45 protein-coding genes (2 of these 45 running past the window's edge) are annotated in these 57,671 nt (G+C 60.5%); 16 read left to right on the plus strand and 29 right to left on the minus strand.

What is annotated here, in order from left to right; genetic code table 11:
• The 3 genes in view from AAFN47_RS06965 to AAFN47_RS06975 are tightly spaced (at most 3 nt apart) and all read left to right on the plus strand, a layout consistent with a single transcriptional unit that may run on beyond the window.
• Positions 1 to 323, plus strand: partial view of a CaiB/BaiF CoA transferase family protein gene (locus AAFN47_RS06965; RefSeq protein WP_499808482.1) — the final stretch only. The gene continues 703 nt to the left of window position 1, outside the view; 323 of the gene's 1,026 nt are visible here — the last part of the coding sequence; its start codon lies off the left edge, out of view; it ends in the stop codon at positions 321 to 323.
• 3 nt (positions 324 to 326) lie between these two features.
• A complete protein-coding gene (locus tag AAFN47_RS06970; protein WP_499808483.1) occupies positions 327 to 1,115 on the plus strand; it encodes a HugZ family pyridoxamine 5'-phosphate oxidase in 789 nt (262 codons plus the stop codon).
• Entirely contained in the window at positions 1,099 to 1,440 is a 342-nt protein-coding gene (locus tag AAFN47_RS06975; protein WP_258571153.1) for an ArsR/SmtB family transcription factor, read from the plus strand. Before AAFN47_RS06970 ends, AAFN47_RS06975 begins: the two co-directional genes overlap by 17 nt.
• A gap of 6 nt (positions 1,441 to 1,446) precedes the next feature.
• Here AAFN47_RS06975 and AAFN47_RS06980 read toward each other — a convergent pair whose 3' ends face one another.
• On the minus strand, positions 1,447 to 1,902 hold the full coding sequence (locus AAFN47_RS06980) for a GNAT family N-acetyltransferase (RefSeq protein ID WP_499808484.1): 456 nt from the start codon (positions 1,900 to 1,902) through the stop codon (positions 1,447 to 1,449).
• A 162-nt stretch (positions 1,903 to 2,064) separates the two neighbouring features.
• On the opposite strand from AAFN47_RS06980, the gene AAFN47_RS06985 reads away from it, so the two are divergent.
• Positions 2,065 to 3,021, plus strand: coding sequence for a nucleoside hydrolase (locus AAFN47_RS06985; protein WP_499808485.1), 957 nt, complete (start codon positions 2,065 to 2,067; stop codon positions 3,019 to 3,021).
• Positions 3,022 to 3,066: 45 nt separating this feature from the next.
• Here the strand turns inward: AAFN47_RS06985 and AAFN47_RS06990 are convergent, their stop codons facing one another.
• The 3 genes from AAFN47_RS06990 to AAFN47_RS07000 all read right to left on the minus strand — a co-directional run bounded on the left by AAFN47_RS06990 (position 3,067) and on the right by AAFN47_RS07000 (position 5,813).
• The gene (locus AAFN47_RS06990) at positions 3,067 to 3,861 is read right to left on the minus strand and encodes an SDR family NAD(P)-dependent oxidoreductase (protein WP_499808486.1); all 795 of its coding nucleotides are present in this window, start codon (positions 3,859 to 3,861) and stop codon (positions 3,067 to 3,069) included.
• Position 3,862: 1 nt separating this feature from the next.
• Entirely contained in the window at positions 3,863 to 4,894 is a 1,032-nt protein-coding gene (locus tag AAFN47_RS06995) for a phosphotransferase family protein (RefSeq protein WP_499808487.1), read from the minus strand.
• 88 nt (positions 4,895 to 4,982) lie between these two features.
• Positions 4,983 to 5,813, minus strand: coding sequence for an SDR family oxidoreductase (locus AAFN47_RS07000; protein ID WP_499808488.1), 831 nt, complete (start codon positions 5,811 to 5,813; stop codon positions 4,983 to 4,985).
• A gap of 174 nt (positions 5,814 to 5,987) precedes the next feature.
• Here AAFN47_RS07000 and AAFN47_RS07005 point away from each other — a divergent pair, with 174 nt between their 5' ends.
• Positions 5,988 to 7,289, plus strand: coding sequence for an NAD(P)/FAD-dependent oxidoreductase (locus AAFN47_RS07005; RefSeq protein WP_499808489.1), 1,302 nt, complete (start codon positions 5,988 to 5,990; stop codon positions 7,287 to 7,289).
• Positions 7,290 to 7,317: 28 nt separating this feature from the next.
• On the opposite strand, the gene AAFN47_RS07010 is transcribed toward AAFN47_RS07005, so the two are convergent.
• From AAFN47_RS07010 to ggt, 6 genes are all read right to left on the minus strand, one after another.
• A complete protein-coding gene (locus AAFN47_RS07010; protein ID WP_499808490.1) occupies positions 7,318 to 8,520 on the minus strand; it encodes an alpha-D-ribose 1-methylphosphonate 5-triphosphate diphosphatase in 1,203 nt (400 codons plus the stop codon).
• 158 nt (positions 8,521 to 8,678) lie between these two features.
• Positions 8,679 to 9,419, minus strand: a complete 741-nt coding sequence (locus AAFN47_RS07015) for a SpoIIAA family protein (RefSeq protein ID WP_499808491.1) — start codon at positions 9,417 to 9,419, stop codon at positions 8,679 to 8,681.
• A gap of 108 nt (positions 9,420 to 9,527) precedes the next feature.
• Complete coding sequence (locus tag AAFN47_RS07020) at positions 9,528 to 10,097, minus strand: invasion associated locus B family protein (protein WP_499808492.1); 570 nt, start codon at positions 10,095 to 10,097, stop codon at positions 9,528 to 9,530.
• A gap of 231 nt (positions 10,098 to 10,328) precedes the next feature.
• Positions 10,329 to 11,441, minus strand: coding sequence for a calcium:cation antiporter (locus AAFN47_RS07025; RefSeq protein WP_499808493.1), 1,113 nt, complete (start codon positions 11,439 to 11,441; stop codon positions 10,329 to 10,331).
• A gap of 185 nt (positions 11,442 to 11,626) precedes the next feature.
• Positions 11,627 to 13,003: a hypothetical protein gene (locus AAFN47_RS07030; RefSeq protein WP_499808494.1), complete on the minus strand. Its 1,377-nt coding sequence runs from the start codon at positions 13,001 to 13,003 to the stop codon at positions 11,627 to 11,629.
• 82 nt (positions 13,004 to 13,085) lie between these two features.
• Positions 13,086 to 14,681, minus strand: a complete 1,596-nt coding sequence (gene ggt, locus AAFN47_RS07035) for a gamma-glutamyltransferase (RefSeq protein ID WP_499808495.1) — start codon at positions 14,679 to 14,681, stop codon at positions 13,086 to 13,088.
• A 201-nt stretch (positions 14,682 to 14,882) separates the two neighbouring features.
• Here ggt and AAFN47_RS07040 point away from each other — a divergent pair, with 201 nt between their 5' ends.
• Complete coding sequence (locus AAFN47_RS07040) at positions 14,883 to 15,410, plus strand: YHS domain-containing (seleno)protein (protein WP_499808496.1); 528 nt, start codon at positions 14,883 to 14,885, stop codon at positions 15,408 to 15,410.
• A gap of 56 nt (positions 15,411 to 15,466) precedes the next feature.
• Here the strand turns inward: AAFN47_RS07040 and AAFN47_RS07045 are convergent, their stop codons facing one another.
• Complete coding sequence (locus AAFN47_RS07045; protein ID WP_499808497.1) at positions 15,467 to 16,687, minus strand: HupE/UreJ family protein; 1,221 nt, start codon at positions 16,685 to 16,687, stop codon at positions 15,467 to 15,469.
• Between the two features lie 155 nt (positions 16,688 to 16,842).
• Between AAFN47_RS07045 and AAFN47_RS07050 the strand changes: the two genes are divergently transcribed.
• The 8 genes from AAFN47_RS07050 to AAFN47_RS07085 all read left to right on the plus strand — a co-directional run bounded on the left by AAFN47_RS07050 (position 16,843) and on the right by AAFN47_RS07085 (position 35,608).
• Positions 16,843 to 17,322, plus strand: a complete 480-nt coding sequence (locus tag AAFN47_RS07050; RefSeq protein ID WP_499808498.1) for a cupin domain-containing protein — start codon at positions 16,843 to 16,845, stop codon at positions 17,320 to 17,322.
• Positions 17,323 to 17,615: 293 nt separating this feature from the next.
• On the plus strand, positions 17,616 to 20,396 hold the full coding sequence (locus AAFN47_RS07055; protein ID WP_499808499.1) for an ABC transporter transmembrane domain-containing protein: 2,781 nt from the start codon (positions 17,616 to 17,618) through the stop codon (positions 20,394 to 20,396).
• Between the two features lie 62 nt (positions 20,397 to 20,458).
• Positions 20,459 to 20,938: a cyclic nucleotide-binding domain-containing protein gene (locus AAFN47_RS07060; protein ID WP_499808500.1), complete on the plus strand. Its 480-nt coding sequence runs from the start codon at positions 20,459 to 20,461 to the stop codon at positions 20,936 to 20,938.
• Positions 20,939 to 21,252: 314 nt separating this feature from the next.
• On the plus strand, positions 21,253 to 23,610 hold the full coding sequence (locus AAFN47_RS07065; RefSeq protein ID WP_499808501.1) for a FecR domain-containing protein: 2,358 nt from the start codon (positions 21,253 to 21,255) through the stop codon (positions 23,608 to 23,610).
• Positions 23,610 to 26,471: a PKD domain-containing protein gene (locus AAFN47_RS07070; protein ID WP_499808502.1), complete on the plus strand. Its 2,862-nt coding sequence runs from the start codon at positions 23,610 to 23,612 to the stop codon at positions 26,469 to 26,471. The genes AAFN47_RS07065 and AAFN47_RS07070 overlap by 1 nt, the downstream gene beginning before the upstream one ends.
• Positions 26,468 to 32,806 carry a PKD domain-containing protein gene (locus AAFN47_RS07075; RefSeq protein ID WP_499808503.1) on the plus strand — a complete coding sequence of 2,113 codons (6,339 nt, stop codon included), beginning with the start codon at positions 26,468 to 26,470 and terminating at the stop codon, positions 32,804 to 32,806. Before AAFN47_RS07070 ends, AAFN47_RS07075 begins: the two co-directional genes overlap by 4 nt.
• Before the next feature lie 36 nt (positions 32,807 to 32,842).
• A complete protein-coding gene (locus AAFN47_RS07080; protein WP_499808504.1) occupies positions 32,843 to 34,573 on the plus strand; it encodes an adenylate/guanylate cyclase domain-containing protein in 1,731 nt (576 codons plus the stop codon).
• 6 nt (positions 34,574 to 34,579) lie between these two features.
• On the plus strand, positions 34,580 to 35,608 hold the full coding sequence (locus AAFN47_RS07085) for an alpha/beta hydrolase (RefSeq protein ID WP_499808505.1): 1,029 nt from the start codon (positions 34,580 to 34,582) through the stop codon (positions 35,606 to 35,608).
• A gap of 4 nt (positions 35,609 to 35,612) precedes the next feature.
• Here AAFN47_RS07085 and AAFN47_RS07090 read toward each other — a convergent pair whose 3' ends face one another.
• Positions 35,613 to 36,983, minus strand: a complete 1,371-nt coding sequence (locus AAFN47_RS07090; protein ID WP_499808506.1) for a DHA2 family efflux MFS transporter permease subunit — start codon at positions 36,981 to 36,983, stop codon at positions 35,613 to 35,615.
• Between the two features lie 88 nt (positions 36,984 to 37,071).
• Between AAFN47_RS07090 and AAFN47_RS07095 the strand changes: the two genes are divergently transcribed.
• On the plus strand, positions 37,072 to 37,770 hold the full coding sequence (locus AAFN47_RS07095) for an SDR family NAD(P)-dependent oxidoreductase (protein WP_499808507.1): 699 nt from the start codon (positions 37,072 to 37,074) through the stop codon (positions 37,768 to 37,770).
• A gap of 15 nt (positions 37,771 to 37,785) precedes the next feature.
• On the opposite strand, the gene AAFN47_RS07100 is transcribed toward AAFN47_RS07095, so the two are convergent.
• Both AAFN47_RS07100 and AAFN47_RS07105 read right to left on the minus strand, forming a co-directional pair.
• Positions 37,786 to 38,526: a tyrosine-protein phosphatase gene (locus AAFN47_RS07100; protein WP_499808508.1), complete on the minus strand. Its 741-nt coding sequence runs from the start codon at positions 38,524 to 38,526 to the stop codon at positions 37,786 to 37,788.
• Positions 38,523 to 39,041 carry a winged helix-turn-helix transcriptional regulator gene (locus AAFN47_RS07105; protein WP_499808509.1) on the minus strand — a complete coding sequence of 173 codons (519 nt, stop codon included), beginning with the start codon at positions 39,039 to 39,041 and terminating at the stop codon, positions 38,523 to 38,525. Before AAFN47_RS07105 ends, AAFN47_RS07100 begins: the two co-directional genes overlap by 4 nt.
• Before the next feature lie 98 nt (positions 39,042 to 39,139).
• On the opposite strand from AAFN47_RS07105, the gene AAFN47_RS07110 reads away from it, so the two are divergent.
• Positions 39,140 to 39,685, plus strand: coding sequence for a dihydrofolate reductase family protein (locus AAFN47_RS07110; protein WP_499808510.1), 546 nt, complete (start codon positions 39,140 to 39,142; stop codon positions 39,683 to 39,685).
• 19 nt (positions 39,686 to 39,704) lie between these two features.
• Here the strand turns inward: AAFN47_RS07110 and AAFN47_RS07115 are convergent, their stop codons facing one another.
• The 15 genes from AAFN47_RS07115 to AAFN47_RS07185 all read right to left on the minus strand — a co-directional run.
• Positions 39,705 to 41,093 (minus strand): dipeptidase, encoded by a 1,389-nt coding sequence (locus AAFN47_RS07115; protein ID WP_499808511.1) that lies wholly within the window; start codon positions 41,091 to 41,093, stop codon positions 39,705 to 39,707.
• 2 nt (positions 41,094 to 41,095) lie between these two features.
• Positions 41,096 to 42,154 carry an ABC transporter ATP-binding protein gene (locus AAFN47_RS07120; protein ID WP_499808512.1) on the minus strand — a complete coding sequence of 353 codons (1,059 nt, stop codon included), beginning with the start codon at positions 42,152 to 42,154 and terminating at the stop codon, positions 41,096 to 41,098.
• The gene (locus tag AAFN47_RS07125) at positions 42,155 to 42,943 is read right to left on the minus strand and encodes an ABC transporter permease (RefSeq protein WP_499808513.1); all 789 of its coding nucleotides are present in this window, start codon (positions 42,941 to 42,943) and stop codon (positions 42,155 to 42,157) included.
• 4 nt (positions 42,944 to 42,947) lie between these two features.
• On the minus strand, positions 42,948 to 43,772 hold the full coding sequence (locus tag AAFN47_RS07130; protein WP_499808514.1) for an ABC transporter permease: 825 nt from the start codon (positions 43,770 to 43,772) through the stop codon (positions 42,948 to 42,950).
• Positions 43,773 to 43,843: 71 nt separating this feature from the next.
• Positions 43,844 to 44,875 (minus strand): ABC transporter substrate-binding protein, encoded by a 1,032-nt coding sequence (locus tag AAFN47_RS07135; RefSeq protein ID WP_499808695.1) that lies wholly within the window; start codon positions 44,873 to 44,875, stop codon positions 43,844 to 43,846.
• Positions 44,876 to 45,001: 126 nt separating this feature from the next.
• Positions 45,002 to 46,870 carry an adenine deaminase gene (locus tag AAFN47_RS07140; protein WP_499808515.1) on the minus strand — a complete coding sequence of 623 codons (1,869 nt, stop codon included), beginning with the start codon at positions 46,868 to 46,870 and terminating at the stop codon, positions 45,002 to 45,004.
• Between the two features lie 15 nt (positions 46,871 to 46,885).
• Positions 46,886 to 47,377, minus strand: coding sequence for a (2Fe-2S)-binding protein (locus AAFN47_RS07145; protein ID WP_499808516.1), 492 nt, complete (start codon positions 47,375 to 47,377; stop codon positions 46,886 to 46,888).
• Positions 47,374 to 50,517: a molybdopterin cofactor-binding domain-containing protein gene (locus AAFN47_RS07150; protein WP_499808517.1), complete on the minus strand. Its 3,144-nt coding sequence runs from the start codon at positions 50,515 to 50,517 to the stop codon at positions 47,374 to 47,376. The genes AAFN47_RS07145 and AAFN47_RS07150 overlap by 4 nt, the downstream gene beginning before the upstream one ends.
• 5 nt (positions 50,518 to 50,522) lie before the next feature.
• Entirely contained in the window at positions 50,523 to 51,386 is an 864-nt protein-coding gene (locus tag AAFN47_RS07155) for an aromatic ring-hydroxylating oxygenase subunit alpha (RefSeq protein ID WP_499808518.1), read from the minus strand.
• 1 nt (position 51,387) lies between these two features.
• Entirely contained in the window at positions 51,388 to 52,782 is a 1,395-nt protein-coding gene (locus AAFN47_RS07160; protein ID WP_499808519.1) for an amidohydrolase family protein, read from the minus strand.
• Positions 52,764 to 54,377 carry a GMC family oxidoreductase gene (locus tag AAFN47_RS07165; RefSeq protein WP_499808520.1) on the minus strand — a complete coding sequence of 538 codons (1,614 nt, stop codon included), beginning with the start codon at positions 54,375 to 54,377 and terminating at the stop codon, positions 52,764 to 52,766. The genes AAFN47_RS07160 and AAFN47_RS07165 overlap by 19 nt, the downstream gene beginning before the upstream one ends.
• A 31-nt stretch (positions 54,378 to 54,408) precedes the next feature.
• On the minus strand, positions 54,409 to 55,017 hold the full coding sequence (locus AAFN47_RS07170; RefSeq protein ID WP_499808521.1) for a thiamine pyrophosphate-dependent enzyme: 609 nt from the start codon (positions 55,015 to 55,017) through the stop codon (positions 54,409 to 54,411).
• Positions 55,014 to 55,514 (minus strand): thiamine pyrophosphate-binding protein, encoded by a 501-nt coding sequence (locus AAFN47_RS07175; protein WP_499808522.1) that lies wholly within the window; start codon positions 55,512 to 55,514, stop codon positions 55,014 to 55,016. Before AAFN47_RS07175 ends, AAFN47_RS07170 begins: the two co-directional genes overlap by 4 nt.
• Positions 55,515 to 55,614: 100 nt before the next feature.
• Positions 55,615 to 56,568 carry a LysR family transcriptional regulator gene (locus tag AAFN47_RS07180; RefSeq protein ID WP_499808523.1) on the minus strand — a complete coding sequence of 318 codons (954 nt, stop codon included), beginning with the start codon at positions 56,566 to 56,568 and terminating at the stop codon, positions 55,615 to 55,617.
• Positions 56,565 to 57,671: the 3' portion of an adenine deaminase gene (locus AAFN47_RS07185; protein WP_499808524.1), read on the minus strand. It continues 696 nt past the right edge of the window; only the last 1,107 of its 1,803 coding nucleotides appear in the window; its start codon lies beyond the right edge, outside the window; it ends in the stop codon at positions 56,565 to 56,567. Before AAFN47_RS07185 ends, AAFN47_RS07180 begins: the two co-directional genes overlap by 4 nt.

Consider the following 57,671-nt stretch of genomic DNA (forward strand, 5'->3'; position numbering starts at 1 on the left):
CCGCCGACGCGAAATTCGTCGCCGTGGCGCCGCTCGAGCCGCAGTTCTTCGCAAATCTCGTTGATACGCTCGCTCTCGACACAGAATGGAAGACGGCGCAATACGACCAAACCCGCTGGGACGAACTGAGGCGGCTTCTGGGCGATACATTCGCACAAAGGCAGCGGGACGAATGGGAAGCGATCTTTACCGGGATCGACGCCTGCGTGACGCCCGTTCTTTCACCCGAGGAGGCAGCGTCCCACCCGCACAACCAGGCGCGAAACAGTTTTACATATCAGGGCGGCGTGATGCCGGGATCCGCGCCGAAATTCAAGAGTTAGGCAATGGCGGAGACAAAGGCGACGATTCTCGAAACGGACGAGCAGGCGCGCGCGCTGGCGACGCGGCTTGTCCGCACCGCACGCTTCGGCGCGCTTGCGGTTTTGCACGCCGACACAGGCGCCCCTTTCGCCAGCCGTGTGGCTGTCGCGACCGCCTGCGACGGCGTTCCGGTGATCCTCGTGTCCCGCCTGTCGGAGCACACGTCCGGCTTGCTCTCCGATCCGCGTTCGAGCCTGCTCGTCGGTGAGCCCGGCAAGGGCGATCCGCTGGCCTATCCCCGCATCAGCCTTGTCTGTTCTGCTGTCAGGATCGACCGAGACGATCCCCGTCACGCTTCCGTTCGTAGCCGTTTTCTCAGACGCCATCCCAAATCGGCGCTCTACGCCGATTTCGCAGATTTCCTGTTCTTTCGGCTGGAGCCGCTTTCAGCCAGCCTGAATGGCGGCTTCGGCAAGGCTTACCGGCTTGCGCCCGAGGACATCCGCATCGATTCGCCTGCCAACGAAGAACTCGCCGGGATGGAAGAACGAGCAGTCGAGCATATGAACGAAGACCACCCGGACGCCGTCGATCTTTACGCCAAAGCGCTCGCCGGAGAAAGTGGCAACGGCTGGAAATTGGCGACGGTCGATGCAGCGGGGTTTGATATGATTCGCTCTGAGCGCGTCAGTCGTGTAGAATTCAACCCAATTTTGACGACCGCGGCCCAACTGAGGCCGGAATTGGTGACGCTCGCCCAGAAGGCGAGGAAGACGATGGATAACCAACGTGAACATGACGGCAGTAATTGAAGACGAAATGACCCTCGACACGGAGAAACTGGAGGAGAACGCCGAAAGGGCGGCCTGCCTGCTCGGCGCCATGGCGAACGCAAACCGGCTTCTCGTACTGTGCAATCTTGTAAAGGGTGAAATGTCGGTGAATGCGCTGGCCGAAAACGTCAATCTCAGCCAGTCGGCGCTTTCCCAGCATCTGGCGAAACTCCGCGCGCTTGATCTCGTGAAAACGCGTCGCGAAGCGCAGACGATCTACTATTCAATTGCCTCCCACGAGGTCAGCGCAGTTCTCGAAACACTCTATGCGCTCTATTGCGCGCCGGTGCTTGAGCCGGCCTGACCCAAATCAGCGCTGATACTTGATGAACGGAGTAAGTGTTCCAATCCGGTCGTAGAGCTTGCGCGCCTGGGTATTAAAATCCTGAGTCGTCCAGTAGACCGACGGGCACCCTTCAGCGTCTGCAGCGCTATACACGGCTTCGATCAGCGCGCGACCGACGCCTTGTCCCCTTGCCTCCGGATCTGCATAAAGGTCCTGAAGGTAACAGACATTCTCGATGCGCCAGCCATGCCTGTGAAACAGGAAATGCGCGATCCCCACCGGTTTGCCGTCAAGCTCGGCGATCAGCCCGCGATACTCATTCGGCGCGCCCGCATTGCCCGCCAGCATGCGATCGAAAGACGATCGGTAGACGTCCTCTCCCACTGACGTTTCGTAAAACTCCAGATAGGCCGTCCACAACCGTCGCCATTCATGCTCGTCGGACGGCTGCAGAGGGCGGATGACGAGGTTCGAGTTCATGATCGGCGGCGGCCTCCTTGATGCATCAGCTCAGTGTTATTTCAAAAAGGGCGGCGGTTAAAGCCTGCCAGCGGCTTCCGGCCTTTCGGAAGGTGTTGACCTTGCAATCAAGATCGGCCACTACCGGTCTCTCTTTTCTTCGGGACACGAGGGATCCGCACCATGAAACACAAGCTAGTTATCGATACCGACCCGGGTATCGACGATACAATGGCCATTGCCTATGCGGTCGCGCATCCGGAAATCAACCTTTTGGGACTGACCACGATCTTCGGCAACGTCTCCGCCGCGGAAGCAACGCGCAACGCCTTGTGCCTCCTCGATTTCTTCGGTCACGACGCCGACGTCGCCCAGGGCGAATCCCGACCGTTGGAAATCAATCCCAATCCCCATTCCTACTATGTGCACGGCCATAACGGCCTCGGAGATATCGACCTGGACGCGCCCAAAAGACGCGCCGTCGATCAAAGCGCCGCCGAATACCTCGTTGAGATCACCCGCAAAATGCCGGGCGAAGTCAACATCTGCGCGGTTGGACCGCTCACCAATCTGGCAAAGGCGCTGGAACTCGACCCGACGATCACGCAGCGCGTCAAGTCTGTGGTGGTGATGGGTGGAGCCGTCTATCGCCCTGGCAACGTTTCGCCCGTGGCGGAGGCGAACATTTGGAATGATCCGCATGCCGCCGACGCCGTGTTCGCGGCGGACTGGCCGCTTGTTCTGGCGCCGCTGGACGTGACGACGCCGGTGGTCCTGTCGCCTTCATTCTTCGCCGATCTGCGAAGCGCGAATTCACGGGTCGGAGGACTGCTCGCCGACATGGCGCAGTTCTACACCCGCTTCTACCGCAGCCACAGCGGCATTGAAGGATGTATTCCGCATGACGTTATGGCCTTGTCCTGGCTCACCATACCCGGCGTCTACCGTCAGCAGCGCGGCTCCATGGCCGTCACGACCCAGGGACCCGGCATCGGGCAAACGCTGTTCCAGCCAACCGGTCGGCGATCGGTCGATTCGATGTGGATAAAACGGCCGCAACACACAGCGCTTGTCGAGATCGACCCTGGCTTCTTCACCGCCGATTACTTCAGCACCATCGTCGGGCTGAAGGAACACTGAAGACGCAAAGCTGACAGAGTTGCAGAAAGTCGCAACTGGTTGGTTTCAATAACCGGTCAGACCGCCATCCACATGTAGGGTCTGTCCCGTCATGAAGCTGTTGTGCGGCGAAGACGCAAAGACGAAGACTTCGACGACTTCGTCCACCTCGGCGAGCCGGGCCATCGGTATCCCTCTGACCATCTGCTCCTCCGTGAGCACCTTGCCGCGCACATTCTGGCCAAGCTGGCTCGTCGCCATTGGCGTGCGCGCAAAGGACGGACAGACCGCATTGATGCGCACGCCAAGGCGCGCATATTCCTGTGCGACCGAACGGGTCAGGCCGACCACGCCGTGCTTTGCGGCCGCGTAGACTGAAAGACCGGATGCGCCGGTGACCCCGGCGACGGAAGCGACATTGACGATGACGCCGCCCTGGCCGGTTGTCCTGAACTGGTTTTCCATCGCGGGAAGCTGATGTTTGAGGGCGTAGAACACGCCCATCAGATCGACGTCGATGACGTGGCGCGCCTCCTCGGAGCCGATTTTCGGAAGTTTTGTAAATCCATCCTGGACGATGCCCGCATTGTTGAGGGCGACGTCAAGCCGTCCAAACCGCTCAAGCGCCAGCGAAACCAACTGTTCCGACAGGCCCTCGTCTGCGACATCGCCGGCTAGAAACGCGATCTCGGCGCCGGTTTCCTGATTGACTTGATCAACCGTCGTTTGCAGCGCCTGCGCCTTGTAGTCCGAGAGGACCAGATTCGCGCCTTCGGCCGCGTAGCGACGCGCCGCCGCGCTGCCGAAACCACCGCCTGCGCCGGTTATCAAAACTGTCGCCCCTTCGAATAGTCTGCTCACGTCAGTCTCCTTCCCGTGTGATGTCCACTGCCATCGCAGCAAGGACCGGCACCGCCGTTCCCATCTGCTTTGCGCGCTCCGGATTTGAAGCATTCCCGTCGAGGGCCCGTTTCAGCACGCCTTGCAGAATGGCGCCGAGTCGGAAAAACGAGAACGCCAGATAGAACGGCCAATTGTTGATTTCGCCAATACTACGCCGTCCGCAATAGGCCTCGACATACTCCCTTTCGGTCGGAAGGCCGATGGCGGCCCGGTCGAGGCCGCCGAGACCGCGAAAACCGCTCTTGTGCGGCAGTCTCCACTGCATGCACTGATAGGCCAGATCCGCCAGGGGATGACCAAGTGTCGACAGTTCCCAGTCCAGGATGGCGAGTATTTTCGGCGCCTCGGGATCGAAGATCATGTTGTCGATCCGGTAGTCTCCGTGCACCAGCGAAACCTGTCCGTCATCAGTGGGCAAATGGCGTTCAAGCCATTCGATCAGCACGTTCATGTCCTCGATCGGCTGGGTTTCGCTCGCCCTGTATTGCTTGGTCCAGCGATCGAGCTGACGCTCGAAATAACTGCCTGGTTTGCCGAAATCGCGAAGTCCGACGGCGTCCACGTCGACGTCGTGCAACGCCGCCAGGGCTGCGTTCATCGCGTCGTAAATCGGGAAACGACCCGCCACGTCGACTTCGGGCAAGTCCGGCTGCCAGAATATTCTGCCTTCGAGGTATTTCATGACGAAGAACATCCGGCCGATAGAGGAGTCCTCCTCCGACAGGTAGAACATCTCAGGCACCGGCACGCCGCTGCCTTTCAGCGCCTTCATGACGCGGAATTCCCGGTCAACCTGATGCGCCGATTTGAGCAGTTTCCCCGGAGGTTTTGCTCGCAATACATACTTGCCGCTCGCCGCCGTCAGCAGATAGGTCGGATTGGACTGCCCCGTGTTGAACTTCTCGATTTCCGTCAGACCCGAAAAGCCGGGGACGCCGGCCTCGAGTTCCGAACCGAGAGGCTCGAGAGCAATGTCGTTCGTCTTCGTCATGCGCAATCCTCCCAAATCCGCGCTTCGGAAACCTCTCCTTCAACGGACAGGATGCTCTATACGCTTATAGTCCTTTACGGAAAATCCGTCAGCCGCTTTGGGCGGCTTCTGCAAACAGGCCCTTCCCATGGTGGACGGAAAGACCGCCGTCTATCGGCAGGATCGCTCCGGTGATGTAGGAACCGCCCTTGCTGCACAGATAAAGCGTCGCAGCGGCAATGTCGTCCGGAGATCCGATCCGTCCGATTGGAACGCCTTTGGAGACAATGTCGACCTTCTTGTCGGTCCCGGTGGCGAACGCCGTCATATTGCTCTGGAACGGACCTGGCGCAAACGCATTGACCGTGATGCGCCGCCCGGCGAGTTCGCTTGAAAGAATGCGCGTCAGATGATGGACGGCGGCTTTCGAGGCGGAATAGGAGTAGGCGCCTTCAGCGAGTGGTTGTGTCCCCATCACGGAGCCGAGATTGATGACGCGCGCCGGGTCTTCGTCGTTACCCGCCTTTTCGAGCAGGGGAAGCAGTTCCCGCGTCAGGGTAAAGAGCCCCGCCACATTGACGCCCAGCACACGACCCCAGGCATGATGCGGAAAGGTGCCGAGTGGCTCGCCCCATGTCGTGCCCGCATTGTTGACGAGAATGTCGAGCGCGTCCGTGCGCGATCGCACAGCGTCGGCCAGGGCCAGAATGCCCTCTTCCGTTGCAACGTCTCCGGCGAAGCCTTCAGCCGATCCGGGAGCGTCCATGGCGTTGAGTTCGCTTGCCACCGACTCGCAGGCCTCGGCCTTGCGCGATGCGATCATGACCGATGCCCCACCCTTGACGAGCGCCGTCGCAACCATGCGGCCAATACCTGTCGCGCCGCCAGTCACCAGGGCTTTCTTGCCCGTGACCGAAAACAATTCCTGCAGATAGTCCATGACATCCTCCCCGATGCAACATACTGAGTAGTATGTTCCATGCCGCTCGACGAATGTAAACCCATACGGTGGGCTTGATTCTCCATTCCACCACTATTCTGGGATGATGACCCAAGCTGGCCGGATGGTGTATGAACAATCATCTCTGCGATCGGTCGATACGAAAGGAATAGTTTGGACCTTCTTTCCGAAAATGACGTCCCGGGCGCCTATCCCGACAGCTACTACCACGCAACGGCCCACGCCGAACCGGATCTGCCGGAACTTGAACAGAACGAGCAATGCGACGTCTGCATCATCGGCGGCGGCTATACCGGCCTGTCGGCGGCGCTTCACCTTGCCCAGTCGGGACTGGACGTGATCCTTCTGGAGGCGAACCGCGTCGGCTGGGGCGCGTCCGGTCGCAACGGCGGTCAGTTGGGCTCAGGACAACGCGTTGACCAGGACCAACTGGAAACGATGTTCGGCGTCGAGAAGGCGCAGGCGCTCTGGCGGCTCGGAGAGGAATCGAAAGCGCTCGTCCACAAACTCATAGCCGACCACAAGATAGAGTGCGGCTATCACAGCGGCATCATGTACGTCGATCACCGGCAGCGTTTTGTCGAATCCAGCAGAGCCTATGCCGAAAAGCTTCAGAATGACTACGGCTACGAGCAGATCCGCTTCATCGACAAGTCGGAACTCAGCAAAATCATGCAAACGGACGCCTATCACGGCGGCGTTCTGGATTCCGGCGCAGGACATCTGCATCCGCTGAACTTTGCGCTCGGTCTGGCGCGAGCCGCCAAATCCGCCGGCGCGCGCATTTTTGAAAACAGCCGGGTCACGGCGGTCGAAAACGGCCCGAAGCCGGCGATCATGACGGAAAAGGCGATGGTGAAAGCCAACCATCTCGTCTACGCCTGCAACGGCTATATCGGCGAACTGGAAGAGGCCGTGTCGGCCCGCGTCCTGCCGATCAACAATTACATCATCGCCACAGAGCCGATGGATGCAGCGTTGGCGCAATCGCTGATCGCCAACAATGCGGCGGTCGCCGATTCCAGGAATGTCATCAACTATTTCCGGCTGTCGCCCGACAACAGGCTTCTTTTCGGAGGCGGCGAAACCTATGGCTACCGCTTCCCGAGCGACATCAAATCCTATGTCCGTCGTTACATGCTCAGGGTCTATCCGCAGCTGGAGGACGTGCGCATCGACTACGGCTGGGGCGGGACTCTCGGCATCACCTTCAACCGTTTGCCGCATATCACCCAGGTGGAGCCCAATATCATGTCGGCGTCTGGCTACTCCGGACACGGGATCGGCATGGCGACGTTGTGCGGCAAACTGCTCGCCGAAGCGATTAACGGATCGACGAGGCGGTTCGACCTGATGGAATCGATTCCCAACGCGGCGTTCCCGGGAGGAACCGGCCTGCGCCAGCCCCTGCTGGTCCTCGCCATGCTCTATTACAGCCTCCGCGACAAGATCTGACTCCCCCCCAATTCGATCGTCGGTGACGTCAGGATCGTCTCACGTCAGACCGAAAGACCTGGCGTCCCTCGACAAGGGTCGCGACGACATCGGGGAAAGGCGCTCCGTCGGATCCCGGATCGACAAGCAAAAGGTCGGCGCGGCGGCCAATTTCGATCTGGCCGCGATCCTTCATTCCGAGCGCGTCGGCGGGATTGGCCGACACGAGATCCCAGGCTTGCTCCAGCGGCAAGATTCCATCGGCGGCAAGAAGGAAAGCAGCGTGCAGCGGCGCCGGATAGTAGTAGTCGGAGGAGAGCACGCTGCACAATTTGTCGGCAACGAGGTCCGCGGCCGAGGGATTGCCAATCTTGTGGCTTGCGCCGCGCAATACGTTCGGTCCGCCCATTACGACGTGTTCGCCATGCGCGCGGGCGGCGGCGGCAACGTCGCCTGAAAGCGGGAATTCCGCAGTGTACGCGCCAAGCGCCCGGTATTGGGCCCGCGTCTCTTTATCGGGATCATCGTGACTGAGCAGCGGAACGCCGGCGGCGTTCGCCATGGAGGCGAGCGCTCCAATCGTCGCCTGCGTCTCGGCGTCGCGTTGCGCAATCCTGTCCACCAGCTTGCGAAACGCGTCCACCGACAATCCGGCGCGCCCGGCGTGACGGGCAAGTTTGTCCGGGGTTTCCAAGTCACGGCGCGTGTCCGCAAGGTGGTCGTTGAAGGCCACGACGCCAAACGAACCGTCCGCGATCAGCGGCGCCACATCTTCCAGACCGTCATGGTTCTGCACTTCAAAGCGCAAATGCATATGCGTGTCGCACCGCAGGCGGCTTCGCCGGGCGCGCAACGTTTCAGCGAGCGCAAGGAACGTGTCCCTTCCCCGCAGACCCGGCTCCCACGAATAAGTCACGCCATGCATTGCGGTGGTTATGCCGAAACCGGCCATCAGCCGGTCGGCCTCGTCAAAGGCCAGTTCCGGCGGAAACCGCACGCCGGGACGCGGCATCAGGGATCGCTCGAAAGCATCGCCGTGAATATCGACGATCCCGGGAAGCAGCAAGAGGCCCCGACCGTCCAGCCGCGCACGTCCGCCTCCGCCTTCTGATCCGGAAATTTCAGCAATGCGCCCCGCCTCGACGCGAATAACGATTTCTTCGAAACGCCCTTCGACAAGCGCCCGCGCGCCCGTCACGTCGATGGATTGCGGAACGGACCCTTCCGCGCTGGCGTATGCTGTATCGGTCATGATGAACCCAGGAACAGGGGTGGAACCCGCTACGGCGACGTTCGCGAAAGATCGAAAAGAAAGTCCCCTACCCGATCTTTGTGACAGTTTACCAACGGGCGGCAGACGATTGTTCAGTCCGCCCGCGTCAATTTCCTGCGCATGATCGATTGTCGCCGCTACGCCTTGATCCAGGCAATGGCTCCGTCGAGATCCCGCCGCTCGAAGAGATGAACCTGCCCCGGCATCAATGGAGCAAACAGCCTGGCGCTGTTGCGCAACCATCCGATATCCGTCACCAGAGCGATCTTTGAGAAGGAATGAAAATGGCTGAATCCGAGTCGGGTGTCGTCCCAGATGGCTGTAGCAGTCGCGCCTTCGAAATCCTCGTCCATGACCACGAGAAACTTCAGCCGCTCGTGCGTCTTCAGTTTCTGCTCGATCAGCGGATACATGAAATCGATATAGTCCTTCGAGGTCAGTTTTCCGACGACTTCGCAGGCGACCACATCGTCAGGCATGCCTTCCATCAACCGAAAGGAATGTCCCGGCGGATCAATTACGGAGGCCCAGTCGAGAGCCTCATTCAGGGCGTCGCTCCTGAAATGTCGAATACGCGCCCCGACGAAATGATTGACGATCGACGGCATGACGGAAAGAACCGTGTTGTCGCTGACGATCGCCACTTTCGGCAGGATCTTCTCGTGCTCGCGCACGAGTTTGAGGTGCGCCATGAGAGAATCCAGATCTTTCCAGATCGGAAACTCCTTCGCATTCAAGACCAGCGCGGGCACAACGTCTTTCTCGTTGATAAACTGGTCGATGCACGCTGAGAGTCCTTCGAAGTCTTCCGCGGTCAGCGATCCCTGCGGTTCTGCGACAATGACGTTATTCCCGCTGTCAACTGCGATATTGAGCATAGAGACAACCTCCTCCGGCGTCGCTGGCGACTTTCATGTCGCCGGGCTGCCGCCAACTTGGTCGAATTCAGAGCGCAGGACAACCCCCGGCGCGTCTTTCAAGCGCGGTCAGAACGACGCATATTTCTGGCTGGCGGAAGTGAAGCCCTGCAGAGACAGATTGATTGTGATCGTCTTGCCTTCGACCGTATCGAAAATGACCTTGAGCTCGTTACCTCTTTTGAAAGAGTCAAGCCACTCCGGCTTGAGGATGGCGTTTGCATAAACCCCGGAACCGTCGCTGTGCGTGTAGGGCAACGGGATCGGCTGGTTGTCGTCGACTTGCAGCCGCAGCGGGTTCTGAAGCACCAGACCGTGCGGCATCGCCAGGCTGATAAGATCCTGATCGGAATTCGGTTGCGGCAGGATCGTGAAACGCAGAATCCGCTGATTGGTGTCCTTCAGGAGCACCTGCTGGAACATCTCGCACCGCATTTCCGATGATGCGCCGCTGCCGGAGCAATTGACGATCCAATTGCCGCCGGTTGCGGCCGGCGCTTCCTGCCCGTTTCTCGGCGTCTTGTTCGTGGTGGCCTGCGCCAGAAGGATTTCGTCGCGGGCATGCGCGGTTGCGAGCGGCGTCACAGCCGCCGCAATCAGAAACACGCATCCAGCTTTCAAAATGTTTATGTAAGGCACAATATCAATCTCCCCTTTACCGCCTGTCGACAGACGGCCTTACCCGGACATCCCTTGGTCCCGACCGATCCGGCAAACTGAATTACGACCGGTGGGACTCATATCCGACAGTCGTCGGCTTCCACGCAACCATTAGAGCGTTTCGCGTTTCGATGGAAGCACCCGATGACGGGAAATCGATCCGCCTGCAACCGCGCCGCCATATCCGTTCCGCAGTTCCTCAAGCCAGGATCATGGGTCGAAGATCAAAACGACGTAGACGACGAAGATCACAAGATGAACCGCCCCCTGCAACATGTTGGTCCTTCCGCCTCCGAAGGTCAGCGCGCTAACGAACATGGTGAGCAGAAGCAGGGTGAGATCGGTGTTGGTGAGGCCGAGTTGAATAGGCTGATTGATGAACACCGAAATCGCGAGCGCGGCCGGAACCGTAAGCCCAATCGTCGCCAGCGCCGAACCGAGGCAGATATTCACCGCGCGCTGAAGGTAGTTCTCCCGCGCTGAATGGAAGGCCGCCAGCGCCTCCGGCGCGAGAACCAGGCTGGCGATCAGCACGCCGCCAAGGGCGGCCGGCAACTGCCATGTTCCCACCGCAAAATTGGCGAGCAGCGCCATTTTCTTCGACAGCAGCACGATTGGCACGAGAATTCCGACCAGCAGGACTGCATGAAACAGGATCGAGTTCGCTTCGCCATGTGAATGATGCTTGACATCACCCTCGGAGGCGTCTTCAGCAAGCGGCTGAACGAAAAACGAGCGGTGCCGTCGGGTCTGCATGGCCAGAAAGGTGGCGTACAACACGATAGTGATGACGGCGAACAGTTCCGACTGCGTGTTGTTCAGACTGGCGTCGGACGTCGAAACCGTGAACTTCGGCAGGATCAATGACATGCTCGCAAGCGTCACCAGCACGGTCAAAAACGCATTGGCGCCGCGCAGGTTGAACTCCTGCTCGCGATGATGAAATCCGCCGACCAGGAGCACCACCCCGACGACGCCGTTCATGACGATCATGAGCACCGCCATCATGGTGTCCCTGGCAAGCGTCGGCGCGGCGTCGCCGCTCAGCATGATGGACGATATCAGGGCGACTTCAATCGTAATGACGGCGATCGTCAGGATTAGCGTGCCGAGCGGTTCCCCAAGCAGATCGGCAAGATGATCCGCATGCCGAACCGCGGAGAAGGACATAGCCATCATCACGCAGAACAACAGAACGAACAGCACAAGAAAGGTCGGCAGACTGAACGTGTCGCCGAACAGATAAGCCGCCGGACCATAGAGCAGGATCGCCAGTACGACGCCTAGTAAAAGTGGTGTTTCCTTCCGTACATGCTTGAACATAAAAGGCTTCCAATAAAGGCAAAAAGACGATTGCGGATTTCTGACTGCCACACTTTCTGCGATTTGCAAACCATGCGGAGCGGATAAGACGGCATTGTAGCTAATACGCTGAAGAAAATGTCTGAATTCAGCGCATAGAAGTGTGTTGTTCTTTGCCTGCCACCGCAAAATAGCGGCAGGCTTCGTCATACGACCGCGCTAACGATGAGTATGACGATTGACGCAACCATCCAGGACAGGATCGTGAACACGCCGTTCCAGCGCCAGGAGTGCACGGTCCCGGGAATACCGGTCACCCGGTAGAGCACCAGGGAAGACGCGCTGAACGGAGAGCCGGTCAGGTTCAGTCCCCAGCCGATCAGCAGCGAAAGGCCGAGCACGGAAGGCTCCAGACCGAGCCCCGGCATACCGACGAGAATCCCGCCGACAAACGTGACCGCCATCATCGGCGGCAGGCCGATACAGGAGGCCAGTGGAATAATGGCTGCAACCAAAATGTAAACAAGCAGCGGGTTGACGCCATTCATGAATGTCGATTCCGAAAGCCAGGAATGGTCGACGAGCGAGGCGCCGAGAATGCCGATGAAACCCGCCAGTCCGAGTGTGGCGGCCTCGGGGCTGCCTGCCGGTATGGATTGCGTGAAGACGCCTCGCGCGCGGCTGACGAATACTGGCCAGGGATGGGCGGGATTTTCAAGATACTGGACAAACAGCCAGACGACAGAAACGGGAGCCGCCGCTATCATGATCCCCGAGACGAGCGGTATGCCGCTTGCGTGCCTGATCAGCCAGGCCAGGCCCACCAGCGCCGCGCTGACGCCCAGAAAGCGTCCGATCGCCGCATGAGGGAAATCGGGTGGCGGAACGGCGGGTATCGGCACGCCCTCGCGCACGAGTTTCTGGCGCGCCCGGTGACCGGTCAGGCGGTCTTCCCCCCAACCGACCCCAAGCAGGACGATCGCCATCAGTACGCCGGCGATCGCAATGACCAAAGCGTTTGCTCCCGGCACGGTAGTAATGACGACGGCCTGGGCGATCGCCGTCGGCGCCCATACGTTGAACCAGGAAAACCCCCTGCTCAGCGCGCTGATCTGTCGCCGCAAACGGATTTCCGATAATTGAGGCGTAGTGACGGACGCTGCATCCACGCCGCGCTTGATCAGCGGGCCGAGAAGGCTGATCGCTCCGAAGTTCAAAAGCACGCCCATGAAATGTCCGCCAAGATGCAGTGCGATGTAGCGTCTGCCAGGCGGTTGGCTGGTGAGGTAGGAGCCAATCGCCAGAACCGAGGACGACGAGTTGGCGCCGGCGCGCAGGCTCGTCAGCAGCATCATGAAGGCGGCGAGATAGGCGGCCCGGGACAGATCGTCGACGACGTGTTGTATGCCGTCGGCGTCGGCGCCCCAGAGCGCAATCGCCGTCACCAGCGCGGCTATCGCCAGCAGCGCCCGTTCTCTCAAGTGGAAATATGACTGGCAAACCACGCAAAAAATGACGAAAAGCACGCCGCCTGCCAGCTTCGCCGACCATGAGGGTTCGAATACGCTCCATATCGCGGCCATGCAAAGCAGGCCACAGCAAGTTGCAATCAAGGCGCTGAGGCGACCGCCGCCGTTGGATGGGGGCGTGGAGGCGGCGTTCGGGTCAGTAGCCAATGGCGCAGCCATCTTTTCGCGGGTCGGACGCGCCAGTCAGCACATTGTTTCGCCAGTCTATATGGATCGCCTGCGCGCCCCCGATCGGGCGCGCCGCCGTTTCGATGCGGTGGCCGCGGGCAATGAGTCTCTCGCGGATCGCGGCTGGGACCGCTTTTTCCATTTCGACGGCGCCTGTCGCAGGATTGACCATGAAGCGCGGCAGGTCCATCGCCTCCTGCAGGTCGTATCCATAGTCATAATAGCGCGTAAGAAACTGCATATGTCCGAAAGCCTGGTAGTGACCGCCCATTACGCCGTAGGACATCACAGCCTTGCCGTCGCGTGCGATCATGCCGGGAATCAGCGTATGCAGCGGCCGCTTGCGCGGAGCAACGCAATTGGGATGCCCTTCGGCCAGACTGAATCCCGTGCCGCGATTGTGCAGAAGCACGCCGGAACGCGGCGCAACAAGGCCGCTTCCGAAACTGCTGAAAAGCGAGTTAATGAAACTGCAGACGTTGCGTTGCCTGTCGACAACGGTGATGTAGACCGTATCGCGATGGTTCGGCAATTCCAGCTCCCTTGGGGGCGGCGTGGCCCGGAACCGGTTGATCGACGCATAGAGTTCGTGCGCCGCGTTCCGCGACAGCAAGGCCTCGACCGGTATCTCGGAAAAATCCGGATCGCCTACATAGATGTTGCGAACCCTGTAGGCCAACCGGCACGCTTCCAGTTCCGTATGTATCCGTTCGACGGAAATAGGACCCGCCGCATCAACCTCGGCCTCCGACATGAGATTGAGCAACATCAGCGCCGTGACGCCCTGGCCTGCGGGAGGGCACTGATAGACAGTATCGCCTCTGAATTCGGAAGATATCGGCGTGACATAGTCGCCCCGCGTCTCGGCGAAATCGGCAAGCGAGTGCAAACCGCCAAGTGACTGAAGATACCCGACAATATCCTCCGCGATCCATCCGGAATAGAAGACGTCGCGGCCTTCCTCCCCGATCGCGCGTAGCGACCGCGCCAGCCTCGGCTGCTTGTGAACACCGCCAAGTTCGGGAATTTGCCCGTTGTTGAGGAAAATGTCAGCCGTTGACGAGTCATCCGCCAGAAACGCCTCCGCGGCCGCGAAATCGGAATGAACACGCGAGGAAATCGGGTAACCGTTCTCCGCGTAGAAGATGGCGGGTTTCAGCAATTCGCCAAGTTTCATCGAACCGTGATCGCGGCACAATTGCGACCAGGCGTCGACTGCGCCGGGCGTCGTCACCGCGTGCGGCGAGCGCTGCGGTATCCGGGCGATCCCCTGCTCCCGGAACCACGAATGTTCCGCGGCCATCGGCGCGCGGCCCGACCCGTTAAAGGCGATCGGGTCAACAGAGCCCTGCGGCGCATAGAGACAGAAGCAGTCGCCTCCGATGCCGGTCGAGCCCGGCTCGACCACGCACTGGACGGCGCAGGCTGCGATCGCCGCGTCCATGGCGTTGCCGCCCCGCAACAACACCTGTATCGCAGTTTGTGTAGACAGCGGATGAGACGTCGCGGCCATCCCGCCGGTCGCGACGACCGGGGAACGACCGGGAAGTGACAAATCTCTCAACGCTGACCTCCGGAAAACGGGCAAGAACTGGACTTGTCTTTCCTATCGCGAATTGCAAACGAATGACCAGCCTGAAGTTGACGCTCACGCCGGATCAACTCGCCGTCACGCAGCCCTAACGCGAGTGTGTATAGCCGTGAGTGGCGGGAAATTCCGCCGATGCGTATCGTAACGGTAGAAATTCCAACCGGGAGATAAATCATGTCAATTCGTTCCTTGTTCCTCGCGACCGCCTTTGTCGCGGGAAGCGCAACGCTGGCGTTTGCAGGCCAGCAATATGTCGACAGCAGCGGCTACGCCGCCTCTGGTTTCGACGTCGTGGCCTATTTCGACATGGAGCAGTCCGAGGTCGGCAAACCGCAGCCGGAAGCCGTGCGCGGCAATTCAGCCTATACGGCGGAGTACAACGGAGCCACTTGGGCTTTCTCGTCTGCCGACAACCGGGACCGTTTTGTCGCCGATCCGGGCATGTACGCGCCGCAATATGACGGTCATTGCGCTTATGGCGTTTCCAAGGGCGGCAAGGTGCCAGCCAATCCCAACCTGTGGCGGATCGTCGACAGCAAGCTCTATCTCAACATTACGAAGCCCGTGGTCGGTTTCTGGGAAGATGATATTTCCGGCAACCTGTCCCTCGCCCAGTCAAACTGGAGCGGCATCGAGAGTTCACCCGCCTCGGAAGCGGAAATTCCACAATATGACGGTCCGATCGGCCCGGTTTCCAACTAGCAATCATCAGGCGTTCGACGGAGGGCTGGTCCTTCCGGCGGACGTAAGACTGAACATCAGACCGGACTGGCGACGCGCAGGGCGATCCACCAGCCGGACACCGCTGCGATGAACAGCAGAACCGAAAGACGCGCCATCTGTACGGATTTGGGGGTTAGTTCGAAAAGCAGGGCGACGGTGGCCAGAACGATTGCCAGAATGGTGATCTGGCCAAGTTCTATGCCGATGTTGAAGGCGACCAGCGACAGCGTGAGGTGTGGCGACGAAGGCCCAAGTATGTCTGTCAGCACAAACGAGAACCCGAGGCCGTGCAACAGGCCGATGAGGCCAAACACCCATGGTGAGCCCGCCCTGCCCGCCAGCGCGGAAATAGCTGCATAGAGAACGGAGACGGCTATCGCCGTTTCCACGGCGGGAATGAACCAGAACCATTGCGGCGTGAGACCGGAGAACGATGCAATCAGCGTGATCGAGTGACCGACCGTAAAGGCGCTCACCATCCAGAAGAGATTCCAGGTCACGCCAACCGCCAGGGCGATCGCCACGACGAGCAGAACATGGTCGGGGCCTTCCGCGATATGCCGTACACCCTGCAACAGAAATGTCCTGAAGGCGTAAAGCCGGCTGCCGTTGATCGCAACGCCGCCCACCAGTTGACCGGCCTTGACATAGGCGACCGGAGACGTCTGCCGCGCATCGATGATGACGTTTTCCATTGTCATGATGGGGTCCAGACGTATGGCCGGAAAACCGGACCGCACATCGATTGTGCCGGACAGCGGCTCTTGTGAAAGGACAATCCTCGCCTCGACAAGAGCTTCTCCGAAAAGCGGGTCGCCTTCTGCGCCAGCGAGAGCGAGTTGCTCTTCGATGTCTGAAGGACGTGAAAAGTCCCTGTGCTGGGTTCGGTCAATCAGCCGCATGGCCGTCACGCGCGGGGACAGGTCTCCCCCGGCGTGCCGCCATATCAGGGAGCGCTCGACGCGACGGGCGAGTTCCTCCCGGCTGTCCGCCACAGCCTCGGACGCCAGTCTGTAGTATTGCGTGGCGCCTGTCTGCTCCATAACAAGCAGGGAAGACGTCAGGGGCTCTCCCGTCCGTTGCCACCTGACAATGAGATCGGCGAACACGAGCGGCGCAGGAATCTGCACATAGGCGACCGTTCTGTTATCCTCGACAGCGACAAGAATCGTCCGGCTCCGCACATCTTCCGAAAAATGCGCCTTTGCAGGAAGACAGACGGCCAACAGCGTGGCTATCGCGATGATGAGTTTCATGAACCCGCCTTGTGTCGCGGAACTGTACGCCCCATGACGCTCTCAGTGAAGCGGATCTATCCACATCGACTGGCCGATTGCGCGTTCACATTGCACCGGCGAGCCTGTAAACGGTAGAGCTGTCGATATCTGTTGATCAAAAGGATACTTTAACAATGCTCAGCATCTGGAATTTTCGTCGGATTTCCAGCCGCCAGTTTAACCATGGCGCAATGGCGCTGATTTCAGGCATCAGCCTGTGTCTCCTCGTCGCCTCGCAGGCAGCGGCGCTGGAATACAAGCGCCTTGAACCATTGCTGGAAACCGGCGAAACGATCATCGGTCAGACCTTTGTCTATCCGCAGGACAGCCCTGCCGAAGTGACCGCAGTGATCGTGACGATGTTGCCGGGCGAGGAAACGGGGTGGCACATTCACGAAGTTCCGCTGTTTGGATATGTGCTCGAAGGCGAACTGACCGTCGATTACGGCGCCGAGGGCAAGAAAACCTACAAGGTGGGCGACACCCTTATGGAAGCGCTCAACCACCCGCATAACGGCGTCAATACCGGTACGGGCGTCATGAGAATTCTGGCGGTTTTCATGTCGAGCGAGAACGGCGTCAAGACGAAACCGGTCGAAGAGCCGGCTGATTGATCGCACGCGCCGGACAAATATATTGCGCGGCAAAATGAAAACGTTCAGAATTGCGCGGGGTAAAACAATTACTGGATTCGTTGCTTCGCCTGTTGTCATCTGCGACAACGCATTCCTTGTGGCGACATGCAAGAATTGCCGTCAGGCGCCATCGGATCCGCAGGAGAGGGTTATTTGATTTACCGGCTTCGCATAGGTGAGCATGCAGGGCGCATGCCCAAACGCATGCCTGGGCAAACGCACAGTCGGCTCATGCCGTGTGCTGCTACACATCTGACGAACCGGAAAAAGTGATGAACGCTCTTAGCCGCAATCATAACGCGCACCCGAGGCCGGCGACCGAGCTGGAGCCCAGTCTGCTCAAATATATCTGGAGAAATTCCAGGAACGACCAGATATGGATGTTGGTCGTCATCCTCGTGTCGATGATTCCTTACTACATGACGCTCGATTTGCCGAAATCGATCGTCAATGGCCCGATTCAGGGCAACGGTTTCGAGAATCCAGGCGCAACCTCCAAATTCATGGAAATCTACCTACCCTATGGCGACGCCATCTTCGGTCAGCCGGTTCTCCTGTTCGGAGGATTTGAACTCGACAGGATCGGGCTACTTTTCGCGCTGTCCTTCATGTTCATTTTCCTGGTTGCCGTAAATGGCCAGTTCAAGCGCTATATCAACACCTTCAAGGGTCGCATGGGCGAGCGCATGCTGCGCCAGATGCGGTACGAACTCTTCGATCGCGTGCTTCGGTACCCGCTGAGGCATTTCCGCCAGGTCAAGTCGTCGGAAGTCTCCTCGATGATCGTCAACGAGGTCGAACCGATGGGAGAATTCATCGGCGACGCCTACACGCAGCCCTTGTTGATGGGCGGACAAGCCATTACCGGCTTCGGGTTTATCGCCGTCCAGAACGTCTATCTCGGCATTCTGACGCTCGTCGTGATCGGTTTCCAGGCGGTTATCATTCCAAGGATGCGCCGCCGGCTGATCGCTCTTGGCCGCGAACGCCAGATCAAGTCGCGGGAACTTGCCGGTCGCCTCGGCGAGATCGTCGACGGCATTCAGGACGTCCATACCAACGACACGACGAATTTCGAGCGCGCCACAATTTCGAGCCGTCTAGGCAAGCTGTTTTTCATCCGCTTCGAAATCTATCAGCGCAAATTTTCCATCAAGTTTTTCAGCAACATGCTGATCCAGTTCCTGGCCTTCCTGTTTTATGCAGTGGGCGGCTACATGGCGATCCGCGGATCGCTCGATATCGGTCAGCTTGTCGCCGTTATCGCGGCTTACAAGGATCTGCCCGGACCGATCCGGGGACTCCTCGACTATGATCAGCGGCGTTTGACGGCCGAAGCCCGCTACAATCAGGTCGTCGAGCAGTTCTCCGTGCCCAATCTTCAGGATCCGGACATGCAATCGCTTCCGGAAGGCGAAGTTCCTCACTTCGCCTCCGGCTACAACCTTTCCAAGGTGCAGGTGCTGGACGACTCCGGAAACCGTTTGCTCGACGGCGTAACGACGAAAATCGATATCGGGGAGCGCGTCGTGCTGTTGAGCGACAGCAGCGAACCCCTCAGCGTCTTTGCAAAAACGCTTGCCCGCGTCACCGATATCAGTTCCGGAAAACTGACGATCGACGGCAAGGAAGTGGACGCCTTGCCGGAGTACATGGCCGGACGGCTGATCTCCTATGTCGACAGCAACACGTTCTTTCCGCAAGGGACAATCTACGAAACGCTGACCTATGTTCTCAAGAACCACCCGCCTGAGCTTTCCGAGGAGGAAGCGAAAAACTATGAGATGACCAAACTCGAGATCATCGAGGCCAAGCGGACCGCAAACAGTCTGCTTAATGCGGAGGTCGACTGGATCGACTACGGCAAAGCCGGGGTCTCGAACCAGATAGAGCTCGATGCAGAAATCTACCGTATTTTAAGCGATCTCGCGATGCAGAAGGACATTGTCGCCTTCGGCCTGCGCGCAACCGTGAACGCCGAGGAAAACGAGGAATTCTGCAAAGGCATCCTGGAAGCGAGAAACGAATTCCGCTCCAGTTTCACGGAACTCGGTCTCGAAAACTCCGTCGAAACCTTCGAATACGACAACTACAACAATTTCGCCAATATCGGAGAGAATCTGCTTTTCGGAACGTCGTCGGATCCCGACTACGAGCCGGAAAACCTGCCGTCGAACAAGATGATCCGCAAATTGCTGGCTTCCGAAGGCCTGGAAGAACCTCTGTTCGCCATGGGCAAGGAAGTGGCCGAAACGACCGTCGAACTCTTCAGCGGCCTGTCGGAAGACAATCCATTCTTCGATCAGCTGGAATATCTTAAGCCGCAAGAACTTCCCGAATACAACGAGGCGATCAGCAGGGTGGCGTCGACCAGCTACAAGGACATCAACGAGAAGGACAAGAAACGTTTCCTCAGGCTTGCCTTCACCTATACGGAATCGCGTCACCGCCTCGGCCTTCTCGACGATGAACTGATGGACAAGATCGTCAAGGCGCGGAAGGCCCTTCGCCAGGAACTGGAGGAACTGCCGCAAAATCCGGTCAATTTCTACGATCCTGGCGCTTATATGTCGTCAGCCAGCGTTCTGGACAACGTCCTTCTCGGCCGTATTTCTTCCACAATGGCCGGCGCGGAGGACGCGGTAACGGAAGCTATATTGCGAATTCTCGATGAACTGGAGCTGCAGAGCAGCGTGTTCCGCATCGGCCTCAACTTCAACATCGGCTCGGGCGGCAAGCGGATGTCGGAAACCCAGCGCCAGAAAATGCATGTGGCGCGCGCCATCCTCAAAAACCCGGATGTTCTGATTGCCAATCAGCCCCTGTCGGGCGTCGACCCGCAGTCGCAGAGGCGAATTCTGGAGTCAATTCTGGAGCGGGCGAAGGCATCGGAGAATGGAGGTCCGGCGATAATCTGGGCGCCAACCGACCAAAGCGTCGCGACATTGTTCGATCGAGGGCTTATGTTCGAAGGCAACAAGATTACGGGTGATGACAATCCTGGAAAATTGCTGGATGATTCCACAAATAAAAGCGAACTGGCCGGAGCTTGAAGATTGGTGATATATATTGATCCCAGTTATTTTTTAATTGTCAGCAGATCGAGGCGCAGCTGATGAAAAGCACCCTTAACAGCGAAGTTGAAATGCTTCGAACCATCCCGCTGTTTGCCGGGGTTGATCCAGCCAAACTCAAACTGCTGGCTTTTTCGTCCGAGCGTGTGACTTTCAGCGACGGACAAATCATTTTCAAGCAAGGCAAGGAAGGCGACAACGCCTATGTGGTTCTCGACGGAAACGCCGACGTGATCTTTGAAAAGGACGGAGAGGAAATTCTGGTCGCCGAAGTAGGCAAGAACGCACTTATCGGAGAATTGGCCATCCTGTGCAATGCGCCCCGCTCGGCCACCGTCAGGGCGAAGGGAAGGCTGGAGGCGCTCAATATCAAGAAAGAGTACTTCCTCGGCCTGATCACGGAATTTCCGAATATCGGCATCCATGTCATGCAACTGCTCGCGAAGGATATCACCAACGCCACGCGCGAATTGGCGAACGCCCGCATGGAACTTGCAAAGCATACGTCAGAGCACCACTGACTAAACTGGGAACGACCGTCCGGCGACGCCTGACGCCAGGCTGTCGCAACCTTTTTCGGTTCAGAGGGCTCGACCCCCGAGGTCAGAGAATCCGCATAAGCAGACAAAATACAGACTGCGGCGGCGTTTGTTGTCTCATATAAATTTCCTGTTACCGGATGCGTAAATAGCAAGTAACGCCGGATTGCAGCCCATGGGGCATCCAAGTTTCCAGTTGTAATCACATATACTTCGTCTGTACTGTGTTGCGGGGCGCAGGAAATTGGGGAACTTGGTTCGCCTTGAAGCTTGAGCGTTTGGCACGACCGGCTGCCTTGGCATTGCTAACAACAATCGCCATCGTTCTTCCCGCTATTGAGCGAGAGGAAACCTTTGCGTTCGCCCAGACTTCCGAGGCGTTGACAGGTGCGCTCGCCCTGGAAGACGAGTTCGTCACGATCTCCATGCTTCCTGGCGCCAATCTTCGCGACATTGCGGCGGAGTATCTCGACGATCCGGACTTGTGGCCGATTATTTTGAGCCTGAATAACATAAGCGACGTGACGGAGATCGCCGAAGGCCAGGAACTGCAACTCCCGACAAGCCAATTGCAAACGGCGGTCACGGCGCTCGCCGCATCCCTTGAGAGCATTCAACTCGCGAATGAGGCCGGCGCCCAGTTGTTTGCGCCCATCCTGATCCGAAACGCCATCACCTTGCGCGACGAGGCGATCAGAGAAAAGCAGAACGGCGTTTACAAAGAGAGCATTCTGCTGTCGTCTCGCTCGATCGATCGTGCGGAATCCGCTCGCAAAAAAAGTCAGGAAAATCGTGACGTTGAAGCCGAAGCGCGCCTCAGCGATCGGCAGGGCTGGGTCGAAGGCCAGAAAATTCAGGAGAACAGCTGGACGCAACGCGAACTCAACGCCGTTCTCAATGAACAGGAAAAGCTGAGGACCCTGTCGAGTTCAACCGCTCAGGTCGTGTTCCGCGACGCCAGCAGACTGCGTTTGAACGCGAATTCCCAAGCAGTTATCGAGCGTATGCGAGCAGATCCGCTTCAACGCAGCGAAGACGCCCAGATCAGTCTCGTGCAGGGCGATTTCTACGCTTTGCTTGCATCGGAGACCAATAGAAACCGCCTGGAAGTCAACTTGCCAAACGCCGACGCCACGATCGATTCAGGGAGTTTCTGGGTCAGCCAGGACCAGTCCGGCGCCAAGTTTTCGAACTTCGACGTCAAACCTGTTTCCGTCACCGCAGCCGGGGAAACGACGGTGCTCGGTCGCAATGAGGGCGCGGTGATCCGCAACGGCAGAGCGCCTGAGGAAAAGGTCAAAATCCAGGGTCGGGTCCATCTGCTTTCGCCGGATGAAGGCGCGGTGATCTACGGCAACAACGCAGAACTCGTGTGGGAATCGATTGGAGGCGGAGAACAGTATTGGGTGGAAATCGCCTACGACCCGCGTTTCGACCGTATGGAAAAAAGCCTTTTCGGAATTGACGGCGCGCAGGTCGGAAACCTTGAACTGGATCCCGGCAGCTATTTCTGGCGCGTCGCGGCGATCGACGCCTTCGGCCTGCCAGGGCAAATGAGCACGGTGCGCAAATTCGAAGTCCGGTTCGACGATACGCCGCCATTCCTCAAGATCCTCGCCCCCGGACCGGACGCAATCCTTCGCAAGGCGTCCGTCACGCTGGAAGGCGAAACCGAACCGGAAGTGGAAATCATCATCGAGGGCGACCGCTTCGAAATCGGGCCCGATGGCCGCTTCGGGTATGAAATGGAGGCTGTTGAAGGTGAAAACAGCGTTAGGGTGACAGCCATCGACAGGGCCGGCAACGAAACACAGCGCATTGCAAAATTCACCTATCTCAGGGACGAGAATACCAACATCGCCTTTGACAGCGCCCTGATACGTGACGAGCGCGGCCGATTCCTGACGGCTGGCGAAACCCTGACGCTGTCCGGCAAGGTGAAGGCGGACGCCAAAATATCGGTCCTTGACGCCGGCGGGGCCATCCGCTCGGAAACCTATGCGGAGCCGGACGGCGCCTTCCTTGTCAACATTCCTCTCGCCAGCGACGAGGAAAACCTTGCAATCCGGGTGACGAGCCCCTCGGGTCACGCTTACGAAGAACCTCTCGAAGCCATTGTTCTCGACACAGCGCCCGCGATACGCTTTTCAAGCCCGCCGCCGCTCGTGACGTCTGAGCCGTTGCTGCGGTTGGCGGTGGAGACGGACCAACCGGCGAGCGTCATCATAAATGGCCAAGAGGCAAGAGCGAAGAATGGCGCCGCCCATGTCGAAATCGAATTGCAGCAAGGACCGAACCTGATTGAAACCGTCGCCACGAATGCGGTCGGCCTGGTCACGATCGACAAGCGCACGGTGATTTTCGACACCGAAGCGCCCACCATCACACTTCAGAACATCGAGGTTACGCCAAAAGGCGACACAACCCTTGTTTCGCTGAATATCGGAGCATCCGATGCGTCCGGCCTGGCGAAGACGTCGCGTTTCAACATCCGCTCGGGCGACCAGCAACACAACGGCGTATTGCGTTTCAACAAGATCAGGAAGGCCTATCAGGGAAGCACGGAAATTCCGATCGGGGAGGGTGAAATGATTTTTGAGATCGAAATCGCCGATGTCGCCGGCAACGTCAATAATGTGAGGCTTGTCCAGTAATGCCGCTGCGCCGTCACACGCAACCGGCCATGGCGTCGGTTCTCGCCGCAGTCTTTGTCGCAGGCGCCCTGCTTCCGGTCCGCGCCGAAGACCCTGAATCGACTGCGCACAAGCCGCTTCTGGTGACGTTCGGACCGCGCGCTGCGCAGTCGGAGGGCGACCACGACTATCGGCAACTCGTTCGTATTTCCGCTCCGTCGGACGCCGGCCGACTGTATATCCGCGTCTACGACCCCGATGTCGGCGGCGCCCATGACGAACCCTTGGCGGGCTTTGACACACAAACCCGCTTCAGCCTCTATGGAAACGGGTCCGAAACCACGATCTATCGCGATCCCCAAGGCGTCGTTCAGGAAACCGTCACGGGCGAACCGGTCGGCTCTGTCGAATTCCGGTCGGACAGCGAGGCCGACGGTCAATGGGTCACTCTGTTCACGGTCGACGCCTCGGACGGCGTTGCGATGGGAGAAGCGCGCGAATTCGTGCTTGCAATAGAAGGGGTGTCCGGCAATGACGGCAACGTCTTCGACGTTTTCGTCAGCCGGCAGGAAAATGAAAATGTCGCTCCCCACGGAACCAGCGTTTATTCCTACGTACCGACGTTCCAGTCACCCGAAGAGGGCGTTTTTGTCGAACTGCGCTTCCGAGTTCCGCAAGATGCGGACGCGCTGGATGTCGAGAATTTCGATGCGGCGCGTGGTGAAATCGCCTATGGGGGCCGCTTCCGTTCGCTCCCGCTTGGAGCATCCAACAAAAGCGAGTGGATACGCGACCGGATTACACTGGAAGCCGACGAGCCGGGCCGCCTCGGATCGGTGACATTCGCAGGCGGCAACGAATCGCCGAACGATCTGACCGTTTTCGCAGGCGCGCCGATGGACGGCGCAAATTCCGTCGCAAAGCCCGTGCCGGTGGAACTTCCGTTGCGGGTGTTTGCGTTCAATCGACGACCATTGACGAGCTTCAACAAGCGCCAGACGGCCTGTCTGGAAATGCGTTTCGGCGCGTCCGCCTCCATTGATCCTGACACGGACCCGCTCACCCACTTCTGGCGGTTCGACGGCGAAGGCCCCTGGATACCCGGCGCGGTGTTGACTCATGTTTTTGTCAAACCGGGAGACCATACGGGTCGCCTGGAAGTGTTTGACGACACAGGCATGGTGGCAAGCGGGGACGCCTTCGACTTCTCCTTCTACGTAAAGCCCCGTCCCGTGGCCGCCTTCGAAAATCCGTCTCTCGCAGCGCAAGACGCCGAGGTGCAGTTTGACGCAACTGCCTCATCGACAGTCGATCGGCCGGCCGGCAACCACATCGTTGAATACCATTGGGACTTCGGAGACGGCGACAGGCTTATCCAGCGCGAGGGTGATCCGGATTTCGGCAAGCCTGTCCACGCCTACAGAAAATTCGGCGACTATACGATCGGTCTGACTGTTGTCGATTCCGCTGACAATCCTTGCAACACAGGCAGCATAACGGGAACCATAGAGATCAACGCGCCGCCGGTCGCGGACGCAGGCGGCGATCGCGAATTGCTGACTGGCGAGATCGCGAAATTCGACGCCTCCGCATCCCACGACCCGGACGGTTCCGTGATCTATCACCACTGGAACTTCGGCGACGGAGCCGAGTCCATTCGACAGGTCACCGAGCACGCCTGGCGCCGACCGGGCGCCTATCAGGTCACCCTTTCTGTCCTCGACGATTCTGCCTTTGACACAGCCAGGGATTCCGAGACGATCACAGTTACCGTGCGCGACGCCGCCAATATGGAGCCTCAGGCCGTCGCCGGCGCGGATCGCGCCGCCGCCGTCGGCAAGCCGTTCGCGCTCGACGCAAGCGGCTCCGCGGACAGCGACGGTTCGGTTCTCGTCTACGACTGGGATTTCGGCGACGCCACCGGCGCGAACACGCCAAAAGTCAGTCACACCTACTGGGAGCCCGGCGCCTATCCGGTTACGTTGAAAATCAGGGACAACGACAAGGGCGAAGCCATCGATACGCTTGTCGTCACTGTCGCGCCTCCGGACAACCGGGCGCCGCTCATCGATTTTCCGTCGCGGTTTCGGACAATGGCGCACGAGCCATTGCGATTCGACGCGTCTGAAGCCGACGATCGCGACGGCTCGATCATCGCCTTTGAATGGGATTTCGGAGACGGGACGTTCGGTCTGGGCCCAGTCATCGAACACCGCTACGACGCGCCGGGCGTATACGATGCAAAGCTGACGCTTACCGACAATGGAGTCCTGAACAAGCAATCGAGCACGATCGGGTTTCAGGTCGACGTCGCTCACAGACCTAATGAGAGACCGATAGCGGACGCCGGTGAGGACGTAACCACGGTCGCCGGTTCTTCCATTGCATTGAGCGCCGCCGGGTCGAACGATCCGGATGGTTCGATCATCGCCTATGAATGGGATTTCGGAGACGGCAATCGATCCACAGGCGTCGGCACGCGACATATCTACCAGTTTCCGGGAACCTATCGCGTCGGGTTGAAAATCACCGATGACGGCCGTAGCGGCGATCGTCTCGAACACGAAGACAGCATAACCATAACTGTGCTGCCGGCGGAAAACATAGAACCCGTGGCGATCGCTGCCGGGGAACTTTTGGTCGGCGTGCAGGAGATTGTCCGGTTCGACGGCTCGCCGTCCTACGATCCGGACGGGAACATCATGCGATACCAGTGGGACTTTGGAGACGGCGGCAATTCGTCCGACCGGCGCCCCTACCACGCATTTCATGATCCGGGAGACTATGAAGTGCGGCTGGTCGTGACCGACGACGGCGAAGAACCGAAGACGAACGAGGCGGCGTTCACCGTCACGGTCAGGGAGGCAGGCGCAAAAGAATGACATTTTCGTATATCCGCGCATCCCTCTTCAGACACGCCTTCGCCTCGGCGACGTTCCTGCTTGCAACCCTGCCGGTCCAGATCACGCCTGGCGGTTCGCACGGTACGGCTATTGCACAGGACAACGAATACGCCGACACCCGGGCGCTCGTGACCTTCGGCCCGGCCGCGCGCCGGATCGAGGGCGATCACGACTTCCGGCAGTTCATCCGCTTTTCGGTGCCAGAGGATGCAGGCGCGCTTTATTTGCGGGTCTTCGACCCTGACAATGGCGGCAAGCACGACGAGACGATCGGTTTCAACAGGGGGCATACGCGCTTCAGCCTGTACGGCGCCGGTTCCGACATGCGCCTGTGGCGCGACGAAGACGGCGTCGTCCAGGAAAACGTTGAAGGCGAAGCCATTACTTCCATCGAGTTCGGGACAGACCCGGAGATTGACGACACCTGGCAGGGGCTCTTCGTCTTTGACTCCGAGGACGGCAAGCCTGCAGGCCACGCCCGACGGGAGTTCGTGCTGGCCGTCGAAGGCGTCGACGGCGACGGAGGCAACGTCTTCGATGTCGCAGTCAGCACCTCGGAAACCGGCAACATCCAGCCGGACGCTCTCGAGATCTACAGCTACATGCCGACCTTCCAGGTCTCTCGTAGGGGCACGTTTGTCGAACTGCGCTTTCGGATACCGGACAGCGCCAAATCGCTCGTCGTGGAAAACTATGATTCCGCCGGCGGACATGTCGCCTATGCGGGCCGCTTCCGCACCGTTCCGATTGAAGCTTCGCGGAAGAGCGAGTGGAGCAGAAGCCGCGTGGAACTCGACGCCTCGGAGCCGGGCCGCATGGGCTCCGTCACCATTGCGGAAGGCGGTGAAACTCCCAACGACGTCACGGTGTTCATCGGAGCGCCGGTCAACGGCGACGACGCGGTGGAACAGCCGGTCGCCATCGAACTGCCGTTGCATGTTTTCGCGCCCTACCCGAGACCCGAAGTCGCATACAGTCTGCAGCCAGGCGTATGCGGCGACATGACGTTCGACGCTTCCGCGTCGGTCAACCCGAGAGGCGGACCACTCGCCTGGAGTTGGCGACTGAACGACGGCGACGAGATGCTCTCCGGAGCGGAAATCATGCAACAGTTCGAAGAGCCGGGCGACTACCCTGCGCGGCTGGAGGTTTTCAATGACAGCGGCATGATCGCCAACGGGAGCGCAACCGACTTTTCGTTTTTCGTCAAACCGCCGCCGGTCGCGCGCCTCAAAGCGCCGGCCCTCGTCGCCCAGGGCGCAGAAGTCCTTTTCGACGGCGCGGGTTCGACAACGCAACCCCGCCCCGACGGCAACCATATCAGCCGATATCACTGGCGCATGGGCGATGGCGGAGAAATCGTCCAGAACGAGGGAGACCCGGATTTCGGCAAACCCATCTACGTGTTTGAAAATCACGGCGTCTTCACGGTTGAGCTGACCGTCACGGATTCCGCCGGAAACCCCTGCGACAGCGCCTCTGTCGCCCACCAGGTTACGGTCAATGCAAAGCCGCTCGCTGAAACAGACGGCGATCGCCGGATAGCCTTCGGCGACGCCATCGCCTTCGATGCGGGCGATCCGATCGGACCTGACGGCGATACGCACCAATTCGCCTGGGATTTCGGCGACGGCGCAACAGCGACAGGCGCAAAGGTTGAACACACTTACGAAAAACCGGGAACATATGCTGTCTCGTTGCGCGTCGATGACGGGAAAGGCGCGGAAAACAGCATCTCCACTGATACGGTCAGCGTTTTCGTCAATGCCTCCCCGGACGGCGCAGCCGCTGTCATTCCCGACATCATGCGGCCCAATACACCGGAGATTTTCGACGCTTCCGGCGCCTTCGACAGCGACGGAGAAATCACCGCCATAGAATGGTCGTTCAGCGACGGCCTGACGACCGACAAGACCGCCTTCAAGCACATGTTCCGCGATCCCGGCGACTACTCCGTTACTCTCAAGCTGACAGACGATTCAAATCTCGGCAACGCGGTGACGGAAATCACGAAGACGATCTCCGTGCCGGATCCCGGCAATATGCCGCCGATTGCTGATCCGGGCGGCGACCGGCAGGCCCTGGTCGGCGAGATCGTCACTTTCGACGGTTCGGCGTCGAGCGACGCCGATGGCTCCATCCTCGACTACAAATGGGATTTCGGCGACGGACAGACCGCCGACCGTCTGGTTGTCGATCACGCCTATCACAAGCCAGGCGCCTACGAGGTGACGCTCGAAGTCACCGACGATTCCGGTCGTGACAACGCCACATCCGCCGCCTCATTCACCATTGTCGTCGCCAATCGCGACAATCAGTCGCCCATCGTGACCGCCGGCGGCGACCGCGCGGCTTTCGTGAACGAGATCATCGAATTTGACGCATCCGCCTCGATCGATGTCGACGGCAATCTGATGTCGGTGGACTGGGATTTCGGCGATGGCGGCGTAGCTTCCGGCAAGACCGCCTTTCACAGCTACGCCGAACCTGGCGACTATGTGGTCAGCGTCATCGTCAGCGACGATTCCGGACTTCGCGGCGCCGTCACCGCCAGACAGTTCACGGTGGCAGTCACCCATGCGCCCAATGAGGCTCCGCAATCCGATGTTCCGCAGACGCTGCGCCTCAAGACCAAAGTCCCCCACCAGTTCGACGCGAGCGCGGCGCAGGATCCGGACGGCAATATCATCAAATTCGCCTGGGACTTCGGCGATGGCGGCGCATCCCACAGACCGGTCATCGACCATGTTTACGATCGGCCGGGCGTCTATGAAGGCTCGCTCACACTGACCGACGATTCCGGACTTCCGAGCGGCGTCACGGTGCGCGATTTCAAGGTCTTTGTCGAGGAAAAGCCCAACGAAGCGCCAATTGCCAAGGCGGGAGCGGACATCACGGCGATTGTCGGCGAACGGATCGATTTCGACGGCGGCGAGTCGACAGACGCCGACAGCAGCATCGTCTCCTACCACTGGGATTTCGGCAACGGCAAGACGGCGATCGGTCAGAAACGGTCCATCGCTTACTTCGATCCCGGATCCTATGAGGTTGTCCTGACCGTGACTGACAATTCAGGTCAGGCCAACGCATTCGGCAGCGACAGCCTCACGGTCACCATCAACGACCGTCCCAACACCATGCCGGTCGCCAGGGTTCCGAAAGACCGGCCGGCCGCGATCGACGAAGCAATCGAATTCTCCGCGGCCGAGTCGGAAGACCCGGACGGAAACATTCTCTCCTACGAGTGGGATTTCGGCGACGGAAACACCGCCAGCGGCCGCGAGGTCAGTCATCTCTACGAAAAATCCGGTACCTATGTGGCGCGGCTGACAATCCGTGACGACTCCGGACTGGAAAATCAGAAATCCATCAGCGAACGGACCATTGTCATCAACGAACCGCCTGTCGCCGAGGCCGGCCCGGACCAGCACGTCACCGCATCCGAAGTCATCTTCGACGCGTCGCAATCCTATGACCTGGATGGCGAAATCATTTCCTATGCATGGGATTTCGGCGACGGCCAGCGCGGAACCGGGAAAATGGTCGCCCACACCTACCGCAGTCCCGGCGTCTATGACGTCGGCCTCTATGTCGTCGACAGTTCCGGAACCATCCGCAACGACGCGTCGGATACGATGACGGTGATCGTCAACGCTCTCCCGGTCGCAGACGCCGGTTTCGACGTGGTGACGGCGCCCGGCGAAACGCTGACTTTCGACGGGCGTCGATCCAGCGACCCGGACGGCGAAATCGCCCGATATCTGTGGAATTTCCGCGACGGAAACAGCGCGGAAGGAGACGTCGTCAACCACGCATTCTTAACACCCGGCTATTACTCCGTTGAGCTGCGGATCTATGACGACACAGGTCATGAAGATGCGACCGACTTTTCGCAGATCCTCATCACCGTGAACGACCAGCCGACGGCCGAAGCCGGACCGGATCTTTCGGTCGCTCCGGGTGAGGCGTTCATTCTGTCCGGTGCAGGCTCCACCGACCGGGACGGCTCGATCACCAACTGGCGCTGGGATATCCAGAACACCGAGGAGACGCTGGAAGGCGAGACGGTCGAACACAGTTTCGATGAGCCGGGAATTTACACGATCACGCTGACCGTGACGGATGACAGCATCGCATCGAACCGCACAGCTCAGGACGAACTTACGGTCGAGGTGAACCACGAACCGGTCGCGGAATCAGGTCATGACATCGTCAGCGACCAACTGCGCATCGTCTTCAACGCCGGGGCCTCAGCCGATCCAGACAATGACGGCCTGACCTATATGTGGGATTTCGGCGATGGTTCGAAAGCCGCCGGCGCCGAGGTCGAGCATGTCTATGAGACCGGCGGCGTCTATCCGGTGTTGCTGACGACAGACGACGGGCGCGGCCTCGCCAACTCGACCGACACCGACGCCCTCACCGTGTCGATCAACCGGCCTCCGCTGGCAAAGGCCGGAGAAGACAAGGAAGCATGCGTCGGCGACATCTTCGTCTTCGACGCCAGTTCCTCCATCGATCCGGACAACGGCCTTCTTCTGTACGAATGGGATTTTGGCGACGGAAACAAGTCGACCATCATCAATCCGACCAAGGTCTACGAAGATCCAGGCGCCTACACGGTGCGCCTCTCGGTGCGCGACGAATCCGGCCTCGCCAACGCGACCCATTCCGACGAGGCGCTGATGACGGTCTTGCCGGCGCCGGAAGCCCATGCCGGTTCGGACATCGAGGTCTGCGCGGGAACCCCTATTCGTTTCGACGGAACCGAATCAAGCGACGTGGACGGCGTCGTCAATCGCTTTTCCTGGGACTTCGGCGACGGCCAGACCGGCGGCGGAGACCGCCCCGAGCACATCTATTACGACGCCGGCGTCTATCGCGTTTCTCTCCAGATCGAGGGAGACAATCTGGGGCTCTGCTCGCCGATTTCCACCGACGACATCCAGGTGACGATCCTTCAGGCGCCGGTCGCGGTCGTCAATGGCCCGACCTTGGTCGCGGCCGGAGAAGAGGTTGTGTTCGACGGGTTTGGTTCCAGCGTCGAAGGCGGCGTCATCGCCGCCTATGAGTGGGATTTCGGCGACGGCGTCATCGCGTCGGGCGGCAAGGTCAGCCATGTCTTCGAAAAGCCGGGCCTCTATCATGTCCGGCTGCAGGCCAGCGCGACGGAAGATCTCGGCGGCTGCGCCAGCACGGAAACGATCCATCTGGTGACGGTCAACGCAGCGCCCATGGCGCAGATCGACGCGACGCCAGTCGTCGAGGTCAACAAGCCCCTCCTGCTGAGCGGCGCAAGGTCTTCCGATCCCGACGGAGGCGTCTCGGAATATAACTGGAATCTCGGCGACGGCGCCGCTGCCACGGGCGTTGAAATACGCCATATCTGGCGAGAGCCCGGTCTCTACGCAGTCACCCTCAAAGTGAACGACGGGACAGGCCTTGCCAACGCCGCCGACGAAGTGCTCTTCGAGGTGACGGTCCTGCCGGCGCCGGCAAGCGAGATCGACGGCCCGGCGATCGCCTGCGTCGGCGAGCCCGCGCCTTTCGCGCTTACCAATTTGCCGGAAGGAGCCGACAGCAGCCGGGCGACCTGGACCTTCGGCGACGGAAACAGCGCTGGTGGCGAAACCACCACTCATTCCTATGCGAAATCCGGCGTCTATTCGGTCAACGCAATCCTGCCGGTCGAGCGTGCGGGTGAAGTGCTGCAGACACCCGTTTCGCGCAGCATCACCATCAATCGGCCGCCGGTCGCAATCATCGACGTCGTTCGCAAGACCTGCGCTGGCGAAGACATTGTATTTGACGCTTCCCGGTCCTTCGACCCTGATGGCGAAGCGATCGCCTATCACTGGGACTTTGGAGACGGAACAGTCGCCACAGGGCCGGTCACGGAACACAGCTACGGCAAACCCGGCTCCTATCGCGCCGTTCTGACAGTGACGGACGCGACCGGTTCTCAATGCGCGGCCACGCAACAGGCGGTGGAGATTTTCGTCAACGCGCCGCCCGTCGCCGACGCCGGACCGGACATCGACCTTCTCATTGGCGGCGCTCACGATTCCCTGATCCTCGACGCCAGCCGATCGACCGACGAAGATGGCGATCATCTGGAGTATTACTGGATCCTGTCCAACGGGCTGGAGCTCGACGGCGAGAAAGCCCGTGTGGAATTCACCGAACCGGGCGTTGTGGAGGTGGAGTTGACTGCGGGAGATCCTCATGGTCTGGCCTGCAGCGTTTCCACGGATGTCATGACGATACGGACCACGACGAGGGAAGCGTCGACAACGCTGTCGCAACTGGAGTAAGACCGTTGTCCTTCCTGAAGCAGAACCGGGCAGACGATGCGTTTTAACCTTCGTTCCAAAATGATGATCTTCGCAGCGCTGATCGCGGTGCTGCCGCTCGTGGTCGCGGGCCAGTCGATCATTCGCGTGGCCCGCGACGAATTGAAGAGCGCCGCCAACGAGCAGTTGGTCAGCACCGCGCGACAGGTCACGAACGAGTTCAACGCCTTCTTTGAGTATTCACTGTTCGTGCCGCTTGATCTGATCCGAAATGCGATCGGCGGAGAAACGCTGGATTCTCGCTCGAAGATCACATTGCTCAAACAGGGCATCGCCGATCTTCCGGACGTGGTTTCCCTGCAGATCAACATAGAAGGAGTGCCGCGGCCGATCGTTGTCTCGCAGGAAGCCTATGTCAGCACGCTGGCGGAGCATTTCGAAAATCCCGTCAGCATTCTTCAGGTCGACCCGGAAGACGCCCAACCACAGACGGAATCGTCGCAAAGCGCGACCAGTGTCGAATTTATCGCCGAAACTGGCGACTGGCTGGCAACGGCGAGCCTGCCCATTCCGGGAGGCATCGGCGGCAGGAATGCGACCCTCTACGCCCGCATCAATCTCGAGCGCCTGAAACGCTTCATCACCAAACATCCCTTTGCGCGCACCGGCGCCATCCATGTCATCAACGGCGAAGGCGGTGTAGTCTATGGCACGACCGAGGGCGAGTACGGGCACGAAAGCGTATCGGTGATGGCGCAGCAGATGCTGTCTTCCAGACAGGCTGTCATCGCCGTCGAACCGTTTCAACTTGCCGACGGATCGATTTCGCTTGGAGCGATCACCCTTGCGAGAGCTTTGCCGTGGGCGGTCGTGGTCGAGAAATCCGAAGCAGACGCCTATGCCCCGATCAGGGACATGATTCGAAGTCTGCTGCAATGGCTCGGCATCGGCGTCTCCGTAGCAATGCTCGGCGCCGCCTTCTTCGCGCTCAGGATTTCACGTCCGATCCTCCACATCGGCGAGGCGGCGATCGAAATCGCGAAGGGAAATCTGGACGTCAGGGTCAACAATGTCCGCTCCCGCGACGAAATCGGGGATCTGGCAAAGCGCTTCAACGAGATGATCGTTCAACTGGCTGAACGGTTCGAATTGCAGAAATTCGTATCGCAAGGCACGATGAAGGCCATCAGCGGCAGTTCCGACCGCGAGGTTTCCCTTGGCGGCGAACGTCGCAGCGTGGCGATCCTGTTCGCCGATATCCGCGGCTACACCGCCTTTTCCGAAACCCGCGAGCCGGAAGAAGTGGTCGAGGTGCTCAACAGCTACTTCCAGAGGATCACGGACATCGTGGTCGCCAATCATGGCGATATCGACAAGTTCGTCGGCGACGAGATCATGGCGGTTTTCGGGGGCGCCAACCAGTCAAAACATGCGGTCGAGTGTTCGCTCGCGATCATGCAGGTCATGGAAGAAATGCGGCTGACCTCGAAGGCGGACTTGAGGATCGGCATCGGCGTCAATGTCGGCGAAGTGGTTGTCGGCGCCATGGGCAGCAACCAGCGCAAGGACTTCACGGTGCTTGGCGATCACGTCAATCTCGCCGCCCGCCTCTGCGGTCAGGCCGGACCGGACGAAACCTGGATCTCGCGCAATGTCCACGAACAGTTGCCGGCCAAATTGACCAGCCAGGCGCGCCGGATCGAGCCGATCGCCGTGAAGGGAAAGAAAGACCGGATCGAGGTCTTCGTCTATGACGGCCCGGGGAAATCCGAGTCCGACGCGGCATAGCAAATCATGGTGAAACCATCCGGCCTGGTTGCTTTTATCCCGACGCGCCTCCCCGCCCCGATTGTCCGTTTGCTGTACGCCGGAAGAAGAGAGAGACTGGCGCACCGCGTCATGGACCCTAAGGCGCAGGCCTTCGGCCGTCTGTCGAGAGCTGTCCAGAGCGACCGTCCTCCGACGATCGGGGAAATCCGCAAACAGGCGCAGAAAATTATCGACGTTTTCGATGAGCCCGCGCCGCCGCTGCTCCGCAGGGAAGACATGACTGTAGCGGGCGCCGAAGGGCCCATACCGGCGCGGCTTTACAGCGACCACCCCCGGGAGGCAGGCCTCTTGCCGATCCTCGTATTCTATCATGGCGGCGGATGGATCCAGGGCAATTGTGATTCCCATGACGGCCTGTGCGCCAGGCTCGCCAAATGGTCCGGCTGCGTCGTCGTTTCAGTCGATTATCGGCTGGCGCCCGAGCACAAGTTTCCGGCCGGCGTGGAAGATGCGATCGCCGCCTATCGGTGGGTCCGGCATAATGCGGAAGGCCTTGGCGGCGATCCCGCCAAAGTCGGTGTCGGCGGCGACAGCGCTGGCGGCAACTTCGCCGCTGTCGTTTCCCAACAAGCGCTGGACCGGAACTTCCAGCCGCCCGAGTTGCAGCTTCTCATTTATCCGTCGCTCGATTCCAGCATGTCGACCCAATCCATGGAGGAACTGGAGAACGCCTACATCATCCCGCGCGACAGGGGCATGTGGATTGTCGATCTCTATCTCGAAAACAGAGGCGACATGCAGGATCCGCGCGCCTCGCCGGCCATACGGACGGATCTGACGGGCCTTGCGAAAGCGTGCATCGTAACGGCGGGTTTCGACCCCTTGCGCGACGAGGGCGCCGCCTATGCCGACAGGCTGCAGGCGGACGGGATCGATGTCCACCATCTGGTCTATGACGGACAGATTCACGGCTTTGTCAGTTTCAGCCGCGCAATTCCTGAAGGAATCGATTGCCAGCGCGCCATGTCAAACTGGCTGCAAACCGCCTGGTAAGCGATCAGGCGCCCGTCTTGCGCCTGTCGTCTTTCATATAGAGAAACGCAAGCAGCAGGATGACTGCGGATACGGCGGCGTTTCCCAGGAACACCACAGGAAAGCTTTTCGACATGGAAAACAGCGCGCTGCAATAGGCCACGCCGAACGTGCCGCCCAGAAGCTGCGCGCTCATGACGATTCCGCCGACCTGACCATGCTTTTCCGGAGGCGTCATCTTCATCGCGGCGCTCCTTGGCGGCGCGAATATGAAGGTCACGCCAACGCCCCAGCAAAGCAGGCCGGGAACAAGAAGCAAGTAACTGTCGCGATCCATCGTCAGGCCGATCCAGACAAGCCCCGCCGTCACGGCGACCAGCGCGAACAGCACCAGCGGCCGGGCGCCGAAGCGATCGGCCAGGCGGCCCGACGGTCCCGCCAGTATCGGCACCGGGCCGACAGCGAGAAGCAGCGCCAGTCCCGCCATGAAAGGGCTCATGTGCAAAACGTTCTGAAGGAACACAGCGCCGAAGACGATCATGGCCATCTTGCTGAACTGCGCCATGAAGATCACCAGATTGCACAGGGCGAACCCGGAATTGGCGAAGAGATCGATCTCGATCAGCGGCGCAAAGCTGCGCCGCTCAACCACAATGAACGTCGCCGCCATCAGCAAACCGATCGCAATGAACGAGAGGATCGACGGACTGAACCAGCCATGCGACGGCGCTTCCATCAGGGCGAAGGTCAGAACGCAAACGCATGTGACAAGACTGGCGAGTCCGATGATGTCAAACGGGCCCGTATTCAACCCTTTAGGCGTCTCGCGCCCGCCCGTGGCGACGATGCCCGCCACGAACACGACGACTGGAAGATTGATCCAGAAGATCCATCGCCAGGACAGAATATCGGTAAAAAATCCGCCGATGAGCGGGCCGAGCGCCAGGAAGGTCGTGCCGATCGCGCCGTAAATTCCAAGCGCTGTTCCTCTCTCTTCCGGCGGGAAAGGCATCGTGGCGAGCGCCATGGATAACGGGAAAATCGCCGCGGCGCCGATGCCCTGGATGGCGCGGGCCGCGATCAGCCAGGTTCCGTTCTCTGAAAATCCGCAGGCAAGCGACGACAGGGCGAACACTGCGAGGCTCGCCAGGAACAGCCTGCGATGGCCCAAAATATCGCCGAGCTTGCCGCCGGCGGCGGCCAGCGATGCGAAGACGAGCAAATAGGCGTTGATGGCCCAGTGCGACGCGCCTTCCGACATGACGAGGTCGCGGCGTATCGTCGGCAGCGCCACCCCGACCACTGTTTCGTCGAGAAGTATGATGCCGATGACGCCTCCCATCGCGGCGAGCATCCACCATTTCCGGCTGTCCGGTCTTCCGATTGAAGCCGCCATGAGAAGTTATTTCCCCGCGTCCCGTTTTTGCACTGGCGGTCCAGTCCCTGAATCCTAACTTTGGAGATATGAACAGGAGTTTGCAACAATGACTGAAAGTACAGCGCTCATTGTCGGCGTCGGCGACGGATTGTCGGCGTCTCTGGCCCGCCTGCTGCATGCGAACGGCTATCGTCTGACGCTGGCGGCGAGAAACACCGACAAGTTGGAAAAGCTCGCAGACGAAACGGAAGCTGAAACCATTGCCTGCAACGCAGCCGATGTCGACGATGTCCAACGGCTTTTTGCCTCGATCGGCGATCGACTTGACGTCGTGGTCTACAATCCGTCCGCCCGGGTTCGCGGTCCGATCGCGGAACTCGATCCGGAAGCTGTCAGAAACGCCATCGAAGTTACGGCGTTCGGCGCCTTTCTCGTCGGCCAGGCGGCTGCGCGACGGATGCTGGACCAGGACGGCGAAAACGGCGTGCGCGGCACGATCCTCTTCACTGGCGCTTCGGCTGGTGTGAAAGGATTTCCCAATTCCGCCTCTTTCGCCATGGGCAAGTTCGCCCAGCGCGGCCTGGCGCAGTCCATGGCGCGCGAACTCCATCCGCAGGGCGTCCATGTCTGTTGGGTCAACATAGATGGAGGAATCCGCAATCCGGGCAGGACCGAAGCGCCGGACAATCCTGATTCCATGCTCGATCCGGATGCGATCGCCGAGAGCTATTTGTCTATCATTCGGCAGCACCGATCGGCCTGGTCGAACGAACTCAGCCTGCGCCCCTGGGTCGAGCGCTTCTGATTCTTTAAGGGCAAGCTACTCGACGTAGAGTAACCGTAGGTGATCGATCGCATCATTGTCGAGACGCAGCACTTTCTCCGCATAGCTGTCGAACGATCCATAGGTCGCATCGACGGATTCGAAGGCTGCCTCCAGGTAGGCCTGATCGACCATCTCGATCGCCTTGCGCGCCTCATCGGGCAGATGATCGAGCAGGCCGGTGCCTTTCCAGTGGTCATTTGTCAGCAGATAGTCGTGCATGATGTCGTCCATATGCACGCCCAGCAAACGAAGTATGATGGCTGCGCTGAAGCCGGTCCTGTCCTTGCCCGCGGTGCAATGAAACAGCAACGGAGTCTCGTCATCCGCGAGAAGCCCGATCAGATTGCCGAACGCGCCGATCCGCCTCGAACCGAAGACGCGATAGATATCCACCATGACGTCGCGGGTTTTGACGCCTTCCGTCGCATTTGTTCCAAACAACGCTCCGGTATGGGCTTTCAATGTCGGCTCGATAGGCAACGGATGGATGCGTCCCACCACTCCGTCGATCGCCGAAGGCGCGCTCGCGCTTTCCGTCACGCCCCTGAAGTCGCATACAACGGCGATGCCGAGCGCCTTCAACTGCGCGCGTCCACGCTCCGTGACGCCGCTGAGCCTGGCGCTTCGATAGAGTTTCCCGCGCCGAATCCTGCCGCCTTCTGAAGTCGGCAGGCCACCGAGATCACGCAAATTGCTTGCGCCGTCCACCTCTATGATGCGTGTCGCCGTTGTCATCGTGTATTCCCCCTTGCGCGATTCTTCTCCAAGGCCTCCTCATAGGCCGCATTCAGCCGGTCCAGCACAGACGGTTTGCCGGTCTCGTCAGGTTTCGCATCGAGATGCAGAACCCGCAAGTCGTCCATGAACGCTTCCCATAGGTCCGGCCCGCCCTCCTCCAGCAATTGCGCCCTGACGCCGAGTTCCTCAGTCACCGGCAGGTGACGTCGTCCCCAGGCGCCGATCTGCGCCAGCACCGGAACCAGGTCGATCGCCGTTTCCGTCAGGCTGTAGATCGCTTTCTGCTTGTGGCTCGGATCGTCGCGTCTGGTGATCAGGCCGGTTTCGACCAGCCTCTTCAGCCGCGCCGCCAGAATATTCGAGGCGATGCCCTCTTCGGACTGGTTGAGAAGCTCGCGGAAATGCCGTCGGTTGCCGAACATCATGTCGCGAATGATGACGAGGCTCCAGCGATCGCCGAGAATCTCCATCGTCAGATTGATGGGACAGCCGGACCTGAATTCAGATTTCATATGGCGCCTCGTTCAAAACCGGTTGCAATATTAGATCAGTTATGGCACCTGGCAACCGATTTCAAAATGCAACCAGTGTACTTCATGCGGAGGAAGTCATGCGCAAGCTCATCGCCTGGAACCTCATGTCGCTGGACGGCTGTTTCGAGGGAAGCACACCCTGGGAGCTCGGTTTCCACGAAGATGTCTGGGGCGAGGAACTGGAGGCGTTCTGCCTTGAACAGGCGGAAGACACAGGCGCTCTGCTGTTCGGTCGCAAAACCTGGCAAGGCATGGCGGAGTACTGGAAGACGGAAAAGGGGCCGATCGCCGACTTCATGAATTCCGTGGAGAAGTTTGTCGCGTCCCGTACTCTGCATTCAGCTGACTGGAACAATAGCGCCTTGCTGGGAGCCGACATCACAGACGCGGTTCGCGAGCTCAAGCAAAGAAGTGGCAAGAACATCTATGTCTACGGCAGCGCAGACCTGTTGGCGACGCTCCTGCGCGATAATCTCGTCGACGAGATGCGTCTGTGCCTGGCGCCGGTCGTGCTCGGCTCCGGAACGCCGCTCTTCAAACCCGCAGACAACAAACGATCGATGACCCTGCTGGAAACCAGGCCCCTGAAGAAAAACGGGGTGATTCTGCGTTACGCGCTCTGAAAAAGGACGCGCAACAGGCTCAATCTTCCGCCAGCGCCGCGAGAATGCGAACCCAGGAGCGGATGCCCTTGTGGAAGCTCGAAAGGTCGTATTTTTCGTTGGGGCTGTGGATGCGGTTGTCGAACCGCGCGAAGCCCACCAGCAGGGAGTCGCATCCCAGTCGTTTCTTGAACTCGCCGATGATCGGGATAGAGCCGCCGGTTCCGGCGAGCGCCGCCTTCCGGCCCCACTCTTCGGTCAGCGCCCCGAGCGACTTGCGCAGGAAGGGGCTGTCCAGCGCCATGACCGTCGCCGGCGCCGCCGCGACATCGGTGAATGTCACGGAGCAATCGGTGGGGATGTTATTGCACACATGCGCCTTGAACGCGTCCCGCACCTTCTCCGGATCCTGCCCTTCGACCAGGCGGAACGAGATCTTGGCGTGCGCCTTCGCAGGGATCACCGTCTTGAAGCCATCGCCCATATAGCCGCCCCACAGGCCGTGGATTTCGCAGCTCGGCCGCGCCCAGACCTGCTCCAGCAAGGGAAAGTCGGTTTCTCCGGCCGGGATCGACAACCCGACATCACTGAGAAAACCTTCTTCGTCGAACGGAAGGCTTTGCCATTGCGCCCTCACCTCTTCGGGAAGCGGTCGCACTTCATCGTAGAAGCCGTCGATCGCGATGCTGCCGTCCGCGTGCCTCAAGCTGGCGATTACATCGCCCATCACCTGCAGGGCGTTGCGCGCAGCATTGCCGTATATGCCGGAGTGCAGGTCACGATCGGCGCAGGTGATTTCGATTTCCTGGCTCACCAGACCGCGCACCATGGTGATGATCGCCGGTGTGTCCCTGTCCCACATGTCCGTGTCGCAGACGAAGATCGCGTCGGCCGCCAGCTCGGCCGCCGTCTTGTCCAGAAACGGCATGAGGTTCGGGCTGCCGGCCTCTTCCTCGCCCTCGAAGAGTACGCTCACGCCAACCGGCAATTTTCCAGTCACGGCCTTCCATGCCCGGCAGGCTTCGACGAATGTCATGAGCTGACCCTTGTCGTCCGACGCGCCGCGGGCGACGATCGCCGTATCGCCGTTCGGCAACGGTTTCATCACAGGTTCGAAAGGATCGGTCTCCCACAGCGGCAGCGGGTCGACCGGCTGGACGTCGTAGTGGCCATAAAACAGGATATGCGGACCGCCGCTGGCGCGGTTATGACCGACCACCATCGGATGGCCGTCCGTATCGCGGACAGAGGCGTCGAAACCCAGGCCTTCTAGATCCCGCGCGAGCCAGTCGGCTGCATCGCGGCAGTCTTGCGCATGGACCGCTTCGGTGGACACGCTTTTGATGCGGATCAACTCGAACAACCGTTCGAGGCTGGCGGGAAGAGATTCGTCCACATGGGCAAGCACTGCGTCCAGTTCGGTCGTCATCGTCATGCCTCCACCGGCAGAATGCAGCATTGCTCGAAATGCGGCGCAAGCACCGCCGAGCCGCCCTGTTCCATCGGGTCGGACAGGGGGCCGTTGGCTACCAGATCGCCTGCTGTCGACTGGCATTGGTACTGGTAGGCGCGTCCGAGATAGGTTCTCAGACCCAGCGTCACCGGCAGTCCCTCGCCCGACCGGCGCACCGACAGGCCGTCGGCCCGCGCCGCCAGCACGAATTCATCGGGTATCGGCCCGAGACTGTCCTGGGACAGGGCAATCGAACTACCGCCCTCAACCTCGGCCGTCACCCGGTCTCCATCGCGCTCGCTCACCTTCATCGCAATGAGATTCTCGAATCCAACGAAGCGGGCGACAAAGGCGTTGGCCGGCCGCTGGTAAAGCACCTCCGGATGATCGAGTTGCATGATCTTGCCGGCGTTCATGATCGCCACACGGTCGGAGATGGAAAACGCCTCTTCCTGATCGTGCGTGACGTAGAGCGAGGTCGTGCCGTTCGCCCGCTGCAGCTTGCGGATTTCCACCCGCATGTCGATTCGCAGCTTGGCGTCGAGATTGGAAAGCGGCTCGTCGAACATCAGAAGCGGCGGTTCGATGACCAGCGCGCGGGCCAGCGCAACGCGCTGCTTCTGGCCGCCCGAGAGCGCCGCAGGCAAACGCTCCGCATAGGGCGACAGGCCGACGCGATCGAGCATTTCGGACGCCCGCTTTCTGCGCTCGCTCGATCCGACGCTGCGCTGCTTCAGCCCGAAGGCGACGTTCTCCAGCACGCTCAGATGCGGAAACAGGGCATAGTTCTGGAACACCAGGCCGATGTTTCTCGTATGGGCGGGCAGACGGGTGATATCCTTGTCGCCCAGCTTGATGCGGCCTTTCGTCGGTGGCAGGAAGCCGGCGACGAGGCGCAAGGTCGTCGTCTTGCCGCAGCCGCTGGAGCCGAGCAGCGAGACGAGTTCCCCGGCCTTCACCGAAAGCGACAGGTCTTTCAGCACTTCCGTGTGGCCGTAGTGGGCGGTGATGGATTCGATATCGAGAGAAACGGTCATCTACTTGGTCAGGAATGTCAGGCCGAGGGTCGCTTCGACGATCGCCATCACGGCGACCGTCACCAGCATGAGAAGCACGGAAACGGAGGCGATGGTCGGATCGAAGAACTGCTCCATGTGCGCGAGAATCTGGATCGGCAGGGTGGAAATGCCGGGCCCGGTCAGGAACAGGGACACCGATACGTCGTTGAGCGAGGTGATAAAGGCGAGAATAAAGGCGGCGATGACGCCGGCGCGTATGTTCGGCAGCACGATGGTGAAGAAGGTTTTCAGCGGCGGGCTGCCAAGGCTGATCGCCGCCTCTTCGATTGAGAAGTCGAAGGAAGCGAGGCTGGCGCTCACCACGCGCACCGAATAGGGCAGCACCAGCAGCGCGTGACCGATCAGAAGCGTAAGGAAAATCGGCGTTTCAAGGCCAACGGTCACCGACTTCATCAAGGAAAATCCGAACACGATTTCCGGCACGAGGATCGGCAGCACATAGACCGTCGAAAGCCAGGAAGGCAGTTCGATTCGGTAGCGGTTGAGCGCATAGGCCGCCGGAATGCCGACCAGCAGGGACAAGGCCGTGCCGGCAAAGGCAAGCTGAAAACTGGTGATCGCCGTCCTGCGAAACGCGCTCATCTCGAAGATGTTCTCGAACCAGCGCAGTGTGAGGCCACGCGGCGGAAAGGTCAGATAGGTGGTGTCGCTGAGCGCGGATCCGATGATGATGACCAGCGGCGCCAGCAGAAAGAAGAAGACGATCGAAGCGAATACAATCAGGGCCGGATGGATGCGATAGGTCATGACCTCACACCGCCATCGGGTTCAGGCGCCGGGCGATCCGGCTCATGATCAGCACGATGCCGATCGTCACGACCACCATGATCGTGGCGATGGTCGAAGCGCCCACCCAGTCGAACGTCACCATCGCGCGCTGATACAGGAAGGTGCCCATCATCATCTGCCGCTCGCCGCCGAGAAGCTGCGGCGTCGCATAGGACGTAAAGCTGCCGGTGAACACGAGAACGGCGCCGACGATCAGTCCGGGCATGGCGAGCGGAAATACCACCTGCCGGAAGGTCGCCGCCGGCGAAGCGCCGAGCGAAATCGACGCCTCGACGACATCGTTCGGAATGCCCTCGAGCACGCCGACCAGCGTCAGGATCATCAGCGGCACGAATAGATAGACCATGGCGATGATCACGGCGAATTCCGTATAGAGCATCGACAGAGGTTCCGCGATTGCACCGATCCAGATCAGAAAATCGTTCAGAATGCCGTTCTTGCCGAGGATGATCAGCCAGGCGAAGGATCGCACCACAACGCCGGTCAGCAGGGGAAAGACGGCGGCGATGATCGCGATGCTCTTCAACCGCCCCGGCATGCGGGCGATCACATAGGCGGTGATGAAACCGATCACCAGGGAGATGGCTGTGGTGATCAGCGCCACCTCGATGGTCCGCCAGAGCACAGTGCGCCGGAAGCCGCTCTTGAAGAAAGCGATATAGGGCGCGAATGGTCCGGCGGACTCGCCAAACGTCGTGGCGATGGTGCTCGCCACGGGGATGACCAGCAGCAGCAAAACCGCGAGGGTGGCGGGCAGCGCCAGGCTCCAGCTGCGGAAGTACTTCATCGGTCGATCACCCGGACGGTCTGCGTGACATGCGGCTCCCGAGGATCATCGGGAGCCGCAAGAGTTTTGCTTCAGGAACCGAATATCTCGTTCCAGCGGTCGATCCAGTCCGGCTTGGCGGCGTTCAGCTTGTCGTAATCGACACGGTTCAGACTGTCGATCATCTCTTTGCCATAGGTCCAGATCTTCGCCTGCTCCTCGGTCAGTTCAACATTCTTGTTGACCGGCGCGTCGACGCCCTGTTCGGCTTCCGTCTGCTGAATGTCCTTCGACAGAACGAAGTTGATGAATTCGAGCGCAAGATCGACATTCTCGGCGCCGGTCGGAATGTTGATCGTGTTGAGAGTGGCGATATCGCCGTCGCTCAGCGTCGCCCAGGTCATGCTGGGCACGGCCGCCGTCATCGAAGCCATGGTGAAGTCCTGCGCCACGGCGACAGTCGCCTCGCCGGTCGAGATCAGGTTCACCAGCTCCGAACCGGTGTTGTAGTTCTTCACGACATTCGGCTTGATTTCCTCGATCGCGACGAAGGCCTCGTCGGTCTGGGTGTAGGGGTCGACGCCGGCATGGGCCGCGGCGCGCAACACGACGATCGGACCGGCCGTAGTGGTGATTCCGGGCAGGCTGATCGTGCTCTTCAGGTCGTCGCGCCACAGATCGTTCCATGATCCGATCGGCGGATCGACCTTGTCGGCGTCATAGACAACGCCGATGCGGCCGATCGTGTAGGCCGGGCCGTAATTGCCCTGCGGCGCCTGCGCGAGTTCGTAGAGTTCCTCGACATTCGGGATTTTCGCGCGGTCGATTTCCTGAAACAGGCCTTCCTCGATGCCGATCTGCGAATAGCTGTCGGTCAGGAAGATCACGTCCACGCCCTTGCCGCCGCGGATCTTCAGCTTGTTCAGCCGGTCGGCGTTGTTGCCGGTCTCGAACACAACTTCGCAATCGCACATCTTCTTGAAAGGCTCGATGATATTGGCGTTGAGTTTTTCGCCGTTATAGCCCCACCAGGATATGGTGAAGGTCTTGTCCTGGGCGATCGCAGCCTGGCTTCCCAGGGCCAGCGCGCCAAGAGCGACGGCGGCTTTCATCCATGTTTTCATGGTCATTTTCATTCCCTTCTGTTGCATGTTTCGAATGAGCGCGACTTTTAAGCGACCGTAATTCCTGCCTGTTTTTTTAGCAATACTAAAAGACGGTCATCGTGGTTCTACGAGTGAATTGTCCTCTTAGAAAACCACCGGATGAGTCTCGCCGGTGGCCACATTGACCAGACCCTGCGGCGCATGATCGCTCGGCGCCACGAGCACCCAGCGCCAGGGGGCGCAGGTCAGCGTCGCGAACGCCAGCCGCTCGGGAAATCCCGGTCCCCAGCGCGGGTGAAAGGTCGGTTCGTACATCCAGTCGACCTTTTCGCCCTCCGCGTAGAGCGCCTGCATGTCGGCGTCGAGTTCTTCCGCCGTCCGGCTGCTCATCAACCCGGCGACCTCGTAGCGCACAGTCGCCGCCACTTCGCCTTCCCGAACCAGCGCCCATCCGCCGTCCATCTCCGCAATCGCGTTGACGGCCGCCGCCATCGCCTCGTCGGACGATCCGGCGCACCAGATGTTGTGCTTGTCATGGGCCATGGAGCAGGCAAGCGCCGTGTCAGGCGTGCGCGGACCGCAGCCGAGCCAGAACATTTTCGACACCGCCGCCTTTCCGGAGAACCGGTCTACGATGGCGAATTTGGTGATGTTGCGGCTTTCGTCGCGCTGGACGAGACCATTATCGACCGGAAGATCGAAGGTCAGGAAATCATCAGTCCAGTGAAACGGCCGAAGCACCGCCGCCTTCATCGTGTCGCGGCCGGGTTCAGCCCTGACGTGAAAGTCCCCTGCCGTTACGGCCCGGCCGATATTCACGGTCTTTGTCGCCCAGTCCGGCCAGTCGATCTGCGGGATTTGGGGAAGATAGGTCTTGCCTTCCGACACCGGCTTTCCATCGGCCCAGACCTTTTCTACCGCAAAGGACTGCATATCGGACACCAGCACGATATCGGCGTAGCGCCCAGACGCGATCGATCCAACCCAGGGCGTCAGCCGCATGTGGCGGGCCGGATTGATGGTCACGCATTGCACTGCGATTTCAGGCGCGAGACCAGCCTCGATTGCCATCCGGACATTGTGATCCGTCGCGCCGAGCTTCAGCGTGTCGGAGGCGCTGCGATCGTCTGTCGTAAGCGCAATCTGCGACCAGTCCTGAAGCCCCTTTTCCAGCAGCCCGGCAATGACCTCCGGCAGGCTGTGGATCCTGAGTTCCATGAACAGACCATGCGTCAGCTTTTCCCAGAATTCCTCGACGGTCCACGCCTCGTGATCGGAGGATAGTCCGGCCGCCGCAAAGGCGTTGATGGTCGCAACATCCCGGATGCCAGCCGCGTGGCCCTCCACGACGCCCCGTCGCTCGAACGTGGCGCGGATCATGCCCCAGAGCCGGTCGTAAGACGGATTGTCGGGATTCCAGACAGACGGCCAGTCCATCACCTCGTCGAGGCCCGCCGTCATCAGGCTCTGCTGCATGAAGCGGTTCTGCTCCTCGTAACCGAACCAGCCGCCGCCGTGTTCGTAGCCGGTTGGCGGCACCGCGGAGCCCGGCAACGGAAAGATTTTCAGGGGCGAGCCCGCAGCCCTTGCCGTCAGCCAGAAATCGAGGGTTTTCGCGCCATTCACATTGGAAAACTCATGGCTCGCCTCGCAAGTCCAGGTGTTGCCGCGCGGCAGCACCAGCGCCGCCTCGTATTCCGGCGTCAGGTGCGAACTCTCGATGTGCTTGTGGATTTCGCCAAGCCCCGGCACGGCGGAAAACTCGGGCTCGTGCACCCGGCGCTCCACTTCGCCGGGATAACTGCCCGCATCGCCCACAAAGGCGATCCGCCTGCCCTTGATGATGATCTCCTGGTCCTGCCTCCAGGTTCTCGTCGCGACATCCAGAAGCCGGCCCACGCGCAGCGCCGTGTCTGCCGACCGCTTTCCGAGCGCGGTGAGCGTCAGGTCCTGTCGGATGGCGATTTCGGTCTCTGCGTCAAGTTCGACGTCGAACGTTGTATTGGTGGTCATGGCGCTAAATGGGCCTTATGATAAATCGCTGCGCTCGGCGCGAACCGCCTCGGCGGCGGCCTGCGCGCCACGCAATATAGAATGATATCCCGTGCAGCGACATATGTTGCCTTCCAGCGCCGCCTTGATCCGCGACAGGTCCGCTTCCGGCTCATTGCGTAGCAGACCCACAAGCACCGTCACGAAGCCCGGCGCACAATAACCGCACTGGAAGGCGTTTTCCTCCGTCATCGCCTGCCTGACAATCCTCGTTTCAGGCAGGATATCCAGCCCTTCAGGGCTGACGATGTCCGCGCCCTCCAGTTGCCAGGCCATGGCGAGGCAGGCGTTGACGGGCTTTCCGTTCATCAAAACCGTGCAGGCCCCGCATCGCCCCACGCCGCAAGCGACCTTGCTCGCCGTCAGCCATAACAAATCCCGCAGGATTTCGGAAAGCCGCGTTTCCGCCGTCACATCAAGCGCGCGTTCGACGCCATTGAGCCGGAAACTGACGCGGGCGGCGCTCACTGCATCCTCTCCATGTAGTCGTGAATGGCTTCAGGAGAAAGCGGCGACCGCGACGGCCAGAAGCCAATGGCGTCGCCCACCGCGTTGACGATCGCCGGCGTAACAGAGGCGATGCCCAGTTCGCCGACGCCGCGAGGCCCCAGATCGTCGCCCTCATCAAGACTTTCCTGCGCGAAGACGCTCAACCGCTCGGCCGTGTCCGCAATGCCCGGCATCATGTAGGTGTCCAGATTGGTCGTCAGATAGGCGCCGTCCCGCATCAGGGAATCTTCCAGCAGGGTGAATCCCAGACCCTGCATCGCGCCGCCCTCCATCTGGCCGAGATAGGAGGCCACGTCGATCACAGGCCCCGCCGCCGAGTGCAGATCCAGATCGAGCACCCGCGCCTCGCCGGTCGCGCGTGACACTGCAACGCGCGCGATTGTTGCGCCGAAAGCGAAAATGTAGCGGGCGTTGCCGCCGTCATGCTCCGTCTTCGGAAACGCGAAATGCGTCGAAACGCTCGGACGCTCGGCCGGATCAAGCGCTGCTGCCAGATCCACATAACTGATCAGGAGATCGCCGCTGTTCGACCGCCTGTCGGCTATCCCGCCAGCGACCAGACACAGGTCCTGCGGTTCCCTGTCGAGGCGCAGGCCAGCCGCCGCCGTCATTCGTCGCACAAACTCCGGCGCGGTGCGGCGAGCCGTGTTCCACAGCACGTAGGAGCCGCGCGACGCGGTTGTTGACCCGGAATCCGGCGCAAGCAGCGTATCGCCGGTAATCGGGCGCACATCGTCGCGCGTGCAGCCAACAAAGTCAGCCACCTGACTGGTTATAGCCGCATGCAGCCCTTGCCCGAGTTCGTCGAGCCCGAGCAGCGCCTCTATGCGTCCGTCCTCCGCCAGCCTCAGCACGCCGCCGCCCTCGTCATGCGGGATCGTGCCAAGACCGTTGCCCTGATAACTCAGCGCCATGCCGACGCCGACATAGTCCGCGCCGTCAGGTGAGAGCCCCCGTTCGCAGGACCACAGACGACTGGTCATCGCCGCTTCCAGCATTTCGTCGCAGCGCTCGGTCAGGGAAACGCGCTGCCCCAGATAGCCAGGCATGCCCGGCGTTCTGAGATTGCGCCGACGCATGTCACTAGGCGACAGGCCGCAAAGCCCGGCCAAGCGGTCCATTTGGCACTCCACTGCGAAAGTCATCTGATTGGCGCCGAAACCGCGAAACGCGCCGCCCACGCCATTGTTGGTGTAGGCCAGCCTTCCTCGCGTGCGGATATTTGCGATGACATAGGGACCGGCGGCGTGTTCCAGCGCCGTTTCGAGCACGCCGGGGCTGAGCGACGCGTAAGCGCCGGAATCCGAAATGAGGTCAACCTCCTGCGCAACAAGCCGGCCGTCCCTGTCGCAACCGGTGCGCATGCGTAGCCGCATCGGATTGCGCTTCGTCCCGGCAACGACGGATTCCGTGCGATCGAGATGCAGACGAACAGCTTTGCCGCTCTTGATAGCAAGCAGCGCGAGCGCCGGCTGAACGGTCAATTCATCCTTGCCGCCGAAGGAACCGCCGGTCGGACTGGACGTCACCCGAATACGTTCCTCGGGAATGCCGAGTATCCGGGAAAGCTGCATTCGGTCGCGATAATTGTGCTGGCCGCCGGCGGCGACATGCAGCGTCCCATCAGCTTCCAGACGCGCAAAGCCGCCTTCGGTTTCCAGGAAGCCGTGCATCTGCCGCGGCATTTCATAGATCTCTTCAACAACATGCGCCGCCTGAAGAAACCCGGCTTCGATGTCGCCGCGATCGAAATGCAATTCGGTCTGCACATTGCCGGAGTCGTGCACAGCCGCGCTTCGAGGATCGAGCGCGATCTCCGGATCGTCGACCAGCGGGAGCGGTTCGTATGCGACGCGTATAAGGCCCAGCGCCACCTCGGCCGTCGCGGCGTCAACAGCGGCGACCGCGGCCACCGGGTCACCTGCATAGCGAACTTTGTCGTGACAGAGCGCGGGTTGATCCTGGAAGACGATGCCGAAGCCGTTCTCTCCGCGAATATCCCTGTGGGTCACAACAGCTGCGACCCCGGGCAAAGCCTCCGCCGCGCTGACGTCGATGCTTAACAGTCTCGCATGCGGAACGCCGGCTCGCAGAATTCGTCCAACGAGCATGCCGTCTTCCCGGACGTCGGTCAGATAAGAGAGCGTGGCGTCGACTTTCTCCGGCATGTCCGGACGGGTGAACCATCGATCGGGAAGCGTCTTCTTTCCGAGCTCGATTTCCCCGCGGGCGAGCGCGGGCGGTGGTGGGTCGGCGTGCGCGTGATATGCGACGCCGCCCAGTTTCGCCTGCAACGCATGGACAATCGTCCCGGCCGCCGCCTTGCGGCGATAGGCGCCGCTGCGAAACAGATCATCAGGCGCCTCGACTTCCCGCAATATCGTTTCCGAAACCGCTGTCCAGTCGCAGGACTCGATGCTCTTTCCCTGCAGCGCCAGTTCGGTCGATATGAGCCGCGACGGCGATACGACGCCGCCCCCGACTGCAATTCGACATTCGCCAAACCGGCCATTATCGACGTGGACAACGCCGGCGATTGCAACGATCGAAGGCGTAAAGGTGCGCCGCAACCCGACCTTCCGGTATATCCAAACCACTTCGTCTCCGAGCGCCGGCACATTGACAGCGCACACAATATCCGTGGCCGCCGGTGTTTCTCGCAGCCAGTCGCCAAGCGCGATCTCGGCTATCGCGCCAGATCGAAAAACAACAAGCCGCGCCTCCAGCGCCAGCAAAACCGGCAGCAGGCAGCCATTGCGGTTGGCGATATTGCCGCCGATCGTGGCGAGGTTGCGCACCGCTGGTCCGGCGACTGATCCGATCGCATGGGCAAGCAACGGCGCGCCCGTCTGCAAACCTACATCACTGGAGACGTCGGAGAGGGTCGCCAGCGCTCCAGCGCGAACATGACCACCTTCGGCCTGAACGCCTTTCAGTTCGGCAATTTGGCCGAGATCGATCAGGATGTCGGGCTTCGCCCCGCCATTCGCCCATAGAAGCTGAAGCGCTGTCGCGCCGGCGACGAAACAGGCGGTCCCGCCGGCGTCCCGCGCAATCTCCTGGGCTTCCGTCAGACTTTCGGGATGAACAACCCGCATGCGGCTCAGGACCTCACGGTTCCGAAGCGCACGCCCTTTTCCTTCAGCCAGCGCCGGTAGGCGACAGACGAGGAATCTGCCCGAGTCGGGATTTCGCGGCGCGGTTCGAGCGGCAGCAGCAACGGCCGCTGGTTCTCCACGATGATCCGGTCCTGCAGGAAAATCACCTGCTCGAAGTGCAGGATCGAGGTGTGCGATGAATGGTCGTCAACCAGATACATCACCGGCTGCGCGCGGCAGTATCCCTCTTCCATAGGCTGAATAAACAGCGCAATGGCGTCCAGCCTATCCGGCGCCGTCGGGCAAACCCGATAGAGCATCACGGTGAAGGGCGAAGGGACACGATAGGTCAGGTGAACGAAATCGCCTTCGTTTTCCGTGGCCGCGATGCGCGGCTGGAAAAACGTGCAATTGGTGGCCCACACTTCGTCGACGTCGCGGCGGATTTCGCTCTTGTAGACCGGAACTTCGGTGTGAGGCTCGGCGCCCAGGATGTCCGTGTGGACAAATGGAAAATGCGCCATGTCGAGGAAATTCTCGACGACCCTGAGCCCGGAGGCCCGCATCGTCACCCAGCCGCAGGGCACGTAACGGCGATCGGCCTCATGCGATTCCTCGATCTCCACAATATCCTTGTTCGGCGCGCCAAGCGTGGTGAACACGCAGCCGTAGCGCTCGCGAACGGGAAGCGGCGGACCATATTCGCCGTCCTCCATCACCTCGCGGATCACCGGGGCTCCGCCCTCGTTGCGACAAAGCGCGATATCCTGTCCGAGAAGCCGGGTGCGGACAGGCTTCGAGGTCAGATCAGTGGATGTTTCCACGGCGTACCAGTCGTCAAGCACGGCCCTGTCTGTGGTCTTTGTCATGTCATGACCCTTCCTGCCCGGTCTCGGTCCACTGTTTCGACCCGCCCGTATTGGCTGCAAGCCACTTCGCGCGGCGTTCGAACAGGCCGGGCGCAACGCGGTGTATGTCCGCGATGATTTCGGACAGATCCCCGATCTTCAGCTCTCCGTCATCGACGAGGATCTGGCCGTCGACCATCGTCAGACAAACGTCGCCGCCACGCACAGCATGAACCAGATTGTGCTGGAGGTTGAAATACGGACCTTCGCCGAAAAGCGGCGTCATGCGCGGCGTATCGGTTCTGACGGCAATGATGTCAGCCTGCTTGCCTGTCTCGATGGATCCGATCTCGCTGTCGAGCCCGATCGCCTTCGCGCCCAGAATCGTCGCCATTCGCAGACACTGCCAGCTGTCCATGGCGGCGGCGTCGCGATGATTCAACTTGCCGAGCAGCGAAGCGCCCTTCATTTCCTCGAACATGTCGAAATTGTTGTTTTCCTTTTCGCCGTCCGTTCCGAGCCCGACCGGCACGCCGGCGGCGAGCATGTCCGAGATCGGCGCAATGCCGCTCGCAAGCTTCATGTTGCTGACCGGATTGTGGGCGACCGACACCGGCCGTTGAGAAATCAGTTCCACTTCGCTCTCGTCCAGCCAGACGGCGTGCGCGATCATCGCACGCGGCGTCTCGAAGAAGCCGAGATCTTCGAGCGCGAACATCGGCCGTTTGCCATAGCGTTTTTCGAATTCCGTGACCTCGATATCGGCCTCGCTGCAATGGGTGTGAAACCCCGTGCCGTGGCGCTTGGCCATCTCGATCGCCCGCCGCTGGCCGGCTTCATCCGCGTAGAAAAGATGTTCGAGCCCGACCCACACGTTGACCCGCCCGCCGGCCTTGCGATGCCAGCCCTCGATCAGCGCCTCGTTCATGTCCAGCGTGTCGAAATAGTCGTAGTCCGGATGCTCGCCGACATAGGGAACGGCGACGAGACGGTTGCCGATGGCCTCGGCGGCCCTGGCGCTGCCCTCCATATAGCGCCACATATCGACAACGGTCGTTGTGCCCCCGAGCACGGATTCCGCATAGCACAGGCGGGAGGCGATCTCCGCCTCGAGTGGCTGAAGCATGCGATGCATCGGGTTGATGTGCAGTGTCAGCCAGTCCCAGACAGGCAGATGTTCCGCCGTGCCTCGAAGAAAGCCGGAATGGGCGTGGGCGTTGACGATGCCCGGCATCAGGAGCGCGTCGGGCAAATGCTTCACGGCGATGTCCGGATGGCGCGCCGAAAGGTCCTCGCGGGCGCCGACGGCCTCGATCCGCCCGTCCCGCACCAGAACAGCGCCATCGGTAATAACCGTGTTGTCGACATCCATCGTCAGCAGATAGTTGCCGGATAGGATCAGTTCGTCTGCAGACATGCCGTCTCCTGTTCAGTCGGTGCGCCGACGCCATGTTCCGACAGTATGAAACTGGCGGCCCGCTCGCCGATCATGGTCACCGGAGCGTGGGTGTTGCAGGTGGGAATTATCGGAATGACGGACGCATCTGCGATCGAAAGCCCATCCAGGCCGCGCACGTTCAGCCGCGAATCGACCACGGCCATTTCGTCCGAACCCATGGCGCAGGTGCCGCAGCAATGGAAAAAGGTCGAGCAGCCGTTGCGAATGAACTCGATTGTCTCCTTGCGGTTCATGGGGCGGTCGGGGATGGCGAAACCGTCGAAAATATCCGCCATAGCGCTGGTCTGGGACAGCTCCATCATCGTGTCGACGGCGACAATCAGCGCTTCGAGATCGTCAGGCTCTGCAAGGAAATTCGGCTGGATTTCCAGCAGTCCATCCGGTTCCGCGCTCCAGAGGCGCAGATATCCCCGGCTCTTGGAATGCATCAGCCCGGCCCCGAACGAGAACAAATCCCCGTCCGCATCGTAGCGGTTGCGCAGTGCCGGTTCGGCGCTGTTACCTTGCACCGGAAAGGCATGGACGTCGGGTTGCGCCAGATCAGGCCGTGATTTCCAGTTGAGCATCGCGCCGCCGCCATTGTCGGTCACAGGACCAAGCGGAGATTTCGAACGGAACACGCAAGCCTGAACCAGCGGGTGGTCCTGGAAATTGCGTCCGACGCCCGGCAGCGCGCATTTGACCGGCGAGCGCAGCCGGTGCAGCTCCTTCGGATCACCGATGCCGGACATCATCAGAAGCCGCGGCGTGTCGATTGCGCCCAGCGCAAGGATCACATGGGCGCTGGCGCGCGTCTCCTGTACGCCGCTTCCAACGGTATGCCGCACACCGACGCAGCGTGAGCCGTCCAGAAGAAGCCCGATCGCCTGCGAACCGGTGAGGATCGTCAGCCGCTCCTCATCGAGGATCGGTTTCAGGTAGCCGTCAGCGGAACTGTGCCGCCGTCCCGAACTTATATTGAAGTTCGACGGCGCCGCGCCTTCATTGTCCAAGCCGTTCGGATCGTCGATCACGGGAATGCCGAGTTCCGCAGCGCCCTCCATCATACCGCGAGCGACCGGATGCAGGTTACGGCTCGTCTCGATCCGCAAAGGTCCGCCGGCCCCGCGATGGTCGGTCGCCCCGCCTTCCCAGTCCTCGCAGCGGCGGAACCAGGGCAGCACGTCTTCGAAGCTCCAGCCCTCGGCGCCGGCCTCCGCCCAGGCGTCATAGTCGCGCGGATGCCCGCGATACCACATCAGCGCATTGATGCTGCTCGAACCGCCCAGCACCTTGCCGCGTGGAATGCCGATCACCCGGTTGTTGACGAGCGGCGTCGGCGCGTAGTTGTAGCCCCAGTCGTACTGGCTGCGACCGAGCGGAACCCACCGCGACGGGTCTTCAATTTCCGGCACGCCGAAGCCGCTCTCGCCGGCCTCGATCAAAAGCACGGTCGCGTCGCTGCCGTCGATGAGACGCCGCGCCACCACTGAACCTCCGGAGCCGCCGCCGACCACGATGAAGTCATATTCCGGCAGAAGCGGTCTTTTCGGTATGGTCGTGCCTGCTGTCATCTCTGGCTAAGGTTTCCCCGGCTGAGCGCCTCTAGTTGTGTTCGCTCGGACCCATGATCACCACGCCCTCTGTCTCTTCGACGTGGCGCACGAAGATGTACTTGTCCTCGCGGCCGTCCGAATGCTTGCGCCGGATATCCGGCTCCACCGCGCCGGCGACCTTGGCGACGACGACATAAGGAACATCGGCTGCAAGCCCCGCCGCGCAATGCGCGTCGAATTCTTCAAGCGTGTGCGCGGTGAAGGCTTTCTCGACGCCGGCGCCGCGCGCGATCGCGGCGATATCGACCCTGCCCGACGCCGTATGCGTCGGCGGCCCGCCGATCGACTGGTAGCATTCATTGTCCCAGACGACGACGAAGAGGTTTTTCGGCTGTTCATTGCCGAGTGTCGCGAGGATACCGAGGTTGAACATCATGCCGCCGTCGGTGTCGAGCGATACGATGCGGCGGTGGGGAAGGCCGGCGGCCAGACCAAAGGCTTCCGGCGTCACACAACCGAGCTGTTGCTGGAACAGGCTGGCGGCGCGCATATGCGGCGCGGCGTTGTACCATTCGTCGACGCTGGCCCCGAGCGACAGGATCACCAGTTCGTCTTTCAGCCGGGCGGCCAGCGCCTTCATGCAGTCATAGCGTTTCATCGCACCACCTCGCCGCCGAGCGCCACAGCCGAATGGTAATAGGCCGAATAGGACCACTCATAGGCGTTAACGATGGCCTGCTCGATACGCTCTTCCTCGCGAACGACGTCGTAGGGGATGCGCAGCGCGTTCAGCACCGGCTCCATCGTTATGCCGTGGGGAATGGCCCACCAGTTGTTTTCGCCAAGTTCGCCGCGATAGCTCATCAGCATGATGACCGGGATACCGGCGCCCAGCCCCATGCGGGCAAGCGGTTCGACCGAGGCGCGCAGTCCGGAATTCTCCATGACCAGCGCCGCGCGCTTGCCTGACAGAAACACGCCGCCGCAGATGGCCGCGCCCTCGCCCTCGTTCGTCACCCGGATGGTGCGAATGTCGGGATCGGCGTCGAGCGCCGGATAAAGTTCCTTGAAAAGCGAGTCGGGCAGGTAGCACACGACGCTGACTCCCGCCCTTTTCAGTCCACGTATTACCGCGTCTACAGCCGTTTTTTTCATGCGTAATCCTCGTTGTCAGCCGAAAATCGCAAAATCGAGTTGTTCGGAATAGTGCCTGATTTTTGATCAATGAATTGCGTAAAAGGCAACAACTTGAACATCAGCCCGTGGCCTCCGCCAGCACCGGCGTCGAATTCACGGAACGCTCGATGGATTGCGCCAGCAAGCTGCCGAGGGCGGCCGCGGCGTCCGACATCTCGCGTTCGGATCGGGACAGCAGCATCAGCTTGCGGGTTGGAACCTTGGGATCGCGCAAGGGCACGAAAATCAGCGTCCCATTGCGGATTTCCTCCTCCACGCCGATCTGCGTCTGCAGCACCGTGCCGAGGTTTCGGCGCGCGAGCTCCACCATCAGTTCGATGGAATTGGTGCGCGAGCGACGCGTCAGATCGATCAGGGTCTGGCTGAAGGCCTCCTCGACAGAGGCGCCCAGCATGAGGCTGGAATCGGAGAGGATGACGCGCTCGCCGGACAGGTCGAACAGCTTCAGGCTCCGCCGGCCGGCAAAGCGGCTGCCGGGCAATGCGACCACGCCCAATGGCAGGGAGGCGCTCGCGATGCGCCGGATCGAACGCGGCGTATTCACGTCGAAGGCGACGGCCAGATCGCAATCGCCCTCGTGCACGGCGTCGGCCGCCTGCTGCGACCCTGTGACCTTGATGTCCACCACGATGGCCGGATAGCGCTTCCAGAATTCCTCCAGAACCGCCGGCATCTGGCCGCGCGCGACGCTCTCCACCACGCTGATCGAAACCGTGCCGCGTTGCAGGCCATGAAGTTCGTTGATTTCGTTGCACGCGCGTCCAAGCTCCGAAAGGCTGATGCGGGCGTGATAGAGCAGCAGTTCGCCGGCGCTTGTCAGTTTCAGTCGCTGGCGCACCCGTTCAAAAAGCGGCGTGCCCAATTCCTCTTCCAGTTGCCGGATGATCCGGCTGACGGACGAAGGGGCGACATTCATCGCCTGGGCTGCCTGACGGATCGACCCCAGCTTCGCGACGAGCTGGAAGTAGTGGGTCCGCGTTGCGACAAGCCCGAGGCGATAGGGTTCCATCATGCGATCTCGAACAGCGGCACTGTTTCCATTTCAGGCACGAGCACCAGTCCCATATCCGTGATCCTGATTTCGGGAATGACCGAAAGCGGAATGAGGTTGAAGCCCATATAGGCGATGGTGCAGCCGGCCTTTTCCCATTCGACCTTCAGCGCCTTCACCTCTTCGGCGACCTCGCCCACGCGCTTGTCGGAAAGCAGGCCGGCGATCGGCAGCGGCAGCATCGCCTTGACCTCGCCGTCCGCGACCACGCAGACCCCGCCCTGATGGTCTTCGATCGCCCGGAGCGCCACCTGCATGTCGGCCTCATTGGTGCCGGCGATGATGATATTGTGGCTGTCGTGTCCGACGGAGGATGCGACTGCGCCCTGCTTCAGGCCAAAATTGTTGAGCAGGCCGCGCGACACGTTGCCGTTTGATTTGCCGTGCCGCTCGATCACGCTGACGAAGCACAGGTCATGCCGATCGAAATGCGACTGCCAGTCATTGGCCGGATCCAGCGTTATCTTCACATGTCCGAGTTCGATGCCCGGCAATTCCGTTCGGATGGCGTGCGCGGTCACCTTTTCCGTCGGCAACTCCGGAGCAAGCGTGATTTCGGTCGGCAGCTTGACCGTATGATAGGCCGCCTCCGGATAGCGGTAGGGGTTCGACATCGCCTCGTCGAGCATCGGCGTGATCGCCTTGTTTTCAACCATGAGCTCGCCGCCATACCAGGTGTTCACCGGCTCCAGGTCGTCGGTCAGCAGCACGACGTCGGCGCGACGGCCGCCGCCCATACCGCCGAATTCGTTTTCCATGCCATATCGCGTCGCCCCGTGCAGCGAACCCATCGACCAGGCCTGTTCCCGAGTCATGCCGGCTTTGACTGCCTGCCGCGTCACCCAGTCCTGCCCGAAGATCAGCAGGTCGTCCGCGTCGCGATCGTCCGTGCAGACGCAAATGCGCTTGTGTGACGCGCCGAGTTCGGTGATCGTCTTGATGGCTTCCGGGAGGCTGTGCCAGGGCGTCGTTGGCGGACCGCCCCGCAGGAAGAGCCAGATGCCGGCCTCGAGGAGATCATCAGCGATCTCGCGGTCGATCGCCTCATGCGTGTCGGTCACGCC

Origin of the sequence: Hoeflea sp. CAU 1731 (assembly GCF_039888615.1) — a bacterium.
In the GTDB taxonomy this organism is placed as follows: Bacteria; Pseudomonadota; Alphaproteobacteria; order Rhizobiales; family Rhizobiaceae; genus Flavimaribacter.

Bases quoted from the DNA above. Each gene is read 5' to 3' on its own strand.
- AAFN47_RS06995 (WP_499808487.1), bottom strand. From the start codon at position 4,894: ATGACGAAGACGAACGACATTGCTCTCGAGCCTCTCGGTTCGGAACTC.
- AAFN47_RS07135 (WP_499808695.1), bottom strand. From the start codon at position 44,875: ATGAAAACATGGATGAAAGCCGCCGTCGCTCTTGGCGCGCTGGCCCTG.
- AAFN47_RS07060 (WP_499808500.1), top strand. From the start codon at position 20,459: ATGAAAAGCACCCTTAACAGCGAAGTTGAAATGCTTCGAACCATCCCG.
- AAFN47_RS07120 (WP_499808512.1), bottom strand. From the start codon at position 42,154: ATGACCGTTTCTCTCGATATCGAATCCATCACCGCCCACTACGGCCAC.
- AAFN47_RS07040 (WP_499808496.1), top strand. From the start codon at position 14,883: ATGTCAATTCGTTCCTTGTTCCTCGCGACCGCCTTTGTCGCGGGAAGC.
- AAFN47_RS06985 (WP_499808485.1), top strand. From the start codon at position 2,065: ATGAAACACAAGCTAGTTATCGATACCGACCCGGGTATCGACGATACA.
- AAFN47_RS07105 (WP_499808509.1), bottom strand. From the start codon at position 39,041: ATGAAATCTGAATTCAGGTCCGGCTGTCCCATCAATCTGACGATGGAG.
- AAFN47_RS07115 (WP_499808511.1), bottom strand. From the start codon at position 41,093: ATGACGACCGAACTGGACGCAGTGCTTGCCCATGTGGACGAATCTCTT.
- AAFN47_RS07030 (WP_499808494.1), bottom strand. From the start codon at position 13,003: ATGGCCGCGATATGGAGCGTATTCGAACCCTCATGGTCGGCGAAGCTG.
- AAFN47_RS07180 (WP_499808523.1), bottom strand. From the start codon at position 56,568: ATGATGGAACCCTATCGCCTCGGGCTTGTCGCAACGCGGACCCACTAC.
- AAFN47_RS07170 (WP_499808521.1), bottom strand. From the start codon at position 55,017: ATGAAACGCTATGACTGCATGAAGGCGCTGGCCGCCCGGCTGAAAGAC.
- AAFN47_RS07130 (WP_499808514.1), bottom strand. From the start codon at position 43,772: ATGAAGTACTTCCGCAGCTGGAGCCTGGCGCTGCCCGCCACCCTCGCG.
- AAFN47_RS06970 (WP_499808483.1), top strand. From the start codon at position 327: ATGGCGGAGACAAAGGCGACGATTCTCGAAACGGACGAGCAGGCGCGC.
- AAFN47_RS06980 (WP_499808484.1), bottom strand. From the start codon at position 1,902: ATGAACTCGAACCTCGTCATCCGCCCTCTGCAGCCGTCCGACGAGCAT.
- AAFN47_RS07045 (WP_499808497.1), bottom strand. From the start codon at position 16,687: ATGAAACTCATCATCGCGATAGCCACGCTGTTGGCCGTCTGTCTTCCT.
- AAFN47_RS07095 (WP_499808507.1), top strand. From the start codon at position 37,072: ATGACTGAAAGTACAGCGCTCATTGTCGGCGTCGGCGACGGATTGTCG.
- AAFN47_RS07150 (WP_499808517.1), bottom strand. From the start codon at position 50,517: ATGCGGGTTGTTCATCCCGAAAGTCTGACGGAAGCCCAGGAGATTGCG.
- AAFN47_RS06975 (WP_258571153.1), top strand. From the start codon at position 1,099: ATGACGGCAGTAATTGAAGACGAAATGACCCTCGACACGGAGAAACTG.
- AAFN47_RS07165 (WP_499808520.1), bottom strand. From the start codon at position 54,377: ATGACAGCAGGCACGACCATACCGAAAAGACCGCTTCTGCCGGAATAT.
- AAFN47_RS07025 (WP_499808493.1), bottom strand. From the start codon at position 11,441: ATGTTCAAGCATGTACGGAAGGAAACACCACTTTTACTAGGCGTCGTA.
- AAFN47_RS07160 (WP_499808519.1), bottom strand. From the start codon at position 52,782: ATGTCTGCAGACGAACTGATCCTATCCGGCAACTATCTGCTGACGATG.
- AAFN47_RS07140 (WP_499808515.1), bottom strand. From the start codon at position 46,870: ATGACCACCAATACAACGTTCGACGTCGAACTTGACGCAGAGACCGAA.
- AAFN47_RS07010 (WP_499808490.1), bottom strand. From the start codon at position 8,520: ATGACCGATACAGCATACGCCAGCGCGGAAGGGTCCGTTCCGCAATCC.
- AAFN47_RS07050 (WP_499808498.1), top strand. From the start codon at position 16,843: ATGCTCAGCATCTGGAATTTTCGTCGGATTTCCAGCCGCCAGTTTAAC.
- AAFN47_RS07090 (WP_499808506.1), bottom strand. From the start codon at position 36,983: ATGGCGGCTTCAATCGGAAGACCGGACAGCCGGAAATGGTGGATGCTC.
- AAFN47_RS07155 (WP_499808518.1), bottom strand. From the start codon at position 51,386: ATGACAAAGACCACAGACAGGGCCGTGCTTGACGACTGGTACGCCGTG.
- AAFN47_RS07080 (WP_499808504.1), top strand. From the start codon at position 32,843: ATGCGTTTTAACCTTCGTTCCAAAATGATGATCTTCGCAGCGCTGATC.
- AAFN47_RS07175 (WP_499808522.1), bottom strand. From the start codon at position 55,514: ATGAAAAAAACGGCTGTAGACGCGGTAATACGTGGACTGAAAAGGGCG.
- AAFN47_RS07070 (WP_499808502.1), top strand. From the start codon at position 23,610: ATGCCGCTGCGCCGTCACACGCAACCGGCCATGGCGTCGGTTCTCGCC.
- AAFN47_RS07000 (WP_499808488.1), bottom strand. From the start codon at position 5,813: ATGGACTATCTGCAGGAATTGTTTTCGGTCACGGGCAAGAAAGCCCTG.
- AAFN47_RS07085 (WP_499808505.1), top strand. From the start codon at position 34,580: ATGGTGAAACCATCCGGCCTGGTTGCTTTTATCCCGACGCGCCTCCCC.
- AAFN47_RS07015 (WP_499808491.1), bottom strand. From the start codon at position 9,419: ATGCTCAATATCGCAGTTGACAGCGGGAATAACGTCATTGTCGCAGAA.
- AAFN47_RS07125 (WP_499808513.1), bottom strand. From the start codon at position 42,943: ATGACCTATCGCATCCATCCGGCCCTGATTGTATTCGCTTCGATCGTC.
- AAFN47_RS07110 (WP_499808510.1), top strand. From the start codon at position 39,140: ATGCGCAAGCTCATCGCCTGGAACCTCATGTCGCTGGACGGCTGTTTC.
- AAFN47_RS07100 (WP_499808508.1), bottom strand. From the start codon at position 38,526: ATGACAACGGCGACACGCATCATAGAGGTGGACGGCGCAAGCAATTTG.
- AAFN47_RS07075 (WP_499808503.1), top strand. From the start codon at position 26,468: ATGACATTTTCGTATATCCGCGCATCCCTCTTCAGACACGCCTTCGCC.
- AAFN47_RS07055 (WP_499808499.1), top strand. From the start codon at position 17,616: ATGAACGCTCTTAGCCGCAATCATAACGCGCACCCGAGGCCGGCGACC.